This is a genomic window from Flavobacterium sp. 1, from assembly GCF_002797935.1.
Classification (GTDB): Bacteria; Bacteroidota; Bacteroidia; order Flavobacteriales; family Flavobacteriaceae; genus Flavobacterium.
Genome location: NZ_PGER01000001.1, coordinates 3287266 through 3344936 on the forward strand (window position 1 = coordinate 3287266; position 57671 = coordinate 3344936).

At 35.1% G+C, this 57671-nt stretch carries 51 protein-coding genes and 3 tRNA genes (2 of these 54 only partly in view); 30 read left to right on the plus strand and 24 right to left on the minus strand.

Annotated features, from left to right (window positions below; translation table 11 throughout):
- The 7 genes from CLU83_RS13135 to CLU83_RS13165 all read right to left on the minus strand — a co-directional run.
- On the minus strand, positions 1-266 hold the 5' portion of the coding sequence (locus CLU83_RS13135) for a phosphatase PAP2 family protein (protein WP_100432032.1). The gene continues 295 nt to the left of window position 1, outside the view; only the first 266 of its 561 coding nucleotides appear in the window; the start codon lies at positions 264-266; the stop codon falls past the left edge of the window.
- Positions 266-664 (minus strand): twin-arginine translocase TatA/TatE family subunit, encoded by a 399-nt coding sequence (locus tag CLU83_RS13140; protein ID WP_100432033.1) that lies wholly within the window; start codon positions 662-664, stop codon positions 266-268. Before CLU83_RS13140 ends, CLU83_RS13135 begins: the two co-directional genes overlap by 1 nt.
- 263 nt (positions 665-927) lie before the next feature.
- Complete coding sequence (locus tag CLU83_RS13145; RefSeq protein ID WP_100432034.1) at positions 928-3177, minus strand: M1 family metallopeptidase; 2250 nt, start codon at positions 3175-3177, stop codon at positions 928-930.
- Between the two features lie 66 nt (positions 3178-3243).
- A complete protein-coding gene (locus CLU83_RS13150; protein WP_100432035.1) occupies positions 3244-3747 on the minus strand; it encodes a DUF6702 family protein in 504 nt (167 codons plus the stop codon).
- Positions 3744-4442, minus strand: a complete 699-nt coding sequence (locus CLU83_RS13155; protein ID WP_157802095.1) for a hypothetical protein — start codon at positions 4440-4442, stop codon at positions 3744-3746. Before CLU83_RS13155 ends, CLU83_RS13150 begins: the two co-directional genes overlap by 4 nt.
- A 251-nt stretch (positions 4443-4693) precedes the next feature.
- On the minus strand, positions 4694-5419 hold the full coding sequence (locus tag CLU83_RS13160; RefSeq protein WP_100432037.1) for a hypothetical protein: 726 nt from the start codon (positions 5417-5419) through the stop codon (positions 4694-4696).
- Between the two features lie 41 nt (positions 5420-5460).
- Entirely contained in the window at positions 5461-6231 is a 771-nt protein-coding gene (locus CLU83_RS13165) for a carboxypeptidase-like regulatory domain-containing protein (protein WP_232727108.1), read from the minus strand.
- 191 nt (positions 6232-6422) lie between these two features.
- Here CLU83_RS13165 and pepE point away from each other — a divergent pair, with 191 nt between their 5' ends.
- On the plus strand, positions 6423-7130 hold the full coding sequence (gene pepE, locus CLU83_RS13170; protein ID WP_100432038.1) for a dipeptidase PepE: 708 nt from the start codon (positions 6423-6425) through the stop codon (positions 7128-7130).
- Between the two features lie 87 nt (positions 7131-7217).
- Here pepE and CLU83_RS13175 read toward each other — a convergent pair whose 3' ends face one another.
- From CLU83_RS13175 to CLU83_RS13190, 4 genes are all read right to left on the minus strand, one after another.
- Positions 7218-8171, minus strand: a complete 954-nt coding sequence (locus CLU83_RS13175; protein ID WP_198512334.1) for a transposase — start codon at positions 8169-8171, stop codon at positions 7218-7220.
- A 22-nt stretch (positions 8172-8193) separates the two neighbouring features.
- Positions 8194-8541, minus strand: a complete 348-nt coding sequence (locus tag CLU83_RS13180; RefSeq protein ID WP_100429739.1) for a transposase — start codon at positions 8539-8541, stop codon at positions 8194-8196.
- A gap of 138 nt (positions 8542-8679) precedes the next feature.
- Positions 8680-8755, minus strand: a tRNA-Gly gene (locus tag CLU83_RS13185).
- Positions 8756-8799: 44 nt separating this feature from the next.
- Positions 8800-8872, minus strand: a tRNA-Gly gene (locus CLU83_RS13190).
- Between the two features lie 393 nt (positions 8873-9265).
- On the opposite strand from CLU83_RS13190, the gene CLU83_RS13195 reads away from it, so the two are divergent.
- Positions 9266-10846 (plus strand): murein L,D-transpeptidase, encoded by a 1581-nt coding sequence (locus CLU83_RS13195; protein ID WP_100433730.1) that lies wholly within the window; start codon positions 9266-9268, stop codon positions 10844-10846.
- Here the strand turns inward: CLU83_RS13195 and CLU83_RS13200 are convergent.
- Complete coding sequence (locus CLU83_RS13200) at positions 10835-11572, minus strand: murein L,D-transpeptidase catalytic domain family protein (protein WP_100432039.1); 738 nt, start codon at positions 11570-11572, stop codon at positions 10835-10837. The genes CLU83_RS13195 and CLU83_RS13200 overlap by 12 nt on opposite strands.
- A gap of 172 nt (positions 11573-11744) precedes the next feature.
- Between CLU83_RS13200 and CLU83_RS13205 the strand changes: the two genes are divergently transcribed.
- Positions 11745-14138: a DUF5916 domain-containing protein gene (locus CLU83_RS13205; protein WP_100432040.1), complete on the plus strand. Its 2394-nt coding sequence runs from the start codon at positions 11745-11747 to the stop codon at positions 14136-14138.
- Positions 14139-14566: 428 nt separating this feature from the next.
- A complete protein-coding gene (gene gpmI, locus CLU83_RS13210) occupies positions 14567-16084 on the plus strand; it encodes a 2,3-bisphosphoglycerate-independent phosphoglycerate mutase (protein ID WP_100432041.1) in 1518 nt (505 codons plus the stop codon).
- Positions 16085-16156: 72 nt separating this feature from the next.
- Here gpmI and CLU83_RS13215 read toward each other — a convergent pair whose 3' ends face one another.
- Positions 16157-17431: an acetyl-CoA hydrolase/transferase family protein gene (locus CLU83_RS13215; RefSeq protein ID WP_100432042.1), complete on the minus strand. Its 1275-nt coding sequence runs from the start codon at positions 17429-17431 to the stop codon at positions 16157-16159.
- A 128-nt stretch (positions 17432-17559) separates the two neighbouring features.
- Positions 17560-18816, minus strand: coding sequence for a DUF445 domain-containing protein (locus CLU83_RS13220; RefSeq protein WP_100432043.1), 1257 nt, complete (start codon positions 18814-18816; stop codon positions 17560-17562).
- Positions 18817-19023: 207 nt separating this feature from the next.
- Here CLU83_RS13220 and map point away from each other — a divergent pair, with 207 nt between their 5' ends.
- The 6 genes from map (at position 19024) to pruA (ending at position 27235) form a co-directional block, all read left to right on the plus strand.
- Positions 19024-19842, plus strand: coding sequence for a type I methionyl aminopeptidase (gene map, locus CLU83_RS13225; protein WP_100432044.1), 819 nt, complete (start codon positions 19024-19026; stop codon positions 19840-19842).
- The gene (locus CLU83_RS13230; RefSeq protein ID WP_100432045.1) at positions 19842-20606 is read left to right on the plus strand and encodes a class I SAM-dependent methyltransferase; all 765 of its coding nucleotides are present in this window, start codon (positions 19842-19844) and stop codon (positions 20604-20606) included. The genes map and CLU83_RS13230 overlap by 1 nt, the downstream gene beginning before the upstream one ends.
- A 149-nt stretch (positions 20607-20755) precedes the next feature.
- Positions 20756-23662 carry a DEAD/DEAH box helicase gene (locus tag CLU83_RS13235; RefSeq protein ID WP_100432046.1) on the plus strand — a complete coding sequence of 969 codons (2907 nt, stop codon included), beginning with the start codon at positions 20756-20758 and terminating at the stop codon, positions 23660-23662.
- A 132-nt stretch (positions 23663-23794) separates the two neighbouring features.
- Positions 23795-25042 (plus strand): DUF5103 domain-containing protein, encoded by a 1248-nt coding sequence (locus CLU83_RS13240; protein ID WP_100432047.1) that lies wholly within the window; start codon positions 23795-23797, stop codon positions 25040-25042.
- Between the two features lie 80 nt (positions 25043-25122).
- Positions 25123-25509 carry a Co2+/Mg2+ efflux protein ApaG gene (apaG, locus tag CLU83_RS13245; protein ID WP_100432048.1) on the plus strand — a complete coding sequence of 129 codons (387 nt, stop codon included), beginning with the start codon at positions 25123-25125 and terminating at the stop codon, positions 25507-25509.
- 97 nt (positions 25510-25606) lie between these two features.
- Entirely contained in the window at positions 25607-27235 is a 1629-nt protein-coding gene (gene pruA, locus CLU83_RS13250) for an L-glutamate gamma-semialdehyde dehydrogenase (RefSeq protein WP_100432049.1), read from the plus strand.
- 124 nt (positions 27236-27359) lie between these two features.
- Here pruA and rsmG read toward each other — a convergent pair whose 3' ends face one another.
- Positions 27360-27989, minus strand: a complete 630-nt coding sequence (gene rsmG, locus CLU83_RS13255; protein ID WP_100433731.1) for a 16S rRNA (guanine(527)-N(7))-methyltransferase RsmG — start codon at positions 27987-27989, stop codon at positions 27360-27362.
- Positions 27990-28096: 107 nt separating this feature from the next.
- On the opposite strand from rsmG, the gene CLU83_RS13260 reads away from it, so the two are divergent.
- The 3 genes from CLU83_RS13260 (at position 28097) to purT (ending at position 31954) form a co-directional block, all read left to right on the plus strand.
- On the plus strand, positions 28097-29188 hold the full coding sequence (locus tag CLU83_RS13260; RefSeq protein WP_100432050.1) for an acyl-CoA desaturase: 1092 nt from the start codon (positions 28097-28099) through the stop codon (positions 29186-29188).
- A 42-nt stretch (positions 29189-29230) separates the two neighbouring features.
- A complete protein-coding gene (locus tag CLU83_RS13265) occupies positions 29231-30436 on the plus strand; it encodes a pyridoxal phosphate-dependent aminotransferase (protein ID WP_100432051.1) in 1206 nt (401 codons plus the stop codon).
- Between the two features lie 357 nt (positions 30437-30793).
- Positions 30794-31954: a formate-dependent phosphoribosylglycinamide formyltransferase gene (purT, locus tag CLU83_RS13270; RefSeq protein ID WP_100432052.1), complete on the plus strand. Its 1161-nt coding sequence runs from the start codon at positions 30794-30796 to the stop codon at positions 31952-31954.
- Here purT and CLU83_RS13275 read toward each other — a convergent pair whose 3' ends face one another.
- Positions 31955-32818, minus strand: coding sequence for an AraC family transcriptional regulator (locus CLU83_RS13275; protein WP_100432053.1), 864 nt, complete (start codon positions 32816-32818; stop codon positions 31955-31957).
- Positions 32819-32908: 90 nt separating this feature from the next.
- Here CLU83_RS13275 and CLU83_RS13280 point away from each other — a divergent pair, with 90 nt between their 5' ends.
- From CLU83_RS13280 to CLU83_RS13305, 6 genes are all read left to right on the plus strand, one after another.
- Positions 32909-33271, plus strand: a complete 363-nt coding sequence (locus CLU83_RS13280; protein ID WP_100432054.1) for a DUF983 domain-containing protein — start codon at positions 32909-32911, stop codon at positions 33269-33271.
- 75 nt (positions 33272-33346) lie between these two features.
- Positions 33347-33922 carry a Crp/Fnr family transcriptional regulator gene (locus tag CLU83_RS13285; RefSeq protein ID WP_100432055.1) on the plus strand — a complete coding sequence of 192 codons (576 nt, stop codon included), beginning with the start codon at positions 33347-33349 and terminating at the stop codon, positions 33920-33922.
- Positions 33923-34129: 207 nt separating this feature from the next.
- Positions 34130-34846: a pirin family protein gene (locus tag CLU83_RS13290; protein WP_100432056.1), complete on the plus strand. Its 717-nt coding sequence runs from the start codon at positions 34130-34132 to the stop codon at positions 34844-34846.
- A gap of 136 nt (positions 34847-34982) precedes the next feature.
- Entirely contained in the window at positions 34983-35267 is a 285-nt protein-coding gene (locus CLU83_RS13295; protein ID WP_100432057.1) for a GNAT family N-acetyltransferase, read from the plus strand.
- The gene (locus tag CLU83_RS13300; RefSeq protein ID WP_100432058.1) at positions 35267-35677 is read left to right on the plus strand and encodes an OsmC family protein; all 411 of its coding nucleotides are present in this window, start codon (positions 35267-35269) and stop codon (positions 35675-35677) included. Before CLU83_RS13295 ends, CLU83_RS13300 begins: the two co-directional genes overlap by 1 nt.
- Before the next feature lie 2 nt (positions 35678-35679).
- A complete protein-coding gene (locus CLU83_RS13305) occupies positions 35680-35904 on the plus strand; it encodes a (4Fe-4S)-binding protein (protein WP_100432059.1) in 225 nt (74 codons plus the stop codon).
- 6 nt (positions 35905-35910) lie between these two features.
- Here CLU83_RS13305 and CLU83_RS13310 read toward each other — a convergent pair whose 3' ends face one another.
- From CLU83_RS13310 to CLU83_RS13320, 3 genes are all read right to left on the minus strand, one after another.
- Positions 35911-36468: a sugar O-acetyltransferase gene (locus tag CLU83_RS13310; RefSeq protein ID WP_100432060.1), complete on the minus strand. Its 558-nt coding sequence runs from the start codon at positions 36466-36468 to the stop codon at positions 35911-35913.
- A 65-nt stretch (positions 36469-36533) separates the two neighbouring features.
- A complete protein-coding gene (locus CLU83_RS13315) occupies positions 36534-38009 on the minus strand; it encodes a glycoside hydrolase family 130 protein (RefSeq protein WP_100433732.1) in 1476 nt (491 codons plus the stop codon).
- A 492-nt stretch (positions 38010-38501) separates the two neighbouring features.
- Positions 38502-39383 (minus strand): pirin family protein, encoded by an 882-nt coding sequence (locus CLU83_RS13320; RefSeq protein ID WP_100432061.1) that lies wholly within the window; start codon positions 39381-39383, stop codon positions 38502-38504.
- A gap of 328 nt (positions 39384-39711) precedes the next feature.
- On the opposite strand from CLU83_RS13320, the gene CLU83_RS13325 reads away from it, so the two are divergent.
- The 6 genes from CLU83_RS13325 to fabD all read left to right on the plus strand — a co-directional run bounded on the left by CLU83_RS13325 (position 39712) and on the right by fabD (position 49696).
- Entirely contained in the window at positions 39712-43128 is a 3417-nt protein-coding gene (locus CLU83_RS13325; protein WP_100432062.1) for a DUF2126 domain-containing protein, read from the plus strand.
- 77 nt (positions 43129-43205) lie between these two features.
- The gene (locus tag CLU83_RS13330; RefSeq protein ID WP_100432063.1) at positions 43206-45791 is read left to right on the plus strand and encodes a circularly permuted type 2 ATP-grasp protein; all 2586 of its coding nucleotides are present in this window, start codon (positions 43206-43208) and stop codon (positions 45789-45791) included.
- Complete coding sequence (locus CLU83_RS13335; protein WP_100432064.1) at positions 45781-46650, plus strand: transglutaminase family protein; 870 nt, start codon at positions 45781-45783, stop codon at positions 46648-46650. Before CLU83_RS13330 ends, CLU83_RS13335 begins: the two co-directional genes overlap by 11 nt.
- Before the next feature lie 194 nt (positions 46651-46844).
- Positions 46845-47672: a protein-glutamine glutaminase family protein gene (locus CLU83_RS13340; protein ID WP_198512291.1), complete on the plus strand. Its 828-nt coding sequence runs from the start codon at positions 46845-46847 to the stop codon at positions 47670-47672.
- Positions 47673-48067: 395 nt separating this feature from the next.
- Entirely contained in the window at positions 48068-48595 is a 528-nt protein-coding gene (locus CLU83_RS13345; protein ID WP_100433733.1) for a YceI family protein, read from the plus strand.
- A gap of 228 nt (positions 48596-48823) precedes the next feature.
- Positions 48824-49696 carry an ACP S-malonyltransferase gene (fabD, locus tag CLU83_RS13350; RefSeq protein ID WP_100433734.1) on the plus strand — a complete coding sequence of 291 codons (873 nt, stop codon included), beginning with the start codon at positions 48824-48826 and terminating at the stop codon, positions 49694-49696.
- Between the two features lie 91 nt (positions 49697-49787).
- On the opposite strand, the gene CLU83_RS13355 is transcribed toward fabD, so the two are convergent.
- The 4 genes from CLU83_RS13355 to CLU83_RS13370 form a co-directional block, all read right to left on the minus strand.
- Positions 49788-50018 (minus strand): hypothetical protein, encoded by a 231-nt coding sequence (locus CLU83_RS13355; protein ID WP_100432066.1) that lies wholly within the window; start codon positions 50016-50018, stop codon positions 49788-49790.
- Between the two features lie 104 nt (positions 50019-50122).
- Entirely contained in the window at positions 50123-51136 is a 1014-nt protein-coding gene (gene galE, locus CLU83_RS13360) for a UDP-glucose 4-epimerase GalE (RefSeq protein ID WP_100433735.1), read from the minus strand.
- Positions 51137-51146: 10 nt separating this feature from the next.
- Positions 51147-51590, minus strand: coding sequence for a nuclear transport factor 2 family protein (locus CLU83_RS13365; RefSeq protein ID WP_100432067.1), 444 nt, complete (start codon positions 51588-51590; stop codon positions 51147-51149).
- 3 nt (positions 51591-51593) lie between these two features.
- Positions 51594-52727, minus strand: a complete 1134-nt coding sequence (locus tag CLU83_RS13370; RefSeq protein ID WP_100432068.1) for a DegT/DnrJ/EryC1/StrS aminotransferase family protein — start codon at positions 52725-52727, stop codon at positions 51594-51596.
- Between the two features lie 181 nt (positions 52728-52908).
- Here CLU83_RS13370 and CLU83_RS13375 point away from each other — a divergent pair, with 181 nt between their 5' ends.
- Both CLU83_RS13375 and CLU83_RS13380 read left to right on the plus strand, forming a co-directional pair.
- Entirely contained in the window at positions 52909-54147 is a 1239-nt protein-coding gene (locus CLU83_RS13375; RefSeq protein ID WP_100432069.1) for a 3-deoxy-D-manno-octulosonic acid transferase, read from the plus strand.
- Between the two features lie 231 nt (positions 54148-54378).
- Entirely contained in the window at positions 54379-54591 is a 213-nt protein-coding gene (locus CLU83_RS13380; RefSeq protein ID WP_100432070.1) for a hypothetical protein, read from the plus strand.
- Between the two features lie 270 nt (positions 54592-54861).
- Here the strand turns inward: CLU83_RS13380 and CLU83_RS13385 are convergent.
- A tRNA-Leu gene (locus CLU83_RS13385) sits at positions 54862-54941 on the minus strand.
- A gap of 217 nt (positions 54942-55158) precedes the next feature.
- Here CLU83_RS13385 and CLU83_RS13390 point away from each other — a divergent pair.
- The 3 genes from CLU83_RS13390 to pth form a co-directional block, all read left to right on the plus strand.
- Positions 55159-56100 (plus strand): ribose-phosphate pyrophosphokinase, encoded by a 942-nt coding sequence (locus tag CLU83_RS13390; RefSeq protein ID WP_100432071.1) that lies wholly within the window; start codon positions 55159-55161, stop codon positions 56098-56100.
- Positions 56101-56217: 117 nt separating this feature from the next.
- On the plus strand, positions 56218-56826 hold the full coding sequence (locus CLU83_RS13395) for a 50S ribosomal protein L25/general stress protein Ctc (protein WP_100432072.1): 609 nt from the start codon (positions 56218-56220) through the stop codon (positions 56824-56826).
- A 300-nt stretch (positions 56827-57126) separates the two neighbouring features.
- Positions 57127-57671, plus strand: partial view of an aminoacyl-tRNA hydrolase gene (gene pth, locus CLU83_RS13400; protein ID WP_100432073.1) — the 5' portion only. 82 nt of this gene lie beyond the right edge of the window; the window shows 545 of its 627 coding nt (coding positions 1-545); its start codon is at positions 57127-57129; the stop codon falls past the right edge of the window.

A 57671-nucleotide genomic window follows, 5' to 3' on the forward strand; every position in this document is an offset into this window, starting at 1 on the left:
TTACAAGGTCTTGCACGCTGAAAAGAATATTTAAACAGATTCGTAATTTGATCTGTAGCCAACACTAAAACAGCAACAAAAAGCAATAAATAACCTGTTTTCTTCAACCCTAGCTTAGTATAAATAAGATAAAACAACAGCAGAAAAAAAGGAATCCAATTGACCTGCTTAGTAATAATAAGCCAAAGTCCATCATAGGTCTCTGATCCTAATCCATTAAGATAAATAAATAATTGAGTATCTAGCGAAAGTATTTTATCGAGCATTACATTTGACGTTTTACTGGCCCCGTTATATCCTCTAAAATTGAGGAACCATCTGGATTTGTTGAACCGCTCGCTAAACTTTCATTGGTTTTGTTTACTTCGGAAGTAAAGGTGTCAGTAATTCCTGTGAATGTATTTGAAGTATCGCCCAAAATACTGCTTTTGGCTTTGTTGATTTCAGAGTTAATACCGCCTGTCAGCTCATTCAGCGTCTTTTGATCAAAACCATTGGCTTCGGCTCCTTTTTGAATTTCGCTTTTGATATCATTGGTTGCATTTTTAAGCTGTGCCATTGCTTTGCCCATTGTCCGTGCCATTTCGGGCACTTTATCGGAACCAAAAAGCATCAATACAATAAACAAAATAAAAACTAATTCGCCTCCTCCTATTCCAAACATATTTTTTGAATTTAAAAAGCAAAGATATTAAAATTTAAAACTTTGTCTTTTAAAATTGTCTTAAAAAGCTAAAAAGACACTAAGTTTTTAAGATACTAAGTAACTAAGTTCCAAAGTCCTTGATTTAGAGTTAAAAATATTAGCCAATTCTCATCTGACACTCTTAAAAGAAAAAAATGCCAAGTTTCTAAAATCCTAAGCTTTCTTTATTCGCTCAAAAAATCTTAAAAACTCAGCATCTTAAAAACTTAGTGCCTTTTAACCTAATCAAACTTTGATTTTGCTTCCACTTTCGGCCATGAATTATTGGTCACATCAATATCTGCAGTTTCTAATTTTGGATCGATCTGAATTTGTTTTATTGCTTTTGAAACAGCATATACTTTCTTTGTTGTTTCATTATTTTGTCTCCAAATCTGTGCCGGATATTTGTAATTATCAACCGTTCCGTCTTCATAAGTAATTTGAACTATAATAGGCATTGGCATTCCTCCTGGCTTATTGAATTCTACTTCGTAAAAGAATTTAGGATTCTTCAAATTTACTTTCTCTTCAGGAGCAACATTCTGGTCTACATAATCAGAAAGCAGTTTTACTTCTTCCAGTTCCATTGGTTTCTTTGAAGAAGAATTCAATTCTGAATTATCCCCGTCAACTAAATAAATAAATGGTCCTTTTTCAAAACCAAAACGTCCTTTTCTTACTTTAGTTTCTTTTAAAGCCACAGTTGGAGTTTCAGTAACAAAGTATTGCTTTACACTGTTAATTCCAATATCAACAAAATCTGTTGAATAAAACCAGCCTCTAAAAAACCAATCTAAATCAACCGCTGATGCATCTTCCATTGTTCTAAAAAAGTCTTCCGGAGTTGGATGTTTGAATTTCCATCTGTTTGCATACATTTTGAATGCATAATCAAACAGCTCACGCCCTATAATAGTTTCTCTTAAAATATTAAGTCCTGTCGCAGGTTTTCCATAAGCATTATTACCAAACTGAATAATACTTTCAGAATTCGACATAATAGGCTCTAAAAACTTTTGATCTCCGCTCATATAAGGGACAATATTTTTAGCCGGACCACGTCGAGAAGGATAATTAGTTCCTAACTCCTGTTCTGCCATATACTCCATAAATGAATTCAAACCTTCGTCCATCCAAGTCCACTGACGTTCATCTGAATTAACAATCATTGGAAAAAAGTTATGCCCAACTTCATGAATAATAACCCCCATCATTCCATTCTTAGTTTGTTCACTAGTCACTCCATTTTCGTCTGGACGTCCATAATTCCAACAAATCATAGGATATTCCATTCCTTGATCTTCTGCAGAAACTGATACTGCTTTTGGATAAGGGTAGTCAAAAGTATGAGATGAATAACTTTTTAAAGTATGTGCAACCGTTTTTGTGGATGTTTCACCCCAAAGCGGATTAGCTTCTTTTGGATAAACTGATTCGGCCATAACTACTCTGCTTCCCATCTGCACAGCCATGGCATCATAAATGAATTTTCTTGAAGTTGCAATACCAAAATCCCTAACATTTTTAGCACTAAATTTCCATGTTTTTTTCTTATCCGAAAATCCTTTTTCGGCCGCTTCAGCTTCGGCTTGTGTTACAATAACCACAGGTTTATCAAATGATTTTTGAGCCAATTCGTATCTTTTTAACTGTTCAGCTGTAAAAACTTCGCTTCTATTCATTAATTCTCCTGTTGCATCAATAACATGATCAGCAGGAACCGTAATATTTACATCAAAATTTCCAAATGGCAAAGCAAATTCACCGCCTCCCCAAAACTGCATATTCTGCCAACCTTCAACATCATTGTACACAGCCATTCTAGGATAAAACTGAGCTATAACGTATAATCTGTTTCCATCTTTTTCAAAGAATTCATATCCAGAACGTCCATTGCTTGTTTCTTTTTGATAATTATTAATATTATACCACCATTTTGTAGAAAAGGTAAGTTTCTCCCCTGGTTTCATTGGAGTAACCAAATTGATGCGCATCATGGTTTGATTGATAGTATAAGACATCGGATTTCCTTTTGCATCTTTTACATATTCTATATTAAAACCACGTTCCAAATCTTGTTTCAAATATTCATCTGTAAATTTAGCCAGAGTTAAAACAGATTCTATTTTATCGTTTTTGACTAATGGCGTTTGAGAATTTTTTGCCCCTTGGTTTTGATCCAGCTGCACCCACAAATATTCTAAATTATCTGGAGAATTATTATAATAGGTAATTGTTTCTGATCCGCTTAATCTAGTATTCTTATCATCAAGCTCAATATCAATCTTATAATCAGCCTGTTGCTGATAATAAGCAGGCCCTGGCGCACCTGATGCTGTACGAAACATGTTGGGCGTTGCCAATAAATCATACATTTGGCTAAATTTGTTTGTGTCGTACTTACCTGCTTGTTTAACAGCAGGAGTGACTGCTTTTTCCTGTGCCAATAAAATTGTTGGAAGAATAAATAATATTGAAAATTTTCTCATAAACTAAAGCTAGAGTTGTTTTTAAACGGTGAAAATAACAATTTTTAACAAAATTGCCGTTAACCATCAATATTTTAACACTTCTTTAGTTGATGTTTCTGTAAAAAGGAAGCTTCTTTTTACATTAAATGCAGTCACATTTACAATATTCTGCTGCGAAGCAAAATAATCGGTTAATATCGAATTATAAATTTCGATTTCTTTTATTTTCGAAATATCTTTAATACTTAAATAACAAACCAGCACATCTCCATCCATTTCCTTACTTAAGAAATTCATAGTTTTTGACTGTCCGTTAACTTTTAAAGAAAAACTCTCAGCTAGGTATTTTTTTAATAATTCTAAAGATTCAGCTGTCTCTTTATTTGTTCCAAAAAAAAACTTTTTACCGTGTTTTTTTTCTAAAGCCTTATCAAAATCATCTGCAAAAATGCGGGCCGTTATTTGAAGCATTTTCTTTTCGGGAGCATAATTAATTTGGTAAATGGCCATATAAAATTTATGCATGCCAAAACTGCTCATCGAAAAGATAAAAGCTAATAAAAGTAACGAAACTATCCGTTTTTTCATTTTTCTACAGAAGCAATATGTTTAAAGGCATCATATTTATTAATTAAAAAATCCATAATCTCAATCTGCTGTTTGGGATCAAGATAGGTTTTCGATTTAGGGTCATTCTCGCAATATAGGAGAAAGAGCCCAATTTGATCATCTTTGATTTTTAATTTATTGGTAAAAAAAGAATAACTGACACTATGCATAGCGACATTTGTGAAACTGACATCCGAAACAAAATCAGATTTTTCAGGATTATTTTTGAATAAATTTTTAAAGATTTTATTATAAACGCGAATAACATCCATAGCATTAGGATCACCTGTCCCAGAAGGTATCATCAAAATGTTATTTGGAGACGATTGACTATCATCAAAGTACTGAGTGTCAACAATTTTTTGTGTATTCCCAAATTCAGGATGCTGTACATGCTTAGCATAAACAACCACATTAAGTAATTCATTAGCAACTGCATGCAATTTTATTTTATAAAAGGAAGAAGTAAAATCCGAGACTTTAAGTATTACTTTTTTACTTTTAAAACCCAAACTTGTAATAACTAAAGTATCATTGGCTTTGGCCAAAATACTAAACAATCCTTTACTGTCGATCAAATCTCCTGTCTGTGAATTTACATTAAAAACCAAACCGCTTTCAATCGCCGTAGAATCATTAACTATTTTTCCATGCAGTGTTTTACGAGTTAGCATTTGGCCGAAACAAAATTGACAACTTAAAAACAAAACCAAAATTTTCAATATACTTTTCATTTATAATTACTTAGGTGACATAAACAGTTAAGGGAATCTTAAATCCAAAACTACGTTTTTTTACCTATTAAAATTACAACTTTATTTAAAACTTAAGTTTAAGAAGTATATTTATTTTTCATTAAATCCAGATTCAAATAAAAATCCGCAAACCCATATTTTAAAAACATAAAAACAAACTCATCTTTGTATTATTCCTGCTTTTCAGCCCTGTTTTGATTATAAACAAAAGCTAAATTTGTCATCAGAAACATGGACATTGTTTTATTTTTGCCGTCCAATGATTTTGCAAATTCAGTGTCTTCAACACAATAATATTGAAATCCTTTGATGAGTTCCTCAGGAATTTTTAACGTTTTGACATAGTATTTCTCATCAAACATATATTCCATTTTTTTCAAAAGCAGCTCTTTCTTTTCAATTTCAACATTCATTTTAAGAGTTTCTCTTTCGCCAGAAAGAAAGCTATAAAGACCTTGTATTCCTCCCGAGTTAGAATACAGCCTCCTTTCTTGAGGCGTAAACTTAATTTGCCCGCTACGAATTATTCCTAAATTTTCGGCAGTTATATTGGCATTTTTATTTATAATTACCTCGTCCAATTCAACACTGTTGAAAACCATGTCAACCACCATAGTTCCTGACTTATACTCATATCTGTAAACATACTTTTTCAAATACTTATAATCAATACCCGAAAAATTCAGTATATCTCCTTCTTTAGCCAAGATTGAAAAACAGCCATTATTATCGGTAACAGCCATCATCTTATTCATGCAGTTAATCACACTGATTCCTTCCAGATTTCTCGCATCGCAGACTACAGTACCAATTATGATTTTATCAGCATTAGTTTGTGCTGTCAAAAACTGGCATTGCCCTAAAAAAACAAATAATACAATTAAATTATTTTTCATACATAAATACAATTTATCTTTTGATAAAGAATTTTGCCCTATTATTTTTTATCACCACCTTGGTTTTTATTAAATTCTGAAGCCAATCCAACTATCAAAAACATACTCATGGTTTTATTTTTCTCCTTTAATGATCTAACAAAATCAAGGTCTTCAATACAATAATATTGAAATCCTTTAATGAGATCTTCGGGTATTTTCAAGGTTTCTATATAATATTTATCCTCAAACAAGTTCTCAATCTTTATCATCAAAAATTCCTTTTTTTCGATAGAAAGTTCTTTTTTCAACATTTTGGTTCTTCCGTTTATGGCGTTCAAAATTGGATCAACCGCCAACATCCCGCCTAACAAACCTAATAAATGTATAGGTTTAAAGTCACCAGCGGTCTGAAGCCTTCTCTCAGCTGTAGTTAACTTGACCTGATCTTTTGGAATTATTCCTAAATCCTCGGCATTTATATCCGAATATTTATTGATAACCACCTCATCCAATTCAATGGTTTTTGGAGTCAGATTAACCGCAATACTTCCTAAATTAAATTCCTTCTTATTGATGAATTTTCGCAAGTTTTCATAATTAACTGCCGAAAAATTTAGAATATCTCCTTCCTTGACAAAAATCGAAAAATGACCATATTGATCTGAAACAGCCATAACTTTACTTGAAGTATTCATAATATTGACACCTTCTAACGGAGATATATCATTGACCGTTATTTGCCCATTTATCCATTTCTCAACATTTGTTTGAGCTGCGGTCAGGTGAATTATGAAAAAAGAAATAAACAAAAAAGTAAAATTATTATTCACGAGCAATCAGTTAGTTGATATATCAAAAAAAAATCTTAATCCCAACTTCATCTACAAAATGTAAAAGTATCCCAAACCTCTCCAAATTAATTATTAATGCATTTGTAAAAGTTTGTTAATTAAAATAAAGCACCAACATATAAAAAAGCAATCATTTTATACCTTTACAAAGAATATTTACACATAAAAAAATGAAAAATTGCATTATTGCCAGTACTTCAACTTTATATAATGGAGAATACTTAGACTATTTATTGCCCGAACTGCAATTGCATTTTAAGGATTGCAAAACGATTCTTTTTATACCATTTGCAAGACCCGGCGGCATCTCACATGACGAATATACCTCGAAAGCAGCTGTAGCTTTCGCCAAAATAAATATTGAATTGAAAGGCATTCACACATTTGAAAACCAAAAGGAAGCCATCCAAAATGCCGAAGGTTTTTTTACAGGTGGCGGCAATACTTTCCTGTTGGTTACTCAATTGTACAAAAACGATCTGATGGATATACTCGCGGAAACTGTTAAAAAAGGAACACCATATTTGGGAACCAGCGCAGGAAGCAATATTTGCGGATTAACAATGCAGACCACAAACGACATGCCAATTATCTATCCTCCAAGTTTTCAAACTTTAGGATTGATTCCTTTCAATTTAAATCCCCATTATTTAGATCCCGACAATCAATCCAAACACATGGGAGAAACAAGAGAAACAAGAATAAAAGAGTTTCATGCCTTCAACTCATTGCCTGTATTGGGGCTTCGCGAAGGAAGCTGGCTAGACATAAAAGGGGAAAAAATTACTCTGAAAGGAAATTTACAAGCCAGGCTTTTTAGACAAAATCAATTACCCGAAGAACTGGAAACTGGAAGTGATTTGAGTTTTTTAAATTAAAAAAATAAACCATTAAGAAATTAAGAATAATTAAGCTTTAAAAACTCTTAATGTAGCTTAATTTGGATCAGGAGCAAAAGTTGGGGATTATGCAAAAAGATTGGATAATCTGAATAAGAAGAAATCTATATTTCTCACTCCTCTAAACTGACTTCTAAAAGCTTTTATTTTTGCATTGAAAGATTCGGCAGAAGCATTTGTGCTTCTATTGTCAAAATAGTTTAAAATTGACTGGTAGTTAAAAGTTATAGTATTGAGCAGAATATTAAAGTTTTTAAAGCCTGATTCCTCTACATTTCTATACCAATGCGCCAGTTTGGTCATGGCAATGTGTTTGTCATTGTTGTTATTGTAAATCCCTCGAAGTTGTTGATTTAGATTATATGCTGTCTTTATATCGGGGTATAATTCAAATAACATTTGAGCCCTTTCTTTTTGATTTTCAGTCCATTTTTCGCGAGATTTATAGAGTAGATACCTGCTTCTGGCCAAAAGTTGTTTTAGAGAATCTCCATTAGGCAAGAGCTCTGGGATATATGTTTTATTCTCTCTTTTTGCCTGCAATATCAATTGATTCTCAAAATCCATAGCTTCCCATCGATGCTTGATTCTAATCTCTTGTAAAGCTTCCAATGCTAATTTTTGAACATGAAACCTATCGGTCACTTGTATTGCTTTTGGAAAGCATCTCTTAGAGATTAGTTTCATGGAATTAGCCATGTCAAGTGTTATCTCTTTGACACAGCTCCTCTTCTTATAATCAATCTTACTGATGTGTTCTATAACCTGATCAGCCTTGGTTCCAGCAACAATAGCAACTAATGAACCTTTTTTGCCTTTGAATTTCTTGTTGGTTACAATAGTATAAAGTTCACCCTGAGATAAAGCTACTTCGTCAATTGATAAATGAGTACCTATATTTTCAGGATAAACAATCCATTGATGTGCATGTTCTCGTGGATCCCAAGTATTAAAGGAACTCAAGTGCTTTTTGTATTGTCTTTGGAGCTTCTTTCCGTTTACTCCGAAAAAACCTCCAATGGTATGACAATCGGTAGCGCTGTTATCTATTAATTTCTTTTAAAAAAGCCGCAAACTCTTGAGTCATGCGGGTTCCTTTGGCAACTAAATTCCAATCTCTTTTAATAATTTCTCCTGTGGTTTTATTAGTCCAGCGACGTCTTTTGATATGCAAATACACAAACTTACCTCTTAGAGGAAAATCCTGAATAGTGATCTCATCCAAAAAGCCCTTTGATACCAGTTCAAATGTATTAAACTCTTGTGGAGGCTTAATTTTTTCCTCAAAATACAAGTGTAATATTTCTTCTGTATTAGTAGTAGAAACCACTTCAAAGTGGTCTACTAAAAAATCAGGCAGCATCAATTTTAAAAGGTCAATAGGAGTCATCTCAAATTATAAGATTACAAAGCTCTTATTTTATTGTAACATTTCCTCCCAAGGTTTTGTTCTTGATCCCTTAATTTCTTAATGGTTCAAAAAAATAATTTTTTGAGCAAAAAAAACCTCAAATAAAATTTGAGGTTTTGGAGCGAAAGACGAGGCTCGAACTCGCGACAACCAGCTTGGAAGGCTGGAGCTCTACCAACTGAGCTACTTTCGCATTAATCATTAAAAATTACCCTTAAATCAAAAAATTGATTCTAGAGCGAAAGACGAGGCTCGAACTCGCGACAACCAGCTTGGAAGGCTGGAGCTCTACCAACTGAGCTACTTTCGCATTATTGAGGTGCAAAGATAAATAATAAAAACAGTTATTTGCAAATTTTTTTTAAAAAATAAACAGACATTTTTCAATAATACCTACAACCATTTTAAAACTAAAATGTTATGATTTTATTTTATTCAATAATCATGAAAAACATCAAATCAATAGCCTCTTTGCAAGTCTAATCTCTACGGCAAGGAGCCTTCAAAAAAGGAAATCCATTCAAAACATGTAAATTTGAAGAAAATAATTCATCCGAAGCAAATCATTTTGAATGGCTTTCAGAAGATATTTTAACAAGAATTGTATCAGTATTTTAAATTAATAATAGCATCTTTGCAGTTGCTATTAAATACAAGAAATGGCTAACATTACTTAATGTTTAAAAAAAACAAATTAAGAGAAATGAATAAATACTGCTTATTTATTGTCTTACTAGCGCTTCTAAGCTGTGGCAAAAAAGATTCCATCATCAATTTGGACACTTTCAAAATATCTGATTCGAATGATAAAGAAGGAGAAATCATTGAATTTGACAGTATATTAATTAGTCCGTTTAAAAGCAGATCACTTGCTGATTTTTATAGTTCCAAAAACAATCAAACCGTTTGGCAGTCTGAAAAAAATAGAAAAACAATCCTTGAAACAATTAAAAATTGCGAATCAGAAGGATTGAATCCATCAGACTATACTATTTCTAAATTACTGGGATTAGAAAAAAAATTTACAGAACTTGATGAAGATGAGCAAGTAAATTATGATTTATTGCTCACTTATAATTTTCAAAAATACCTGACTCACCTGCATAACGGAAAACTAAACCCCAAAAAGCTATATCCTAACTGGGATTTACATATCGAAGAATTAGATACCAAAGCCATTTTAAATAACGCCTTAGAAAAAGACTCTTTGGCTGGTGAAATAAAAAAATGCCAGCCCAGAGCATTGACGTATGGAAAATTAATAAAAGCATTATCCCTAATAAATGAATTTCCCGAAGACAAGACTGAACCTGTTGTTTCAGATGAAAAAATAGAACCCGACGCCACCAATCCGGCCGTAATTAATATTAAGAAAAAACTATTGTATTGGAAAGATTTAGAAAGCAATGACAGCATCACCTCACATTATGATACTGAAACTGTCGAAGCTGTAAAAAAATTCCAAACCCGTCACGGATTAATTTCTGACGGTATTATTGGCAAAAGCACAGTAACTGCATTGAATTTTACCAAAGAAGAAAGGAAACATCAAATCATAGCCAATCTGGAACGCTGGAGATGGTATGCCAAATCATTTGCTCAAAATTATGTCCTAATCAACATTCCCAATTACAGTTTAAATGTGATAGAAGATCAAAACATTACAATGAGCAAACGTATTGTTGTGGGAAAAAGCAAAAGAAAAACTCCTGTATTAACTTCTATATTGCAAACTGTAGTTTTTAACCCTACTTGGACGGTACCTCCAACCATTTTAAAAGAAGACCTCATTCCTGAAATGATGCAAAACAGAAACGCTTTAAAAAATAAAGGAATTGGAATATACGATTCCAAAAATAATGAAGTTGATCCAGCAAAATGGGATCCCAACAGACCAAGAGGATATCGTTATGTACAAAAGCCAGGCTATTACAATGCTCTTGGGGTTGTCAAAATTAATTTTCCAAACAAATACAGCGTTTACCTGCATGATACTAATCACCGCAATTTATTTGAACGTAACAACCGCTCCCTAAGTTCAGGCTGTGTGCGTATTGAAAATCCTTTGGAATTTGCCCAGCTCCTGCTAGACAATCCGAAAAAGTATTCTATGGAAAAAATTGACTCTATTGTCGCTACAAAAACAACGCTTTTTCTGGGCATAAAAAAACGCTATGCCATATACCAATGGTACTGGACAGCGTGGAGTGAGGATAACGAATTGATTTTTAGAACAGACATTTACAATTTAGACGCCGATCTCTATACTCAATTACGAAAATAAATTATTTTCTTTTGATTTAATAATTGAAGGATGATAAATATACAAACACGACTGCCCTTTAATCATTGTAATAATTTCTGATACACATTCGACAGGAACAGCAGGACATCCTTGACTTCTGCCTAATCGTTTATGATTCTTTATAAAAGATTCCGAAACATAATCGGCGCCATGAAGAACAACTGCTCTGTTTCGTGCATTATCGTTTAAGCCTTTTTCCAAACCGTCTAATTTTAGAGAAACACCATGTTTCCCTTTATAAACTTCTCCTGTAACATAAAACCCTAAACTGCTTTTGAAAGATTCCGGCGTATTTGAAAAATCATTAGCAAATTCCTCTCCGGTATTTCTTCCGTGAGCCACTAATGTTTGAAACAACACCAAATTACTTGACAAATCAATAATCCAAAGGCGCTTTACATTAGATGACAAACTAAAATCAACAAGAGTTAATATGTTGCTTTTTACTATTCCTTTTTCCTGTAGTGAATAAAATCCTTTCAAGGCTTCACTAAAACAGTCTTGCTTTGGCAATTCAAATTGATTTGCCTGCAAAGCATTATAAACACTTTCAATTTTGGAATCTATATTAGATTTCAAAACGGAAGCAATTTTCTTTTTTGGAATACTTTTATGTGTATTTATTACGTTTCTTGAAAATGCAAATAAACTAAAAACTAAAAACAACGCGAAAACCGACTTATAAACTGCTGTATATCTATTCATTATAATCAATTAGGGATTTCAAAAATACAAACAATAATCATTTATCAAAATATAAATTGCATTTTATCGATAAAATTAACGTTTTGTCGTCTATTTAAAGCAAAAAAAAATTACTCGTAAAATGATATTTTATAATAAACTTCCTTACTTTTGACGTAAACCACTGTTTTTTATGACATTAACCCGCAATTTTATTGTATTTTTAACAATTTCAAGCATTGTCCATATCTATGGTCAAAGGAAAATTATTCATACGAATTCTATTACTTCAAAAATTTCAATTGATGGAAAATTAAATGAAGAAGCTTGGATGTCAGCAGAAACAGAATCCAATTTTGTCATGTATCAGCCTGATAATGGCAAGCCAATAAATGAAAATAAAAAAACTGAAGTCAAAGTGTTATATGACAATGATGCTGTTTATATTGCAGCCGTATTATACGACGAAAACCCTTCTAAAATAAAAAAGGAAATTACCAATCGGGACAGTTTTGGCGTAACAGATTATTTTTCGGTTTTTATCAATGGATTTAATGACGGGCAGCAGGACTTCAGATTTTATGTAACCGCAGCCGGAGTACAGATAGACTGCATTGCAACCGAAGATTACAAAGATTTTTCATGGGACGCTATTTGGGACAGCAAAACAGCTATTACCGATAAAGGCTGGATAGTGGAAATGAAAATTCCGTATGCCGCAATACGTTTCCCTAATGCATCAAAACAAACATGGGGAATTAATTTCCTAAGAAACATACAAAGAGATGTACAGGTATATTCCTGGAATCGGATTGACACTAAAATTGGAGCGGAACTTACCCAAAACGGCATATTAGAAGGCATTGAAAACATTAAAACACCTACCCGATTATTCTTCATCCCTTACGGTTCATTTTACTATCAAAAAGATGACTTCCAATCAGATAACACCTTTAAAGGCGGTTTAGATATTAAATATGGAATCAGTGACGCTTTTACGCTGGATGCGATTTTAGTTCCTGATTTTGGCCAGACCAAATTTGACAATGCAATTTTGAACCTAGAGCCATTCGAACAGAAACTAGATGAAAACAGGCCTTTCTTTACCGAAGGAACCGAACTGTTTTCTAAAGGAAACTTATTCTATTCCCGAAGAATTGGAGGTTTTCCAAGTGCTGAACCTATTCTGGAAAAAAATGAAGTAATTACAGATTATCCAAGCACTGTAGATTTACTCAACGCGATTAAAGTCTCAGGGCGTACCAAGAATGGGTTAGGAATAGGTTTCTTGAATGCCATCACAGAAAAAACATACGCCACAATAAAAGACACAATAACTTCTGCTGCAAGAAAAGAAACCATTGAACCGCTTACAAATTATAACATAATTGTATTAGACCAGCGCTTTAACCAAAATTCCTCCATAACCTTTATCAATACAAACACAATCCGAAACGGCGGATTTAGAGATGCAAACGTTTCGGGCCTTTTATTTGATTTAAATACAAAGAAAAACAGCTACAGCTTAAATGGAGATTTTAAATACAGCAGCATAAACACCTACGAAGATTATAACGGCTATAAAACAGCATTGAATTTTGAAAAAACAAGCGGAAAAATTCGTTACGAAATTTCAGGAAAATATATTTCAGAAAATTATGATATAAATGATCTTGGATTAATTTTTTACACCAACTATCACGCCGCTTATGGCAATATAAGTTATAGGATTCTTAACCCAACTACTGTTTTTAATTCATTTAAAATAACACAGGAAGCCAATTTAGAAATTCAAAATACAACAGGAAAATTTCAAGAAGATTATCTGAAAACTACTGTCGGAGCCTCTTCATTAAACAACACATATTATGAATTTTCTGCTCTTTATACACCACAGGAAACGTATGATTTTTATGAACCCCGCGTTTATGGCCGCTATGTTCGTGTTCCTAAAAGATTATCCTCTTATTTTGGATTTGAATGGAACAGAAACCATGCATTTACAATTGATGCAACCACCTCTTTTGTAAAATATGACGAAAAAAACAGACAGACTTATGGCATCTATATCAATCCAAAATACCGGTTTAGTAATCAATTTTCTTTAGAATACGCTTTAGAATACACTAACAAAAAAAATGACAGAGGCCGAGTTGGATATGACAATAACGGTATTGTCTTTGCGGAAAGAAACAGAGAAATTCTTTCCAATATACTCACAGGAAAATTTGCGATCACCAACACAATGGCTTTAAATCTTGATGCCCGATATTATTGGTCCTATGCCGATAACCATGAATTCTTCACTCTACAAGACGATGGAAGCCTAACTCCTAATTCAAGTTACAATCTAAACAAAAACAGAAATTTTAATTCTTGGAATTTAGATCTTTCTTACTCATGGTGGTTTGCTCCCGGAAGCGAAATTATTCTCCTGTACCGAAATTACGCCTTAGAAGAAACCAATCAGGTTGAAAAAGACATTTCTAGCAATCTTTCACACATTTTCAATAGCAATCAAACAAATATCTTTTCAGTCAGCATTCGCTATTACATTGACTACAATGTGGTAAAAAACAAATTTTAATATTTTATTTGTTATAACTGTAACGTAACTATAATTAGGTACTAAGGGGATGTATTTTGTTTTTTTGCCATTAACAAAGTATTGAATAATAGTCCTGCTAATAAAACTGATTGAGAGGATTTCCTTTTTTTTATGCTTTTCAGAAAAATAATTATTCGAAAAGATAAAAAAACAAGGGCAATTTGTGCTGCATTTTTCAATCTTTAAATCATTCAATAGATTTCGGATTTACAAGACAAAATTCTCCTCAAAAATTCCGTTTTTCACTCTGGTTTTTTGCGGGCTTTTTTTGCAGTTTTTTTAGAAAAAACCGCTTTTTGCAACACAATTTTAAGTATTTGTTGCACTTCTCTTTTTTATGTATAATAGTGGTTTTGACTCACTTCTATTTTTTGCGAAAGGCTTATCTTTGCAAAAAATTTCACACCATGAATAAAAAAGTAATTTTAATGATTTTAGACGGTTGGGGAAAATCTCCTGACCCGAAAGTTTCTGCAATTGATAATGCAAATGTTCCATTTATAAATAGTCTTTATACAAAATACCCTAGCGCACAGCTTCGCACCGATGGATTAAACGTTGGTTTACCAGAAGGGCAAATGGGAAACAGTGAAGTAGGGCACATGAATCTTGGAGCTGGAAGAATTGTTTACCAAGATTTAGCAAAAATTAATTTGGCCGTAGCCAAAAAAACTCTTGCAAAAGAACAGGTTTTAATTGATGCATTCACTTACGCTAAAGAAAACAATAAAAAAGTACACTTTTTAGGATTAGTTTCAGACGGAGGTGTTCACTCACACACTTCTCACTTGCGCGGATTAATTGACGCTTCTCAAGAATACGGATTGGACAAAGTTTTCATTCACGCATTTACTGACGGACGTGATGTTGATCCAAAATCTGGAAAAGGATACATTCAGGATTTACAAAATCACATCAAAAATACTCCAGTAAAAATAGCTTCAATTATTGGCCGTTATTACGCAATGGATCGTGACAAACGTTGGGAACGTGTTAAACTTGCTTACGATTTAGTAGTAAATGGGACAGGTACTCATTCAACTAATGCTTATGAAACCATAAAAGAAAGCTACAAAAACCATGTGACAGATGAATTTATCGCACCTACGGTTATGGTGGACGAAAATGACAAGCCTGTTGCAACTATTGAAAAAGATGATGTTGTTATTTTCTTCAACTTTAGAACCGATAGAGGACGTGAATTGACCGAAGCTTTATCGCAAAAAGATTTCCACGAGCAAAACATGCACAAATTACAGTTGTATTATGTGACGCTTACCAACTATGATGAAACTTACGAGAATGTAAAAGTGGTTTACAACAAAGACAACATCACTGAAACACTGGGTGAAGTTTTGGAAAAAGCCAACAAAAAACAAATCCGTATTGCTGAAACAGAAAAATATCCTCACGTAACATTCTTCTTTTCTGGCGGACAGGAAACTCCTTTTAAAGGTGAATCAAGAATATTAAGAAACTCTCCAAAAGTAGCCACTTATGATTTACAGCCAGAAATGAGTGCCTTTGAATTGAAAGACGCTTTGGTTCCTGAATTAAACAAAGGAGAAGTTGATTTTGTATGTTTAAATTTTGCTAATGGCGACATGGTAGGACATACAGGAATTATGAGTGCTGCCATACAAGCATGTGAAGCAGTTGATGCCTGTGTAAAAGAAGTTGTTGAAGCAGCTCTTGCCAATGATTACACAACCATTATTATTGCTGACCACGGTAACTGCGAAACGATGATTAACCCTGATGGTTCACCAAATACCGCTCACACAACAAATCCAGTGCCAATCATTCTTGTTGACAAAGATTTGAAAACCATCAACAATGGAGTTTTAGGAGACATTGCCCCTACTGTTCTTGCCTTGATGGGAATCGAACAGCCTGCAGCGATGACTTGTCATTCATTACTATAATAAGAAGCGCCAATTGGCATTTTTCTGATAAACCAAAATGGGCGTGAAATTAATTTTTCACGCCCATTTTATTTACATTTTATCCAACAGGTAAAAATACTCCCGCTCTATATTTTCCTGATGATTAGAATGGGCAATTCTGACCATTTCGGCCGCGCGCTGTTTTAAAGTCTTGCCATATAAATCGGCAATTCCGTTTTCGGTGATTACATAATGAATATGTCCTCTGGTTGTTACCACTCCAGCGCCTTGTTTCAAAAAAGGGACAATTCTGCTTACACCGTTTTTGGTAGTTGACGGCAAAGCAATAATAGCTTTTCCGCCATCGCTTAAAGATGCTCCTCGTATAAAATCCATTTGTCCCCCAACACCCGAATACATTCTCGGACCAATAGAATCAGCACAAACCTGTCCAGTTAAATCTACTTCAATTGCCGAATTAATAGCAATCATTTTTGGATTTTTCCTGATTCTGGCGGTATCATTAACTGTTGAAGATTCTCGTAATTCGATAAACGGATTATCACTTACAAAATCATACAACCGCTTAGAGCCTAACACAAAAGTGGACAGCACCCTTCCTCTTAATGATCCTTTATAATTACAATTGATCACATTGCTTTCAATCAAGTCAATCACACCATCCGAAAACATTTCGGTGTGTAATCCTAAATCTTTATGGTTCCCCAATTTGCTTAATGCGGCATTAGGAATCGATCCAATTCCCATTTGGAGTGTACTCCTATCCTCAATCAAAGAAGCAATATAATCTCCTATTTTATCTTCCTCGGCGGTAAAAAGCTCCACTTCATGAGAATAAATAGGCACATCCACGGCTACCATATAATTTATTTCTGAAATATGCAGGATTCCGTCACCAAAAGTTCTCGGCATCTGAGGATTTACCTGCGCTATCACAATTTTCGCATTCTCAATCGCAGCAACGCAAGCTTCCACTGAAACTCCAAGGGAACAATATCCGTGGCTGTCAGGCGGTGACACATGAATAAAAACAACATCTATCGGCAATACATTTCTTCGGAACAGACGCGGCAGTTCACTCAAAAAAACTGGAGTATATGAGCCATTCCCTGCTTTTAAAGTATGCCGAACATTCCCGCCAATAAAAAATGAATTGACATGAAAACTTTCGGCAAGGTCAGGATTAGCGTATCGCGCCTCGCCTTCGGTATGCAAATGGCATATTTCTACATTCCGCAGTTCAGAAGCTCTTTCAGTTAAAGCATTGGCTAGAATTGTAGGTGTTGCCCCAGCAGCCTGCAGATAAACCCTATCCCCTGATTTCACGACTTTGACAGCCTCCTCAGCAGTTACATATTTTTCCATAAATGTTATATTTATAACAAAAGTAAAGCAAATAGAAAAAATAAAATATGACAACGCTCATATTCAAATTACAAAAAGACAAAATCATCCATTGTGTTGCCGTAGATTAAATTTCCTCTGCTCAAAAATTACAATATAAAACTGTGCAATAAACCTTCAGCGGCATAAATCAAAAGCCCAACCAAACCGCCCACAAGCGTACCATTTATCCGAATGTATTGAAGATCGCTTCCTATTTCCAGTTCCAGTTTTTTGGAAACTTCATCGGTATCCCAGCCTTTTACAGTCGAAGAAATCAAGTCGCCAATCATTTTTTTGTTATTGATAAGCACCGAAAGCAAATCATTTTTGACAAAATTATTAATCTTATCCATCATCAGCTGATCGGCTTGTATTCCTTTGCCAAAACCCTGAATCATATTGGCAATGCTCTTTTTTATCGAAGATTCCTCTTTTTGAGCCAAATCATGAGCTATAGCCGTTTTGATTTCCAGCCAAATTCCGCTGATATAATCCTGAACTTCTTTTTTATTGGCAAAGCCAAGAACCAAATCATTAACTTTCTGCTGCATTTCGGGGGATTCTTTCAGCTCAGTTATAAAATCCATTACATAGTCGTTGATTTTTTTTCGGATTGTGCTGTCTTCGTGACTTGCCTGTTCTAGAAAATCGTACAGCCCATTAAAAACTCCTTCTGCAATTTTTTTATCGACCAAACCAAAAGAAAGAAATGGCGTGGAGCTTTTCACTTTTTCTTCAATCAGATGCTTGTTGTTGTGCAATTCTACAATAAGCGTTTTGATAACATTGGTCACCAACTCTTCTTGTTTTTTGCTTTTCGTCAATGAATCCAAACCAAGAGCAATCCATTCGGCAAAATTCAGTTTGCTCAGTTTGTCACTAAATTGTGTTTGCACAAAATGCTTTACCTGCTCATCATCGATGGTTTTCAAAACTCCCGGAATCACATTTTCTGCAATTAAATTAGCCGCCAAATTAGCGTTTTTCTCTTCCATCAGCCAGTCCGAAGCTTTTACCGCCACGTTAAACTGTTCAATTTTTACTTCCAATTTCTCCCTTGTCAAAAACTCATCCGAAACAAAATTTCCCAGGTTCTCCCCTATTTCATCTTTTTTTGCAGGGATTATTGCAGTATGCCAAATGGGAATTCCAAGCGGATGCCTGAACAAAGCAACGACTGCAAACCAATCAGCAATACCTCCCACCATTGCGGCTTCGCTAAATGCTTTTAGTATTCCAATATTATAAAAAACTGCTACTCCGAAAAGAAGTACAGCAGTTCCAAAAAACAGGAATGCAACTCTTTTCATTTTATTCAACTTCTGTTCCTTCTTGCTATTTTCCCGATCTAAAGATGCATTCATACTATAACTAATTGATTTATTGCTAATTTACAACTATACTTTAAAATTTAACCGCAAAGTTCACAAAGAATATCGCAAAGTTTGCCAAGCTTTGTGTCCATTGTGGCTTCTTTGTGAACTTTGTATTTAGATCAAAAAATTAAAACAAACCCAACCTAAAAGAAATAATTTTAAAAGTGTATTTTTGCACTCTGAAAATTCGAAAATATGATTATTCAAAAGACCCGTGAGGAAATAGAATTGATGCGCGAAAGTGCATTGATCGTATCAAAAACATTAGGAATGATTGCTTCTGAAATAAAAGAAGGAGTTACTACATTATATCTTGACAAAAGAGCCGAAGAATTCATCAGGGATCATGGTGCTGTACCAAGTTTTCTTGGACTTTACGACTTTCCGAATTCGTTGTGTATGAGCCCAAATTCACAAGTGGTACACGGAATCCCAAACAACAAACCGTTAGAAAGCGGTGATGTTATTTCGGTTGACTGCGGTGCATTCAAGAACGGATTTCACGGTGACCACGCCTACTCGTTCGAAATTGGAGAAGTCGCTCCAGAAACTAAAAAATTACTTCAAGTAACCAAAGAATCTTTATACGTAGGAATCCGCGAATTGCGAATTGGAAACCGTGTTGAAGACGTTGGGAATGCAATCCAAAAATATACCGAAGCACACGGTTATGGTGTGGTTCGAGAACTTGTTGGTCACGGTGTAGGACAAAAAATGCACGAAGATCCCGAAATGCCTAACTATGGAAAACGAGGTCGTGGCAAACTTTTCATTGAAGGAATGGTTGTTGCCATCGAACCGATGATCAACATGGGAACTAAAAACATTAAACAGCATAAAGACGGCTGGACAATCACCACTGCTGACGGAAAACCAAGTGCCCATTTTGAACATGATGTTGCTATCATCGACGGAAAACCTGAGATTTTATCGACGTTTGCGTATATCTATAAAGAATTAGGAATCGTGAGCAACGAAGAAGATGAGTTCCGCAAAACCCCACTAGTTCTATAATGAAAAAACTCTTTAAAGTTATACTCAACACTATTCCTCGTCCTTTATTAATTAGGATGAGTTATGTCGCACGCCCTTTTATCGCTTTTTCATTAAAAGGAGATACTTATACCGATCCAATCGATGGTAGAAGCTTCAAATCGTTCTTGCCTTATGGGTACGAAACACAACGAAACAATGTGCTTTCGCCAAGTACGCTTTCATTGGAGAGACACCGTTTGCTTTGGTTATACCTAAACGAACAAACTGATTTTTTTACTGTTCCTAAGAAAGTATTGCATTTTGCACCAGAACAGGCTTTTTACAAAATGTTCCGCAAGCAGAAAAATCTAGATTACACCACAACCGATTTGTTTTCGCCTTTGGCGGATGTAAAAGCGGATATTTGTAATTTGCCTTTTGAAGACAATCAATATGACGTTATTCTGTGCAATCACGTATTGGAACACATTCCGGATGACACCAAAGCCATGCAGGAATTGTATCGCGTTTTGAAACCTGGCGGAATGGCTATCCTTCAAATTCCGCAAGACTTAAAAAGAGACGTAACTTTTGCAGACGATTCCATTACCGACCAAAAAGAACGTGCCAAAATATTTGGTCAATACGACCACGTACGTATTTATGGTCGTGATTATTTTGATAAACTAAGAAGCATTGGTTTTACAGTTGTTGAGGAAGATTACACCAATAAAATTGCTCCCGAAATGGTAGAAAAATATTGTTTAGCAAAAGGCGAAATCATTCCTGTTTGCTTTAAATAAAGTCATTGGATTCAACAAAAAATATTTTGCCACAGATTACACAGATTCACACAGATTTTTATTTACGTATTTTTAATCTGTGAAAATCATCTAAATCTGTAGCTTAAAAAATTTCAATCCTCGTCATGTATCTAAATAAATAACTGATTTTGAAAACTGAAGCCCCCTTTCTGTTTTGTTTTGATATAAGTTTTGAAAAAAAACTGAATCATTATATCCCAACGGCATATATTATCAAACAAACGAAGGAAATAAAATATTTAGATAAAAAAGCAAGCCCCGAAGTTTTACAAAGTTTCGGGATTATTTTTGAAGATTTAGACAACAACACCAAAAAAGTGTTGACTATATGCGAAAATTTAAAACCCGAAAAAGTTTTTAAAAAATTCAGCAAAAACAGTAAGTCTGCCAAAACTATTGATGATTTACTGAAAGACAGCAAACTTGAATTTGGCATTCGTCAATTTACAAAAACCAACTTAGACCAATTTTACACTTTAATCAAACAAGAAAACTTTCCGTTATCAATAAATTTAGACAGAGAGAAAGATTTCAGAAACAGCCATGTTTCTGTCAATCATCCGTCTTTGGAAACGCAACTCCATTTTGACAAACACGAAAATGGAATCACCTATATCTTAGCTTTAAAAGACAACGAAACTGTTTTTTATCCATCAGACAAAACAATCGAATTGCTTTTGGACGAACCGAGCTGGCTCATTGTAGACAAAAAACTTTTCCATTTACAACACATCAATTCTAAAAAAATCACTCCTTTTTTGACGAAAAAATCTATTGAAATTCCATCCAAATTGGTTCCTGACTATTTTGAGAAATTCATTAAAGATGTTGCAAAAAAAGCAGACATTACCGCAACAGGATTTGAGCTTGAGACCAAAAACAAAATCGTTTCCTGTGCGATTCAACCTGTGTTGGATTTTTTTAAAAACAGCTATTATGTCAATTTAATTTTCGATTATAACGGGTATTCCTTTGAATTAAATTCAACTAAAAAAACACATTCGAATATTGATTTAAGCGATTTGAACAACATCAAACTTATTCAATACAAACGCTCTGAAACCGAATTTTCATTTACTGATAAATTACAAAAATTAGGTTTGTCCAAAACTGAAAATGGTTTGTTTGGGCTTTCGCCAAAAGCAGAAAAACAAGATCCATACGCTACTATCCAATGGGTGATAGAAAACCAGGGAATTCTCGAATCTTCGGGATTTTCTGTTAAAAATTTGAAAATTGACAGTAAGAAAATTAACACTCGAAAAGTAGAAATTCAGTTTTCGAATGAAGTCAAAAGCGATTGGTTTGACATCAAAATGACAGTGGTTTGTGAGGAATTCGAATTTAATTTCAGCGAACTGATTTCGAATATAAAAAACCGAAACCGACTCTTCCTTTTACCTAATGGCAGCTACTTTTTGATTCCAATTGAATGGATGACACTTTATGCTCAAATGGCAAAATTGGCAAAAGTCCAAAACGGGAATCTTGTTTTACCCAAAAGCAATTTTGCTGTTTTGGATAATATTCCAGAACTAAAGGGGTCAACTAATTTACAAGAAGCCATAGAATACCAATCTTCGCCTTTGGTAAAAGCGACATTGAGACCCTATCAAATTGAAGGAGTCAAATGGCTTTTGGAACATTACAACAATGGTTTAGGTGCTTGCTTGGCCGACGATATGGGATTGGGGAAAACACTGCAAACCCTGACGACACTCGTTGCTGTGCAGGAACAATTGGATTTTGAAAAAGCCGAAAACGTTCAGCTGGATTTGTTTGGAAACGAAATTGTAACTCCAAAAGAATACCTAAAAGCATTGATTGTTCTGCCGTCTTCTTTGGTGTTTAATTGGTATAATGAAGCCCGAAAATTCACCCCGCATTTCCGCAGAATACAATACATTGGCAACGACCGAAAAATGCTTTCGAAAAAACTGGAAAAATACGACTTGATTTTTACGAGCTATTCTATTGTTTCGAGAGATATTTCTATTTTAGAAAAATACAATTTCAGGTATTTGATTTTGGACGAAAGTCAATACATCAAAAACAAGAACTCCAAAATTTTCAAGGCTATCAATCAAGTAAAAGCCAGTCACAAAATATCATTGAGCGGAACTCCTATAGAGAATTCACTCGATGATTTATGGTCGCAAATGCAGTTTATCAATCCGAATATTTTGGGAAGCTATGCTTTTTTTGCCGAAAATTATAAATTGCCAATCGAGAAAAAGCAGGATGAGAACAGTTTATTAGAACTGAAAAACCTCATCAATCCTTTTATTCTGCGACGTACCAAAGAACAAGTTTTAAAAGATTTACCAGAACTGTCCGAGCAGATTTTCTATTGCGAAATGGAACTTGAACAGGAAAAACTTTACGAAGAAGAAAAATCCAAAGCCCGAAACTCGCTATTAAAAACTGATGGCTCTGAAGTAGCTAAAATTAGCATTATTAATACTTTGATGCGTTTAAGACAATTGAGCAATCACCCAAAAATGATTGATTCGAAATCCGAAATGGATTCGGGGAAATATATCGCTGTTACCCGTTATCTTGAAACTTTGGTACAATCCAATCAAAAAACGATTGTTTTCAGTTCGTTTGTATCCAATTTAGAATTTTATAAAACTTGGTGTAAAGAAAACAAAATCGATTTTTGCGAACTTACGGGAGAAACTCCTTTAAAAGAAAGAGAATACCAAGTCAATCGTTTCCAGCAACAGGAAAAACCATTGTTGTTTTTCGTTTCTTTAAAAGCGGGAGGCGTTGGACTTAACATAACGAAAGCCTCTTATGTGGTTTTCCTTGACCCTTGGTGGAATCCATTTTCAGAAAAACAGGGAATTGGCCGAGCCCATCGAATCGGGCAGATGAACAAGGTAAATGTGATTCGGTTTATCACCAAAAATACCGTTGAAGAAAAAATCATCCGCCTGCAGGAAAGCAAAAAATTATTGTCTGATTCCCTTTTGGACGAAAACTACATTGGTGACGAAATCGAGGATAATTTGAATTTTATACTGGAATAGTTTGCCAAGATAAACGCATGAATTTTTTACCGCAGATTGCTTCACCTATTTGCTGTTCATTTTAAACTCATATCTTACTCTGATTAATTTCCATTAATTTGTATATTTACAATCTATGAACGATAGCCCATAATGAAATCAATAGCCGTTTTACTTCTTTCTTTCTTTTACCTAGCCTTAACAGCCCAAGTTCAGACTGAAATAGCGCCACCATATAACATCAAAACTGCTTCTTTCGTTCAGAACAGTCAAAACGTTGTTCCCATCTTTCAATTAGGGGAATCCTTTGGGTTTCAATTTGACGACTTATTTGGCAATGAAGCCGACTATTATTACGAAATCACCCATTGCGACTATAATTGGGTCCCCACAGATATTCCAAAAAGCGAATATCTTTCTGGTTTTGACAGCCAAAAAATTCAGGAATACGTCAACTCTTTCAATACATTACAGATTTTCACTCATTACCGATTATCCATTCCGAATGATTACACCAAAATAAAATTAAGCGGTAATTATGTGCTCACTATTTTAAATTCTGATAAAGAGGTCATTTTGAAAAGATATTTTGTACTGTATGAGAATATAGTATCTGTCCCTTTAAAAATAAAACGCCCGAGAACCGTCAAAAACATTTATTCGAAACACAATCTGAATTTCGAAATTAACACAGATGATTTTCTGCTGCAAAATCCGACTCAAAATTTAAAAGTAGTACTGCTTCAAAACGGCAATTTCAATACCGCCATTAAGAATATTGCACCACAATACAATATAGGCAATGTTTTTGTTTATAAATACGACCAAGAAACGCAATTTTGGGCTGGCAATGAATTTTTAAATTTTGATTCCAAAGACATCAAAAACGCTAATAATTATGTGGGTTTCGTTAATTCTGATAACGGTATTTACAATACGCATTTATTTACCAATAGTGCTAAAGCCAATTTTCCCTATTCCAATTATTCTGATCTTAACGGAAATTTTTCGATCCGAAAACTAGACGGAGAAAACAATACAATTGAAGCCGACTATTCTTGGGTTTATTTTAGCCTGTCTGCTCCTTTGGCAAATCCGAGTTCTTCTGTTTATATAGTGGGAATGTTCAATAATTACAGCACAACTCCCGAAAACAAAATGGATTTTAATACTGAAAAAGGGATTTATGAAAAAGCAATTTTAATCAAACAGGGATTTACAAACTATCAATATACAACAGTAGACAGCAAAGGATTTATCGACTTAGAAAATGCAATTGATGGAAATTTTTATCAAACTGAAAATGATTATACGGTATTGGTTTACTACAAAGGAAATACTGACCGATATGTAAAAGTCATTGGAAAAGGAACCGCCAATTCATTAAATATAACAAATTAGAAAACTTTGAAAAATTTTAAATAGAATATTCATTTTTTTCGTAGATTTGTCGCCATATAGCACTTAATTAGCTCATTAACATGGTTTCGCAAATAACAAGAGGCATTAAAATTTCGGTAATGACTAGTTTTGAAGGAACCTACTTCAAAAACTACAAGATTCACTTTGCCTTTAGTTACGAGATTACAATTGAAAACCACAGTAAAGACTCTGTTCAATTGACTTCACGCCATTGGGAAATCTACGACTCCTTAAATGATTTAGAATATGTTGACGGAGAAGGTGTTATCGGTAAAAAACCAGTTTTAAAACCTGGAGAACAGCATACTTATAGTTCAGGCTGTTTATTATCGTCTCCTTATGGAGCAATGAAAGGATATTTTAATATGATAAATTTTACTTCTACCAAATCTTTTAGGGTTATCGTACCTACTTTTAAAATGTGTGCTCCTTTTGCTATGAATTAAATTGACTTTAATTACAACATTTTTAGCATAATTTAAATCTTTCCTTTGTACTTTTGCATCAAATTATATAATTGCTTACTAATTAATTATAAAAGACATGCTAAAAGGATTTTTTAATGTACCCAAAGCGGTAAACGAACCTGTAAAAAGTTACGCTCCAAATTCTCCAGAAAAAGCTTCAGTTCTAGCTGCTTACAAAGCTATGTGGAATTCCAAAATCGATGTCCCATTGTATATTGGAAATGAAGAAATTAGAACAGGAAACACCCGAAATATGACAGCTCCACACGATCATCAGCATATCGTTGGAACGTATCATTTAGCTGAAAAAAAACACATTGAAAGTGCCATTACCAACGCATTAGAATCTAGAGAAGCCTGGGCAAATATGGCTTGGGAACAAAGAGCTGCCATATTCCTTAAAGCAGCCGAATTAATCGCTGGTCCCTACAGAGCAAAAATTAATGCCGCAACTATGATTGCGCAATCCAAAAATATTCATCAAGCCGAAATTGACGCAGCCTGTGAACTAATCGATTTTTTACGTTTCAACGTAAAATTCATGACACAGATTTATGCAGATCAGCCAAAATCGGCATCCGATATGTGGAATCGTTTAGAATACAGACCGCTTGAAGGTTTTGTCTATGCGATTACTCCTTTCAACTTTACGGCTATTGCTGCAAATTTACCTGCAAGTGCTGCTATGATGGGGAATGTTGTTATTTGGAAACCAAGTGACAGCCAAGTATTCTCTGCAAAAATTATAATTGATGTTTTCAAAGAAGCAGGAGTTCCAGACGGTGTTATCAACGTTGTTTTCGGTGATGCATTAATGATTACCGACACTGTTTTGGCGAGCCGTGATTTTGCCGGAATCCACTTTACAGGTTCAACACATGTATTCAAAGATATATGGGCAAAAATTGGAACCAATATTCACCATTACAAAACATACCCAAGAATAGTTGGAGAAACTGGGGGTAAAGATTTTATCATTGCTCATCCAAGTGCCAACCCAAAACAAGTGGCAACAGGAATCATCCGTGGCGCATTTGAATTCCAAGGACAAAAATGTTCTGCAGCTTCAAGAGCTTATGTACCGCAAAGCTTATGGCCAGCCGTAAAAGAACAATTGATTACTGATGTAAAATCAATGAAAATGGGTTCTCCAGAAGATTTTGGAAACTTTATCACAGCGGTTATTCACGAAGGATCATTTGATAAATTGGCCAGTTTTATTGACCAAGCCAAAAAAGATGCAGATGCCGAAATTATCGTAGGCGGAAATTACGATAAATCTGTTGGATATTTTATTGAGCCAACCGTTATTGTAACTACAAATCCGAAATACACTACTATGGAAACCGAATTATTCGGACCTGTTATGACGATTTTTGTTTATGAAGATACTCAATGGTCTGAAACTTTGAAATTGGTTGACACTACATCTGAATATGCTTTGACTGGAGCTGTTTTCAGCCAAGACCGTTATGCAATAGAAGAAGCTACGACAGCATTGCAAAACGCTGCCGGAAACTTCTACATCAATGACAAACCAACAGGAGCTATCGTAGGAATGCAGCCTTTTGGCGGAGCAAGAGCTTCTGGAACTAATGACAAAGCCGGTTCCGCATTGAACTTATTGCGTTGGGCTTCTCCAAGAACTATTAAAGAAACATTTGTAACTCCAACGGATTACAGATATCCGTTTTTGGGAGAATAGTTAAAAAGTTTCAGGTTTCAGGCTTGAAAACCTTTGACGATAATAAAATAGCCGAATCTTAAATTAAGATTCGGCTATTTTATTATCGTCCCAACAAACCTGAAACTCGAAAAATAAAACATTTTCACACCACAAACTTCAAAGGCAAGTGAACCACTTTTTTTGTTTCGAAAAATTCATCTTCGAAGAAATCAGAAATATTGTATTCTGTTGCTTTGGGAAAATCTTTCAGCTCTTCGGTTAAATCACCGCCTTTCAAATAGAGAATTCCATTTTTCAATTCGTGTTTATTTTGCTTCTTGATTTTGGTTTTTATCCATGAAACAAAGTCAGGCATGTTAGTCACAGCACGGCTTACGATGAAATCAAAATCACCTTTTACATTTTCGGCACGAAGCTGTTCGGCTTTGACATTTTTTAATTCTAAAGCTTCAGCTACTGCTTTTACCACCTTTATTTTTTTGGCTATAACATCAATCAGATAAAAACGGGTCTCTGGAAAAAGAATAGCAAGCGGAATACCCGGAAAGCCACCACCAGTCCCCACATCCAGCACATAAGTCCCTGGTTCAAATTTATTTACTTTGGCAATGGCCAAAGAATGCAATATATGTTTGGTATATAAAGAGTCAATATCTTTGCGTGAAATAACGTTGATTTTTTCGTTCCAATCGTGGTATAAAAAATCCAATTTTTGAAACTGTTCTATCTGATTATCAGATAAGTTAGGAAAGTACTTTAGAATCTCGTCCATCTTAAAAATTTTTAACAAAAGTACTGCTTTTAGCTTAGAAATATTTAACTCAATATTGTATGTTGAAAATTTATATTGGTTACCTTTGCAAATATTCAAAAAATTATATGAACAATACCGCACCTACATTTGCAAAGCAAGACAATTTAAAGTTTTTCAGAACCCTTAATTCTCGAGTTAACAGCTATTTCAAAGAAAATAATATAGAGAAAACAGGTAATTGGAAGATCCATTTGAAAACTGTAATTCTTTTCACTGTCTTTCTTGTTCCTTATTTTTTGATACTTACATTAGACATGCCTTTTTGGTCACACCTTCTATTAACTATCGTTATGGGAATCGGAATGGCCGGAATCGGAATGAACGTAATGCATGATGCCAACCACGGATCTTATTCAACCAAAAGCTGGGTCAATAAATTTATGGGAGGAACCATATATGTTTTGGCAGGAAATGTTCATAACTGGCAAGTACAGCACAATGTATTGCATCATACCTATACTAATATAATTGGGCATGACGAAGACTTGGAAGCAGGTAGAATTATGCGTTTCTCTAAAGAAGCTGAATGGCATAAATTTCATAGATTCCAACAATATTATGCTGTATTTTTATATGGTTTATTGACCTTCAACTGGGCAATTACTACTGATTTCAAACAAATGAAGAATTACCTAAAAAGAAAATTGTCTTATGGTGAGCCAAAAAGCCCAAAAATACTTTGGACAACATTAATTATTACAAAAGTCATTTACATGGGTATTTGGATTGTTTTGCCAATGCTTATTGGAATCACTTGGTGGAAAGTTTTGGTTGGATTTTTTGTAATGCATTACACTGCTGGATTAATCTTAAGTATAGTATTTCAATTGGCACATGTAGTTGATGAAGCGGCTAATCCACAGCCAAACGAAGCTGGCGAAATGGAAAACACTTGGGCGATACACCAATTATTTACCACAGTAAATTTTGCACCCAAAAACAAAATCGTAAACTGGTACACTGGAGGATTAAACCACCAGATTGAACACCATATTTTCCCGCACATCAGCCATATACATTACGGGAAAATTGCAAAAATCGTAAAAGAAACGGCCAAGGAATGCCAATTGCCATATTACGAGTATAAAACAATGTCTGCGGCTATTGTTGCACACTTTAAACATTTAAGAACATTGGGGCTAGAACCCGCACTATAAATAATTATCTAAAAAAAGAATAAACCAAAAAATTACAATTTAATGAGCAATCCACTTTCAGACAGAATTAACAATTTAGCTACATCACAAACATTAGCGATGGCTGCATTGGCAAGAGAATTAAAAGCACAAGGAAAAGACATTATCAGTTTAAGCTTAGGAGAACCAGATTTCAATACTCCGGATTTTATCAAGGAAGCTGCAAAAAAAGCTATTGACGAAAACTACAGCACATACTCTCCAGTTGACGGATATGGCGATTTAAAAGATGCTATCTGCAGAAAATTCAAAAGAGACAACGGATTAGATTACAAACCATCACAAATCGTAGTTTCAACAGGAGCAAAACAATCATTATACAACATTGCGCAAGTAATGTTAAACGATGGTGACGAGGTTATCTTGCCTGCACCTTACTGGGTTTCCTATTTTGAAATCGTGAAATTATCTGGAGGAGTTCCTGTAGAAGTTCCAACCTCTGTAGATACTGATTTCAAAATCACACCAGAACAATTAGAAGCCGCTATCACACCAAAAACAAAAATGATGTGGTTCTCTTCTCCTTGTAACCCAAGTGGTTCTGTTTACAACAGAGAAGAATTAACAGCTTTGGCTAAAGTTTTAGAAAAATATCCAAATATCTATGTAGTTGCTGACGAAATCTATGAGCACATCAATTTCTCAGGAACTTTTTGCAGTATCGGATCAATCCCAGGAATGTTAGAAAAAACGATTACTGTAAACGGAGTTGCCAAAGCTTTCGCTATGACAGGATACAGAATTGGTTACATTGGAGCACCAGAATTTATTGCAAAAGCATGTACTAAAATTCAAGGGCAGGTAACATCTGGAGCAAATTCTGTGGCGCAACGTGCTACTATCACTGCTGTAGATGCTGATCCAAGCGTGTTAAACCACATGGTTCAAGCTTTTCATAGCCGCAGAGATTTAGTAGTTGGATTATTGAAAGAAATTCCAGGAATCAAAATCAACGTTCCAGAAGGAGCTTTCTACGTATTCCCAGACGTTTCTTCTTTCTTCGGAAAAACATTAAAAGGAACATTAATCAAAGATGCGAATGATTTCTCTATGTATCTTTTAGGCGAAGCTTGCGTAGCAACTGTAACAGGTGACGCTTTTGGAAACCCAAATTGCATCCGTTTCTCTTATGCAACCAGCGATGAATTATTAAAAGAAGCTTTACGCCGAATCAAAGAAGCTGTAACGCTTACCGAAGTTCCTGCATAATATAAAATTTGTTTCAAATTAAAAGTTCCAGGTTTCAGGTTTCACAACTTGAAATTTGGAACTTTTTTTCATTTAAAGAAATAGTTGGGCGTGGCTCCGTTGAACAAAGGGGCTTATTTACAGCAACGTTCAGTTGTCCTTTGCTCAACGGGGTTGGGCTATACATGCTACTTCGATAGCTTATTCCTATCCCTCACGCAATCTGGCGTGTAAAAACACAATACCGTTATTCTCAAAATAACAAGCAAAAACCAAAACCAATTTCAAAAGAATTTCACACAAAAAATGTATTTTTGTTACCATCTAAAATCACATTCCTAATCATAGGAAACCCCAATATATATAAAGCTCAAAACAATGAAAATACTACTTCTAGGCTCAGGCGAATTAGGAAAAGAATTTACAATCGCTGCACAACGCATTGGACAAACCATAATTGCTGTTGACAGTTATGAAAATGCTCCTGCAATGCAGGTAGCACACGGTTTTGAAGTCATCAATATGCTTGATGGAGACGCTTTAGACAAAATCGTAGCCAAACACCAGCCTGATTTTATCGTTCCCGAAATAGAAGCCATCAGAACTGAGCGTTTCTATGATTACGAAAAACAAGGCATTACTGTGGTTCCTTCTGCGAAAGCGGCGAACTTTACCATGAATAGAAAAGCCATTCGTGATTTGGCTTCCAAAGAATTAGGTTTAAAAACTGCTGATTACCGTTATGCCACAACTACCGAAGAATTACACAAAGGAGTTGAAGCCGTTGGAATGCCTTGCGTAGTAAAACCATTAATGTCTTCGTCTGGAAAAGGACAATCAACCATAAAAACCGCTGCTGACATTGACAAAGCTTGGCAATATGCCGTAAAAGGTTCGCGTGGCGATGTTGTAGAAGTCATAGTCGAGGCTTTTGTAAAATTCAATTCTGAGATTACTTTATTGACCGTGGTTCAAAATAACAACCCCACTTTGTTTTGCGCGCCAATAGGACACAGACAAGAACGCGGTGATTACCAAGAAAGCTGGCAACCCGCAATAGTATCCGACAAAGATTTATACGAAGCACAAGACATGGCCGAAAAAGTAACCGAAGCTTTGGGAGGAGCGGGATTGTTTGGCGTGGAATTTTTCCTGTCTGATGACGGTGTTTATTTCTCTGAATTATCACCAAGACCTCACGACACCGGAATGGTTACTTTGGCAGGAACACAAAATTTCAATGAATTCGAATTGCATTTACGTGCTATTTTGAGCTTGCCTATTTTCGAAATTAATTTAGAGAAAGCGGGAGCCAGTGCTGTAATTTTGGCTTCCGAAAATTCAACAAATCCAACTTTTGCAGGAATAGAAAAAATCGCAGCTTTACCCAAAACCGATTTTAGGATTTTTGGAAAACCTACTTCAAGACCCTACCGCAGAATGGGTGTGGCTTTAGTCAATGACACTCTAGATACTCCAATTGAAGAAATAGTGGAAAAAGCAAAAGAAGCCACCAAATTAATCGAAGTACATTCTTAATTACTGCTTAAAACCCCGAAAAGCTGTCGGTGTAATTGTAGCATGCTTTTTGAATAATCTCACAAAATAGGAATAGTCATCGAAACCTAACTCTGTTGCAATTTCGCTGACTGTTCTTTTTTTATCAATCAGCATTCTTTTTGCTTCTAGAATAATCCTATCAGTAATTACCTGAGTGGTGGTCTTTTTTAAGATTTCATTACATATTCTATTCAAATGTTTTAGTGTAATATGGAGCTGGGACGCATAAAATGAAGGCGCTTTTTCTGTCCAAAAATATTTTTCTAAAAGCACATTAAAATCTCTTATTTTCACATTATAAGAATGAGTTTCCAGAACATGGTTTTCGTTATATTTTCTCACAATTTCGATATGAATACTGTCTAATAAATTCATGATTTTATCCTGCTTCATGATTTTATTCCCTTGGTATTCCTCAAGCATATTATAAAAATAAAACTCCATCGCTTTTGATTCTTTATCCTCAAAAACCATTTCGGGCGAATTACCTAGAGAATAATAAAACGGATAAGCCTCAATTGTTTTTTGCCTAAAATACAAATTGTACATTTCCTGAGAATAAAACACAACAAACCCATCAATATCATCAGATAAACTCCAATGATGCATTTGCCCGGGCTGCAGAAAAAACAGGCTGCCTGGCTGAATCCCAAAAGTATTAAAATCGATATCATGCGTTCCTGATCCATTGGTAAAAAGAACCAATACATACGAATTATGTCTGTGCGGTTCTTCAACAAAACTGTGATCTACCAAGTGATTTTTAAATGTATTAATATAGAAATCACTATTGATATCATTACAGTTGAACCGCTGAATTGAATAAATTGGATATTTGCTCATAGTTTCTCCATGTCTTTATTGTCCTATAATTAGCGAATATAGAAAACATCTGTGACACGGATAAAAAATACCTTTGAAAAAAATTTAAAAATGTCACACACACTTGTTCATATTCTAAATAATGATTGCCCGCATTGCCTTGAGGGAAAAGTATTTAACGAAAAAAATATCTTCTTCAATATTGGCTTTCCAAAGATGAATCCATATTGTCCTCATTGCCAATTCAAATTCGAGAAAGAGCCTGGGTATTTCTTTGGCGCCATGTATGTAAACTATGGCTTAACCGTAGCGCAGGGAATTGCCACTTATTTAATTGCACATCAATTTTTTACTGAAACTTTCGACTTAAGAATCATTGCAATTATTACTACTGTCATTGTATTGATGGCTTCTTTCAACATTCGTCTTTCCCGATTGTTATGGATCTATATGTTTAAAAATTATTCTATTTAGAATTGGCATAAAGTAAAATACTTAACTTAGAGCTTCCAAGTTACTTTCTTTACTTTATTCTCAAAGCAAAAATAAATGAAATTAATACTCAAAAACATTGCGCAGCATGTAACACTCACGACACAGGAACAGGAACTTTTCTTGTCTAAAACAGAAACACAGCAATACAAAGCTAAAACTGTTTTGCTTAATGCAGGCGAAATCTGCAGACAGTCTTATTTTGTAAATTCGGGCGTACTGCGGAGTTTCAACATCAACGATAATATTGTAGAACACGTTTTGAGTTTTGCGACAAGCGGCTGGTGGATAAGTGATATGTACAGTCTGCTTTCGCAAAAACCGGGAAACCTTTTTATTCAAGTCATAGAAGATGCAGAAGTAGTGATATTATCCAAAGAGAATCAAGAAATTCTGTATAAAGAAATACCGCAGCTTGAACGTTTCTTTAGGATTTTAACTGAAAATTCATTGGTGGCAAACCAGCAACGCTTGATGGATAATTTAAGTTTAACCGCTGAAGAACGTTTTGAAAAATTCTGCAAAAAATATACTAATCTAATTTATAGTGTCCCTCAAAAACAAATTGCATCCTATCTTGGTGTGACTCCAGAGTTTTTCAGTAAGATGAAAAGCAAAATGTTACGCAAGTAGTATCCAGTCGACAGTTTGCAGTTTGCAGAAGTTTAAATGAATTGAAAAAATTAAAATTGCTATTTAACAATTAGTAGCAATTATAGTAAAACTGAATTCTGAATACTTAAATCTGCCAACTGAATACTTTTTCTTAATCTAGGTTAAGTGCAAAACGATGACATCAGATGTAAATTTGTATAACAAAAATCACTAAATTTATATATCATGGCAACTACAGTTTTACACAAAGCAGATACAAGAGGACACGCAGATCACGGATGGCTAAACGCATATCACAGTTTTAGCTTTGCAAGCTGGTACAATCCAGATAGAGTACAATTTGGAGCGCTACGCGTTTTAAACGATGACACCGTTGCAGCTGGAATGGGTTTTGGAACACATCCGCACGACAATATGGAAATCATCACTATACCATTAGAAGGGGATTTGGCTCACAAAGACAGTATGGGAAATGCTGAGACTATCAAAACTGGCGATATACAGGTGATGAGCGCAGGAACTGGAATTCAGCACAGCGAATTCAACCCGAATGCAGATCAGCGCACCAAACTTTTTCAGATTTGGTTATTCCCAAAAGTGAGAAATGTAGAACCGCGTTACCAGCAGATCACTTTAGATACTGCTGAACAAAAAAATAATTTTGCTCAGATATTATCTCCAAATCCTGATGATGCCGGAGTTTGGATTTACCAAGATGCCTGGTTTCATTTAGCCGATTTTAGTGCTGGATTTTCTAAACAGTATGAATTAAAAAAAGAAGGAAACGGACTTTATGCTTTTGTAATTTCTGGAACCATAACCGTTGACAGTCAGGAATTGGAAACCCGTGACGGTTTAGGGATTACTGATTTCAAAACTTTAGACATTAAAGCAACAACTGATGCAAAATTTCTGTTAATGGAAATTCCGATGGTTTATTAAATAGATACTAAGTTACTAAGAATCTAAGTTCCTAAAATTAAATGCTTAGTAACATAGATTCTTAGGAGCTTAGTAACTTTAAAACTTAAAAAAACTTAGAATCTTAGCGACTTACAAACTTAGCAACTTAAAAAAAATGAACGAAGAAGTACAATTAGAAATAAACGACAAAAAAGGATTTTTCCATATAGATGTTAATGGTAAAACTGAGGCTAAAATGACTTTTGTATTTGCTGGTCCAGATAAAATTATCATAGACCATACCGAAGTAAATGAAGGCAATAACGGAAAAGGTTATGGTAAAAAAATGGTAGCCAAAGCAGTAGAATTTGCAAGAGAAAAAAATATCAAAATTATTCCTCTTTGCCCTTTTGCAAAAAAGGTTTTCGATAAAACACCCGAATTTAGAGACGTATTATAATGGAAGATCTTTTCGAAAATGACATACTTGGCCGCATCGGTACTCAAAAGTACTTATGCAACATTACTTGGCGAAACGGACAGTTTCTTATGGATGAACCTGAAAATGTTGGCGGAAAGGATTTAGGAATGGATCCGTTTTCGACTTTAATGGCTTCTTTGGCGGGCTGTACACTTTCGACCTTGAGAATGTACATTGACCGAAAAGAATGGATTATTCCTGAAATAAATATTTCGTTAAATTTATATCAGGAAACTTTGGATGGCCAATTGACGACAACAATAAGAAGAAACATCACTTTTTCGGGAGAAGTCAGTGCCGAGCAAAAAGACCGATTGTTAATTATTGCTGACAAATGTCCGATCTCAAAATTGCTTAAAGGAAAAACACTCATTAACACAACTATTTAATCATGGATGCAAAAGATATTAAAAAGGAATATACCAATGGTGAAGTAACTATTGTATGGCAATCTGGGAAATGCATACATTCTGCAAATTGTGTACACAATAATCCAGATGTTTTCAAACCGAAAGAACAGCCATGGATTACACCAGAAAATTCAACAACAGAAAAAATTATCGAAACTATCAATAAATGTCCATCGGGAGCATTGAGTTTCTATCTAAATAAATAAATAGATTTAATCCTCATTTAATTTCCGAATCACTTTAGCAGGATTACCAACTGCCAACGAATTTTCGGGAATATCTTTCGTAACTACAGATCCAGCTCCAACAACACAACCAGCTCCGATAGTTACTCCGGGACAAATTACAGAGTTACCTCCTATCCAGCAGTCATCTCCAATAGATACAGGCTTAGAACTCTCGACAGTTCTTCTTTCAATAGCATTTAATGGATGTGTTGCAGTGTAAATATGCACGCCCGGCGCAAAGAAAACATTGTTTCCAATAGTCACTTTCATAGTATCCAAAACCACACAATTGACATTGAAATACACATTCTCCCCCGAATAGATATTGTACCCATAGTCGCAGTGAAACGGAGGTTCTATATACAGCCGTTTATGGGAATTCGGCATTAGCTCACGAAGAATAGCACGTGATCTTCCGTTCATCAGATATTCAGTAACGTTTAATTTATGCAGTAATTTTTTAGCTCTTGTTCGTTCCTCTGCTAATTGTTTATCATTAGCAAAATAGATTTCACCCAAAAGCATTTTTTCTTTTTCGGTCATTTTAAAAAAATTATATTTTTAAGAAACCATAAAAATAGTACATAAACTAAATTTTACACAACTCATCATATAGTTATTTTTTTACTATCCAGTAACGCTTCAAGTAATTCAGCCATATCAACTACAGCATAAGTAGAAGAATAATCGGATACAGCATAAGGCAATATAAGACTGTTATTGTGAATTATGGAACCGCAGGAATAAACTACATTGGGCACATAGCCTTCACGCTCTTCTTCCAAAGGAGTAAGCAAAGGCTCGGAAAGTCTTCCGATTTCTTTAGACGGATCTTCCAAATCAAATAATGAAGCACCTATACAATAACGTCTCATCGCACCAACACCATGCGTAATTACTAACCAGCCCTGCTCTGTCCATAAAGGAGAACCGCAGTTTCCGACTTGTGTAAATTCCCATGCATATTCAGGTTTCTGAATAAGCTGCGGATTCTTCCATTCATTTGGTCTTGGCGAATACATTAAATAATTATTGACTCCATCCATTCGTCCCAGCATAGCATATTTACCTTTGATTTTCTTAGGAAATAAAGCCATTCCTTTACCCGTTGATCCTTCACCATATAAAGGCATCACTCGAAAAGTATAAAAATCTTCGGTCGTAATCAGTTTAGGAAGAATGGCATGCCCATTATAAGCAGTATAGGTCCCCATTATGCTTTCGGAACCATCGTCATCCATAAAACGGACAAAACGCGCATCTTCAATTCCACGGCTTTCAGCATCAGATATTGGAAATATAACGCGCTCAGAAATATCAGAATCGTGTTTGAATTGTATATCATAGAAAGAATTCATAAGCCATAAAACTTCTTCGAATGCTTCTTTCTTTTCTTTATTTATATTCAAATTTGCTAATTCCTTCTTCAGTAAATCCTTAAATACAGAATATTCAAACACTTCTGGCAAATCAAGCAAAATGGAAGAATAAATATCGAGCGTATGCATTTCTGTTAATTTGGATAAAATCCGCTTTTTGTTAAACATCATTTTATGCAGCACCTCTGCTTTTTCGATACTGTCACCAATCCGCATCATCCTCATATTATTGTCTTTATCGAGAATTCCTCTTCGGAATACAATCGATGAAACGTGACCTTCTCCTGTTGCACGAAACGAAATAACAACCCGTTTTTCTCCTTTTTCCAAACCTGACTGATCAAAATCTTCAACTATTGATGGATTAAAAAAAGCTGCCGATTCAATAGAATATTCCATAGTAAGATAAGACCCGATGAGCATTTTTCTTTCATCCGTCAAATCTGAATCATTAATCTGCATGTGCTTAATTATATGCTTAGCTTTATCATAATGCTTATGAAATAAAACAGAAATATTACGGTGCCGTCTGGCAAATTCCCTGTTTATTTGTTCCAAAGCACTATTGACTTCAAGATTACTCATCATCAATATGCGTCCGATTAATTCTTTAGTCCGTTCTTCTCCGTTCATAAAATATCTGGCAACCACTCTGCTTGAATCAGGTAAAAACTTTATATTTTTTCGGGTAACAGAAACTTTCATAGTTTTATTTTTAATTATATGACAACGGTAATGCTTTTCGGCTATTGTAAAAAAAACAATCCAACTTAACACTTTCTGCTGTGACTGCATCATTATGATTAAATCACGGCGGGAGTTCTTTTTTTTAAATTTTTTTCCAAATAATTCTTCAGTTTAAAAAACGCTAAAATGAAGAAAAACGCACATTTTCAGTTATTAAGTATTTTCAAATATACAAAATAAACAAGACAGAAAATTGATTTAAAATCAACTCCCACGCATTCGCATTTAAAAAAATCAAACACGAATTTCACAAATTAACACGAATTAAAATCTGTTATAATTGCACGAATATATTCTCTGATATTCAAAAAAGGATATTATGAAAACTGGATTTGCATGAGAGATCGAAGCGACATCCTTTTCTTTTCCTTACTTTTAGGAAAAGAAAAGATACAGCGGAGAGCCCGACCCTTGGAGCATGCCCTAACTATTTCGCATTTGGCAAGTGGATTATCTTATTCTGGGCTGTGGCAAGGGTACAAACTCAGTTTCATTGGGAATTTTTGGAAACTTTTGGTCGATCCAGTCTTGCTTTGCTTTTTCAATTACTGCTTTATCAGAATGCACGAAATTCCAATAGATAAAATGTTCTTCGGGAAATGGTTCGCCTCCAAAAATATAGACGGTACAGTTCTCACTCATTTCAAACTGGCAAAGACTGCTTTCCTTGGCAACCAAAATCTGTTTTGAAGCATAGGTGTGTCCGTCGTTTGTAATTTCGCCTTCCAGAATATACAAGGCACTTTCTCCAAAAAGGTCTTTGCCTATATTCAGTAAAGCTTTGGCTGTACTTTTAATTTCTATCAGATACAGCGGGCTGTAAACAGGGACAGGCGATTTTTTGCCAAAAGCCTCACCTGCAATTAGTTTTACAGTAACATTATCCTGCTGCCATTCTGGGATGTCTTTGGCTTCGACATGTACAAACGAAGGGTCAATATTTTCTTTTTCTTTTGGCAGCGCAACCCAAATCTGCAGACCATGAAGACTTTTATCGGTAGTTCTCAAATACTCTGGTGTCCGTTCCGAATGCACTACTCCTTTTCCTGCCGTCATCCAATTGACAGCACCAGGTGTGATTTCCATTTCGGTACCCACGCTGTCTCTGTGCAGTATGGCTCCCTCAAACAAATAAGTAAGTGTTGAAAGTCCGATGTGGGGATGCGGAGGCACATCTAAGTTTTGATAATCTTTGAGTTGGGCTGGCCCCATGTGATCCAAAAATACAAAAGGCCCTACTGCACGTTTTTCACGAAAAGGCAACAGCCTGCCCACAAGAAAATTTCCAATATCGGCTGCACGTTCTTCTATGATTAATCCAATGTTTGACATGTTTATATAGCTTTTTTGAATTCGTTTAAATTAATTATACTGCTTAATCAGCTCATTAATTTGTGATAATTATTGAAATACTAAGTTACAAAGCCCAAATGAAATAAAACCGTATTAGCAATAAATATACATTACGGTAACATTTTGTACTTTCTGAGTTAATTTTAGAGCAGTAAACATTAATATATTATCAATAAAAAGATTTAAAATTACTTATTTAAGAGTATTCAAACGTATTTTTAATAAATTATTATCATTAAAATTCGTTAAACGGTGATTTTTTTTCAATATTTGTATAAACCAAATTGTGTCATAAAAAAAACTTCTTATGTCCATAAAAATAGCCATCTCCCACAAAACAACATACAAATTTGACCGAAGCGTTAAATTATTCCCGCATGTTTTCAGACTTCGTCCGGCAGTGCATTCAAGAACAGCTATTGAGGGATATTCCTTTAAAATAAGCCCTGAGGATCATTTCATCAATTGGCAGCAGGATCCTTTTGGAAATTACCAAGCCAGAATTGTTTTTCCTGATAAAATCAAAGAATTAAAAGTCGAGGTCGAAGTAATTGCAAAACTTCAGGTCATCAACCCGTTTGATTATTTTGTAGAAGAATATGCCCAAAAATTTCCGTTTAAATATGATAATTTACTTGAACAGGAATTGGTTCCTTATTTAAAATTAAGCGAAGAAAGCCCGACTTTCTTAAAATATATTGAAACCATAAAGCTCAATGATTCCATAGAAATAAATGATTTTTTAGTTTACCTCAACCAAGAGGTCTATAAAATGCTTGCCTACAATCTGCGGATGGAAGCCGGTGTGCAGACACCGGAACAGACATTAAGACTCAAAAACGGTTCCTGCAGAGATTTTGCCTGGCTGTTAATTCATATTTTACGTCACTTTGGTTTAGCCGCACGTTTTGTTTCCGGCTACATTGTACAATTAGCACCAGATATAAAATCTCTTGATGGACCATCGGGACCCGAAAATGATTTTACTGATTTACATGCTTGGGCTGAGGTTTATCTTCCCGGCGCTGGCTGGATTGGACTCGATCCTACTTCTGGGCTTTTTGCAAGTGAAGGACATATTCCCTTATGCTGTACACCTCATTATGAAAGTGCTGCGCCGGTTACAGGTGCTACCGAAAAATGTGAAGTAAGTTTTGATTTCGAAAACAAAGTAACCCGTATTCATGAAGATCCAAGGGTAACCAAACCGTATTCTGACAGACAATGGGAAGATATCATGGCGGTAGGAAATGTCGTTGAGAAGGATTTAATTGAAGGCGATGTCCGTTTAACAATGGGTGGAGAACCGACCTTTATTTCTATTGATGATTTTGAGGGTGCCGAATGGAATACTGATGCTGATGGTCCGCTTAAACGAAAACTGGCATACGATTTAGCACTTCGTTTAAAACAGCGGTTTGCTCACGGAGGATTACTGCATTTTGGACAAGGAAAATGGTATCCCGGAGAGTTATTTCCACGCTGGCAATATGGTTTATACTGGAGAAAGGACGGATTTCCTTTGTGGAAAAATGATGCTCTGGTAGCAAAAGAAGGTGAAACGCAATTTACTTTTCACGATGCCGAAAAATTTGCTGTCGAATTAACTAAATTCTTAGGAATTGACGCTAAAAACATATTACCTGCCTACGAAGATCCAATCTATTGGGCTCTTGAAGAAGGTAAACTTCCAGTGAATTTAGACCCATTGAAAGTGAATTTAAAAGATTCTATTGAACGCCATAATCTTGCAAAGGTTCTCGAAAAAGGTTTGAATAATCCTTCAGGGTTTGTTTTGCCAATACGAAAAGATTACACTCAGGCAAATTGGGAAAGCTGTGCTTGGGAATTTAGAAGAGGAAACTGCTTTTTAATTCCTGGAAATTCCCCAATCGGTTTGCGCTTACCGTTAGATTCACTGCCAAAGGTTTCTAAAAATAAAAGAGAAACAGTTGTAGACAGAAGTTTATTTGAAGATCTGCCTCCATTAGGGGATTACTCCGAAAAAGTAAAAAATCGTTACGGAACTATTGCAAAGATTTTTGAAGCGGTCAAAAAAGTGTTGCCTAAAAAAGAGGATAAAAAGGAAGAAGATCCCTTATTATTTGAAGTAGACACTTTCATCACAGCAATGTGCATACAAGAACGCGACGGAATGCTGTACGTTTTTCTGCCGCCAACTGATTATTTAGAAGATTATATCGACTTAATAACTTCTATAGAAAGTACTGCCGAAAAATTGCAGATGTCCGTAAGAATTGAAGGCTACCAGCCAAAGACGGATTACAGAGTCGAGAAAATGATGGTTACTCCAGACCCTGGCGTGATTGAAGTGAATGTACATCCAGCCAAATCTTGGCAGGAAATTGTAGACAATACAACGGCACTATATGAAGAGGCTTTTCTGTCCCGTTTAGGCACTGATAAATTTATGGTAGATGGTCGTCATACCGGAACTGGAGGAGGAAATCACGTAACATTAGGCGCAGAAAAACCTGAGGACAGTCCGCTATTGAGAAGACCTGATTTATTGCGAAGCTTAATTACTTATTGGCAGCACCATCCGGTTTTAAGCTATCTTTTTGCAGGACCTTTCATTGGACCGACAAGTCAAGCGCCGCGTATTGACGAAGGCCGTGATGAGCGTCTCTATGAAATGGAAATTGCGTTTGAACAAATCCCAAAAGACAGAGAAGTTCCTTTTTGGATGGTGGACAGGATTTTTAGAAACCTATTGACAGATATCACAGGAAATACGCATCGTACCGAGTTCTGTATCGATAAATTATACTCACCTGATTCATCAACAGGACGTTTGGGAATATTAGAATTAAGAGCTTTTGATATGCCTCCGCACAAACACATGAATTTAGTTCAAAATCTATTAGTTCGTGCTTTAGTCGCCAAATTCTGGAAAAATCCATACGAGAAAAAACTGATCCGCTGGGGAACCGAACTTCATGATAAATTTCTCTTGCCGCATTTCGCCTATCTGGATATGATCGATGTGGTAAACGATTTAAAAGATGCTGGATATAATTTTGATATTTCATGGTTTGATCCTTTCTTCGAATTTAGATATCCGCATCATGGCAACGTGACTATCGATAATATCCAATTGGAAATAAGATTAGGCATAGAACCTTGGCACGTACTCGGCGAAGAACTGTCCAGCACCGGAACTGCCCGTTTTGTAGATTCCTCATTAGAACGTTTACAGGTAAAAGTTTCTGGAATTGTGCCCGAACGCCATATTTTATTATGCAAAGGATGCCGAATCCCATTAAGAAGCACTGGAACCAAAGGAGAATATGTAGCAGGAATACGTTACAAATCATGGAATCCACCATCAGCATTGCATCCTAATATCGGGATTGACGTACCGCTAGTTTTTGACTTAGTCGATACTTGGAACAATAAAGTAATTGGTGGCTGTACCTATTTTGTAACGCATCCCGGCGGAAGAAGTTTTGACAGTTTTCCTGTGAATAGTTTTGAAGCTGAATCAAGAAAAATAAGTCGCTTTTGGGATTTTGGCCATACACCGTCATCAGCACTTGAGGATGTAGAAAAAGAGAAAGAAATGATTTCGAACAGTACTGCAACATCCCGTTTTTTAGTAGAATCTAAATCAGATCTAAGACTTGACACCCCTATAGAACTCATTAACCCTGAATACCCTTACACTTTAGATCTAAGACATTATTGGAAAGCAAAAGAATAGGATAATTGCATTGCTGTTCGCTTTAAAAGCCATTATTTTGCCAATTATAAAAAACGCAATTCATTTACAATTAACAAATGATTCAAGATATTTCATTAGGACTGCTCCATTCATATAAAGAAAAAATCAATTCTTACGACGAAGTACTTGACCAAAATGGTGAAATAAAGCCATATTGGAAAGGACTTTTTGACACCTTAGAATCTATTGGAATTGATGAATTGGAATTACGCAATCAGGAAATCGTAAAAAAATTAAAAGAAAACGGAGTTACGTATAATGTTTACGATGCAAATCAGGAATCGAATCGTGCCTGGAAACTGGATCCTATTCCGTTTCTCATTCACGAATCGGAATGGAAGACTATCGAACGGGGATTAAAACAGAGAGCGCACTTATTAGATTTAATTCTAAAAGATCTTTATGGAAATCAATCATTAGTAAAAAACGCCATAATTCCTGCCGAATTGGTTTTTGATAATTCGGGTTTTCTCTTGCCTTGTTTTGATATTAGACAAAAACACGACAAACAATTACTGAATTACGCTGTTGATTTGGCCCGTGGACCTGATGGAAAAATGTGGCTATTAGACAACAGAACTCAATCACCTTCTGGAGCGGGTTATGCTCTGGAAAATAGAGTTGTAATGAGTAAAGTTTTCCCTGAACTCAATGAAAAAACATATCGAAAAAGACTTTCTCCCTACTTTAGCCAATTACAGCAAACCGTTGACACATTAGGCAATAACACCAATGAAAACCCAAATGTGGTTTTCCTGACTCCTGGTCCTGGAAACGAAACCTATTTTGAACACGTTTACCTTTCCTCTTATTTAGGCTATACCTTAGTTCAAGGAAATGATTTATTAGTTAGAGATGGTTTTGTCTGGCTAAAATCTATCGACCAGCTGGAACGGGTTGATGTAATTATCAAAAGATTGGATGACGTATGGTGCGACCCATTGGAATTACGCAGAGATTCTTTGCTAGGAATCCCCGGCTTACTGCAAGTCATTCGTTTAGGAAATATTTCAGTGATGAATCCTCCCGGAACGAGCATTTTAGAGAATTACGGTTTGATGGCTTTTATGCAGAATGCCTGTAAATTTCTGCTAAAAGAACCTTTATTAATTAGCTCGATTGCTACTTGGTGGTGCGGGCAAACCAAAGAATTAGATTTTGTTTTGGCCAATTTACCAAAACTAATCATAAAAAAAACCAACCGGAAGCAAGGTTTCAGATCAATTTATGCACGTTTATTGAATAAGGAACAGCTTGAAGATTTAAAAAATCTGATTCGTAAAAATCCTAAAGATTATGTAGCCCAAGAAGAAGTGAGTTTATCTACGACTCCAGCTTTTGTTAATGGAACAATAGAACCAAGATATGCCGCAATCCGTGCTTTTTTGATTGCAGATGGAGATGATTACCAAGTAATGCAGGGCGGTTTGACCAGAAGCTCAGCAGTGAAAGACAAGTTTGAAATTTCGAACCAATTAGGCGGCATTTCTAAAGACACTTGGATCATTACAGATGCACCAACAGAATATCAAGAAAAAACAGTTGAACGAAAAAACACCAACAACCAGCTAAATAATTCGCTGACCAGCCGAAATGCCGAAAACCTATTTTGGTTAGGCCGCTTGTGCGAAAGAACAATGGCTTTGCGCAGTTTTCTAAAAATTATTCTGAACAGACTTAACGAAAATGTGGTTAAACATGGTAACGAACAGCCTGAATTCTTAGTTGTTTTATTAAAATCACTAACTCATCTTACCCAGACCTATCCCGGATTTGTGGGAAAAGAAGCCAAAGACGGAGAAGTATTTGACAACGAAGCTATTTTTGTAAACTCAATTACAGAGTTACTTCTCTTAATTAACGACTCCAAAAAAATAGGTTCAGTAGTTTATAATATGCAGTCATTACTCAACACCATTAACCAAGTTAGTGAAAAATGGAACAACGACACCCGACAAATTATTAATTTACTGGAAGAAATCCATTTTACGCTTAAAAACACAAATAACATCAATCATGTAAATCATGCTTTAGATAAACTCCACATTCGTCTTTTTTCATTTTATGGAAATATATACGAAACATTACCACGGGATAATGGTTTTTATCTAATGGAAGCTGGAAAAAATGTAGAACGGTTTTTATCTTTAATTTCGGTTTTTCGTTCTGCTTTCAATTACAAAAAAGCTGAGGAAGATGAAGCCGTTTTGATGGAAGCTATATTAGAAAACCATCATTTATTGGCACAATATCGAAATATTTACAAATCGCATTTGAGTTTAAAAGCCGTGATTAATATGGTTTTTTTAGAAAAAAACTTAACGTACACACTTTCTTTTTTGTTAAATACTCTTACTCATTATCTCTCTAAATTACCCAAAACCAATGAGCCAAACCGATTGAGTATTGCCGAAAAATCAGCTTTAAAAGCCAGTACAATTATTAACTTAATTGATGCCGACAGCCTGATACAAGTCGATGAAATGACACAATTTCGTCCAGAATTAGACCAAACGCTTTCGGATGTTTTTGAACTAATCTGCAATGTTTCCAACAACTTATCCAGTTTGTATTTTAATCATTCTGTAATCCAGCATTCCGTTTTAGATACACTTGAAAATAGCGAATCCGATGAAATATAAATTAAAACATCAGACACTTTATACCTACGTGAATGAGGTTCACAATTATCAAAGTATTTTGTGTTTGCAGCCTCAAAATTCTGCGAAACAAATATGCAAAAATTTCAAAATAGAAATTGAGCCTAAACCCTCTAAAATATATTCCCGCACGGATTATTTTGGTAATATTCAGCATTATTTTTCGCTTCATCAATCGCATCAATCGCTAAAAGTTACCGTTTCCAGCGAGGTTGAAGTATTGGAAAATGCTACAAAGCCCATAAACCCAATTACCTGTGAAGAAGCTAGACTAAAATTCACAACTGACCGTTCGCTAAAAATTGAAGTTTTACAATACCAACTGCCTAGCCAATTCATCACTTGGGACGAAGAAATTACCGCTTTTGCAGAAAGCTGTTTGCTTCCAAAAACGCCCCTTTTTGAAGCAGTGCTAAATTTAATTAAAAAAATATATACTGAATTTCAATTCAAATCAGGTTCTACCAATGTCAATACACCGCTAAAAACAGTTCTTAAAGAACGAAGAGGCGTTTGTCAGGATTTCTCTCATTTGGCAATTGCCAGCCTGCGCAGCGTGGGGATTCCTGCGCGGTATGTAAGCGGTTATATTGAAACATTACCGCCAATAGGCAAACCAAAATTAGAAGGCTCTGACGCTTCACACGCTTGGATATCTGTCTATGTTCCAGAAATGGGATGGTGCGAATTTGACCCAACCAACAATATGATTCCGCAGCAAAGGCATATTGTAACCGCTTATGGAAGAGATTTTGCTGACGTATCACCGCTAAAAGGAATTATTTTTAGTTCCGGAGATCATAAAGTAAAAGTTGAGGTGGATGTGATACCTTTGATATAATTGGCTATTTTATCATTGAAATTTTATAACAATTTCTCATTTTAATATAAGTTTGACTCTTTATAGTTTTTATAACTTCGTTCTTAATTACAGTAAAGAGTTACAATTAATTATTTAATAAAAAATTTATCAAAAAGCATCCTCTTTTAACGCCGGGAAAAGCTTCTGTACTTGATTTAGATACAGCGAATGCTTTGTTTGCCGAAATTAAAAAATCGGAGCTTCCTTTTGGTTATCAGCAGGCTAATTGCCATAATATTTCGCATTACATCAGATTGCTGTTAGCATCTAAAGGCTGTCAATGTGCCAAAATTTGGGTTTTTGCCCCTGTTGTTTATTCCTCTTCAAACAGCCAGCAGATTTCTTTCATTGATAAAAAAAACATCTCTCCAACCGGAACAATCGATTGGGGTTATCATGTTGCGCCGGCAATTGAGGTCAGAATTAATGGTAAAGCACGCAAAATGGTTATTGATCTAGGATTATTTCCTAACGGAATTGTCAGATACAGGACTTGGCTTGCCAAATTAAATACCAAAAAACTCATTTATTTAATTATGGATTCTGAATGGTATTTATACAATTCCTCGATGATTCCTAATGCCCAGCTGCAATCTGATTCAGATCAACTATCAGATTCAAACCAACCCAACGTTAAACTCCCGGATTGGTTTTCGGACAAGCATATTACTGATTTCTTTAAATATGAAGAAGATGCATTGGAACAGCATTGGATCGAAAAAGGATTAGCAGTAAACGAAACGGCTATGACTTTTTATGACGCCGAAATCAAACCTATTCTTGATTCGGAACAGCATCAAGATTTAGTTACAGATTATAAAATGCTGGCTGGAAATGTTTTTAATTTTGAAACCATTTTTAGAGATAATAATTGGAATTACGAGATGAATAATGACTTTCAAATGAAACATCAGTATGTCATCGCTAAATACCGCGAGATTTATTCTTCGAATCTCAATAAATGGCTGGAAAAATTCTCTTTGGTAGAAACTTTTAATTAGAACTAATAACCTGAACTCAGATATTATTGTCTCCAATAGTCGAAACCGTTGGCTATAAGTAAACTTTGGATTATTTTTTCTGAATCATGGCAAAAAAGCAAAATCTTTCCTTTTAGCCCCGATTGCAGTGAAAATCCTTATGGCCCGGGGTTCGGGACATAAGATTGAAACGGAAAGCGGGACAATATTTCCTAAAAATGCCTAATCTTTCTGCTCCAAATTCATTTTCAAAAAAGTCTTTTGAATTGAATTAGAAAACCAATAACCAGATAATACTAATTTAATATTCATTTTTTATTTCTTAATCTAGGTTAAGTGCCCCAGCTGTATAGCTGCCGTAAATTTGTCCTATCAAAATGAAACAAATAAATTTTCAAACAATAAAAAATAAAATTATGGCAACTACAAAATGGGCAATCGACCCAACACACACAGAAATTGGTTTTAAAGTAAAACACATGATGTTCACTAATGTTTCAGGTACATTTGGAACTTATGATGCTACAATCACAACAGAAGATGATAAGTTCGAAAATGCAGACATTGAATTCTCAGCAGACATCAATTCTATTAGTACCAATAATACTGACAGAGACAATCACTTGAAAAGCGGTGACTTTTTTGATGCAGAAAACCATCCTAAACTGACTTTCAAAGCAACTTCTTTTACTAAAAGCGGCGATGATTATGAATTAACAGGTGACTTGAGCTTAAGAGGCGTTACAAAATCAGTAAAACTTCCTGCAGAATTCAGCGGTTTAATGAAAGACCCTTGGGGAAACACCAAAGCGGGATTGAATATTTCTGGAAAAATAAACCGTAAAGACTGGGGATTGAATTGGAACTCTGCTTTAGAAACTGGCGGTGTATTAGTAGGTGAAGAAGTTAAATTAAACATCGAACTGCAATTGATAAAATTATAAATCATTTCGCAAAAACTGATTTTCTATACATACAAACCTCCATACTTAATTAATGAGTATGGAGGTTTTGTTTTATCTCACTTTTATCTTTTGATATAAATCCTAAAAAAATATTACTTTTGCACCCGATTTAATTATTAAATCTTTAAAACATTCAATTTTAAATTTTAAAACATGAAATGCCTTTTGGCATTCCATCTGACTAATAAAACAATAAAAAAACTACAGATGAAAGCATACGTATTTCCAGGTCAAGGTGCACAATTTACAGGAATGGGCAAAGACTTATATGAAAACTCACCATTAGCAAAGGAATTATTCGAAAAGGCAAATGACATTTTAGGTTTCCGCATTACAGACATCATGTTTGAAGGTACAGCTGAAGAATTGAAAGAAACTAAAGTGACGCAGCCGGCTGTTTTTTTACACTCAGTTATTTTAGCTAAAACTTTGGAAAATTTCAAACCAGAAATGGTAGCAGGACACTCTTTGGGCGAATTTTCAGCATTAGTTGCCAATGGCGCTTTATCATTTGAAGACGGATTAAAATTGGTTTCGCAACGTGCCTTAGCAATGCAGAAAGCCTGTGAAATAATACCCTCAACAATGGCAGCAGTTCTTGGATTAGCAGATAATATCGTTGAAGAAGTTTGTGCTTCTATTGATGGTGTTGTAGTTGCTGCTAACTACAACTGCCCTGGACAATTAGTTATCTCAGGAGAATTTTCTGCAGTAGAAAAAGCTTGTGAAGCAATGAAAGCCGCTGGTGCAAAACGCGCTTTGTTATTACCTGTTGGCGGCGCATTTCACTCGCCAATGATGGAACCGGCAAGAGAAGAATTGGCTGCAGCTATTGAAGCAACAACATTTTCTGCTCCTATTTGCCCAGTGTATCAAAACGTAACAGCATCTGCGGTATCGTCTGCAGACGAGATCAAGAAAAACTTAATCATTCAATTGACAGCTCCTGTAAAATGGACACAATCCGTACAGCAAATGATTGCCGATGGTGCAACTTTGTTTACTGAAGTTGGTCCAGGAAAAGTATTGGCCGGTTTAATTGGAAAAATTGACAAAGAAGCTGCGACAGCAAATGCTTAAAAAGCAGACTACAGATTGCAGAATTTAGATTTCAAAAAATCCATAATATTACAGAATCCTCATGAACTTATGTTTGTGGGGATTTTTTGTTTTACGGTTGAGATGCACTGTGGTGCATCTCAACAAACTTATTCCCTCCACCATTCTCTAATTTTTCTAATAATTCGGCTTTGGCTTCTTCGGGCGTATAACCATTTTTAAACTCTTCGTCAAAATCAAAAGTAGCTCTGTCTATCCCTTTAAATTTAATGCTCGAAGATTCATAAACCACAGAAGGCTCTTCTACTTTGGTTATTTTCGGATTTTCTTTTTTAGGATTCATGACTCATAATTTATCTAACGAATTTATAACTAATTATTTAAAACAAAAAACCCTAAACTATCAACTGATAATTTAGGATTTGTATTTTAATTGAATACTGATTATTAACTTCTAATTTTCTGCTCCCATTTCCAAGCACTTTCCATCGCTTCGTCTAATGTTGATTCTGCTTTCCAACCTAAAACGTTATTCGCTTTATCGGTATTGGCGTAAGCCGAAGTAATATCTCCTTCTCTGCGTCCTACAATTTTATAAGGCAGTTTTTGTCCGCTTACCTTCTCAAAAGCTTGAATCACTTCCAAAACTGAGCTTCCTGTTCCTGTTCCCAGATTAAATGTTTCTACTTTATCTAAATTTTCCTTATTCAGCAAACGCTGTAAAGCAATAACGTGGGCTTTCGCCAAATCGACTACGTGAATATAATCGCGTACAGCCGTTCCATCGAGTGTAGGATAATCATCTCCAAAAACCGATAATTCTTTTCGCAAACCAAAACCAGTTTGTGTAATAAATGGCACTAAATTTTGTGGAACTCCTAAAGGCAACTCACCAATTTCTATTGAAGAATGAGCTCCAATTGGGTTAAAATAACGCAGCAAAATTGCATTAATGTTAGTGACTTTTGCGGTATCTATAATGATTTCTTCGCCAATTTGCTTAGTATTTCCATAAGGTGACATCGCTATCTGAATAGAAGCTCCTTCGTTTATTGGCATTTCTTCGGCTTGACCGTAAACTGTACAAGATGAACTGAAAATAAAATTAGCCTTTGGCTGTTCTTGAAGTTCTTGGAGCAAATAAACCAAAGTATGGATGTTATTTTCATAATACAGCAACGGATTTTCAACACTTTCTCCAACTGCTTTTGAAGCTGCAAAATGAATTACTCCTGAAATATTCTGATGCTTTTTGAAAAAATCCTGCACTTTTTGTTTATCGCGTAAATCTATATTTTCGAAAGCAGTATTAATTCCGGTAATAGCTGCAATTCCGTCCAAAACTTCTATCGAAGAATTTGAAAGATCATCAATAATAATTACTTCAAAACCTTTATTTTGCAATTCAACAACAGTATGTGAACCGATAAAACCTAAACCGCCAGTTACTAATATTTTCATTTTATTTTTTTTACGAAGGTAATTTATAAGCTTGTCTGGCAATCAATAACCATTTATTTTTTTGCTTTTGCCAAATAAGCATTATCCCAATTTTAATATCTTTATCTACACCGTCATCTTTAGTATGCGCGACTAAATTATGGCGAACAATTGCTGCGTCTCCAACAATTTCAATGGTTTGATTTTGAAATTCTATGCTAACAAAATCAGATTCTCCATCCACAATTTTCTCAATAAAAACAGCTTGGTTTTGAATATTCCCGCTTGAATGCCCATAGCTCAAACCTTCAGAAGTTAGTTCTTTCAGCTTTTTCCCATCGGCATCAATCATAGCCTGACGCAAAACTTCAACACGAGCTGCAACAGCTGTTATTTCTTTGGATTTGGAACTAATTTGAGCAAAACCTAAAAACTGAAACAAGACTGCCACGACAGCTGTAAAAAAGTATTTCATCAATTATTTATTTAAAAATTCCAAAACGCTGTCTGCGATGAATTTTATTTGCTCATCGTCTAATTCGGTGTGCATCGGCAATGCAATCACTTCTTTTACCAATTGATTCGTTACTGAAAAATCTTCCTCTTTGTAACGAGAATCAACGTAAGCTTTTTGCGAATGCAATGGAATTGGATAATAAATAGCACAAGGAATTCCTTTATTCAGTAAATGCTGCATGAGCGCATCTCTATCAGCATCAATAATTCGAAGTACATATTGATGAAAAACATGATCATCACCATTCAAATCAAATGCTGGAACAACAATGTTTTTATTTCCCTCAAAAGCTAAATTGTATTTTGATGCTGCTAAACGACGTGCCGCATTATATTCGTTCAAGAAAGGCAATTTAGCATTCAAAACCCCAGCCTGAATACTGTCTAATCTTGAATTAACTCCTACCACATCATGATGGTAACGCTCATACATTCCGTGGTTTACAATACCTCTAATTTTGTGTGCCAAAGCATCATCATTGGTAAAAATAGCACCACCATCACCATAACATCCTAAATTTTTAGAAGGGAAAAATGAAGTTGAACTCACATGACCTATAGCTCCAGCTTTCTTTTTACTTCCGTCAGCGAAAGTGTAATTGGCCCCAATAGCCTGTGCATTATCTTCGATTACATACAGATTATATTCTTTAGCAATAGCCATAATTTCGTCCATATTAGCCGAACGTCCAAATAAATGTACTGGCACAATTGCTTTAGTTTTCGGGGTAATTGCTTTTTTGATTGCTTCGATAGAAATGTTCATGTTTACCACATCAACATCGACCAAAACGGGTGTAAGCTGCAACAAAGCAATAACTTCAACAGTAGCCGCAAAAGTAAAATCGGCTGTAATCACCTCATCACCTGGTTTTAAATCCAATCCCATCATTGCAATCTGCAGAGCATCAGTCCCATTTGCACATGGAATTACGTGTTTTACATCTAAATATTCTTCGAGATCTTTTTGAAATTTGTGGACTTGCGGCCCATTAATATAAGTATTGGAATCCAAAACTTCTTGAATCGAAGCATTTACAGTTGCTGCAATTTTATCATATTGACTTTTTAAGTCAACCATTTGTATTTTTTTCATGTATTCTTTTTTAGTATCCTATCTCTTAACAGGAACAATTAATTGAGGCAAGCCTGTCTTAAGCCTAAATTTTTATTACAATTTAACACCTTCTAAACAAGCACAACAAAAATAGTTATTTAATGAATTTAAACCAATGAAAATAACATAAAGAAAATGTATTTTTACAAAAAAATTACTGATGCATTTTCTTTACAATTTAATCACTCAATTAGCCCAGTTTTTAATAAAAATTACAGCTCTTTTCAGTCCAAAAATGAAGCTTTTTGTAGATGGAAGAAAGGATGTATTTGTGATTTTAGAACAAAAAATAAAACCTCAAGACCGAACCATCTGGTTTCACTCTGCCTCTTTAGGCGAATACGAACAGGGATTGCCTGTAATTGAAAAAATCAAAGAAAAATACCCCAGCCACAAAATTGTCATTAGCTTTTTTTCGCCTTCAGGATATGAAGTGCGCAAAAACAATACAATTGCCGATGCAACGGTTTATCTCCCTCTGGACACTCCAAAAAATGCAGAGCGATTTTTAAAACTAGTCCACCCCGAACTTGTATTCTTTATCAAATATGAATTCTGGATCAACTATCTGGATCTGTTGCAAAAACAGCAAATTCCCACTTATTTAATTTCGGGTATCTTTAGAGAACAGCAGTTATTTTTTAAATGGTACGGAGGATTTTACAGAAAAGCACTAGACAGCTTTACTCACTTTTTTGTTCAAAATGAAACCTCAAAAAAATTGATTTCTCAGCTGGGAAAAACCAATATAACCCTTTCAGGAGACACACGATTTGACAGAGTTGTCACGATATTAGAAAAAGATAACAGCTTAGACTTTATTGCACAATTTAAAAACAGCAAAACAACCATCGTCATAGGGAGTTCATGGCCAAAAGATGAATCATTACTGATAGAATACATTAATTCCTGCCAGCATGATGTAAAATTCATCATTGCTCCGCACAATATTAAACCGGAACAAATTCAGCAATTACAAAACTGCATCACAAAAAAAACAGTTTTATTTTCGGCAAAAGAAAACAAAGATCTGTCACAATTTGACGTCTTTATAATAGACACTATAGGCATTCTAACCAAAATTTACAGTTATGGCGACATTGCTTATGTGGGCGGTGGTTTTGGAAAAGGCATTCACAATCTTTTAGAGCCTGCCACATTTGGAATCCCAATAGTAATAGGGCCAAATTTTGCTAATTTCGACGAAGCTGTCAAACTGGTTGACAATAAAGGGTGCACCTCTATAAATAATTTCAAAGAACTTGAAATTACTTTTTCAACACTAATCCAGAACACCGAAACAAGACATCAAAAAGGAAAAATCTGTTCCGAATTTGTACAAAAACACAAGGGAGCTACCGATTGTATTTTAAGTCAAATTGCCAGCATAAAAAATTGATAAAAACATTTCAAACATAAAAAACAAACTATCTAAACAGAAATACAAAACCTTGTAAATGTGAGAATTTTTTAAAAAATATAGTTTTTACCTGTTTTTTTACTTCAAAAATCAAAAAGCTAACCACTTGATTAAAAATAATTTTTAAAAAATAAATGAAAAAATATTTTACGTATTAAAAATTTTATATCTTTGCCACGAATTAATAATTAACCTTTATATTAAATTAAGATGAAAAAAGTATTTTTAAGTTTAGCTGTTGTTGCTGTATTAACTGTTGTATCTTGTAAAAAAGCTGACGCTCCTGCTACTGAAGAAGTTGCTGCTGATACTACTGCTGTAGTTGCTGATACTACTGCTGTAGTTGCTGATACTACTGCTGTTGCTGCTGACACTACTGCTGCTGCACCTGCTGCTACTCCAGCTGCTGCTCCAGCTAAGTAATTTTAAATTACACTAGAAAAAATAAGCTGCATTTAATGCAGCTTTTTTTGTTATTATCCCAAAAATTTAAATTTTGGATAATTCCGCAAAAAACACCATCCCCTTGTGAGATGGTCTTTTTTTTTAGTTTATAAAAAACCTAATAAGAGTTTTTGCTCCTCCACAGGTTTTTACATTCACCCAACTTTCGCAACCAATCCCTAATCCCATTTTTCAGAATTAAGAACTATCTAAAACCAAAAAAACCTCTTCTTTCGAAGAGGCTTTTTGTACCCGGAGCCGGAGTCGAACCGGCACGGTTTCCCACAGGTGTTTGAGACCAGCGCGTCTACCAATTCCGCCATCCGGGCTTAGCAAACATGAAACAATTAACAATTATTTCAACGCAATAAAGAGATAATGTGTTTCAACAATTATCTTTTCCTTTAACACGGTGCAAATGTAAAAAATATTTTTAAACATTCTAATAAAAATACTTAAATTTTTCCTTTCAGAGTTAATTTTATTTTCTAAATTTGCACCTCGTTAAAAACGATACTCACAACTAACTACAAAACAACAAATTAAATGTCACACCTAGAACCAGAAGCTAAAATTTTTGCTTGTTCAAAAAGTGAATATCTTGCAGAGAAAATTGCAAAAGAATACGGAATCCCTTTAGGAAAAATGACCATGTCAACCTATAGTGACGGTGAGTTCCAGCCTTCTTATGAAGAGTCAATCAGAGGATTACGCGTTTTTATCGTTTGCTCCACTTTTCCAACTGCCGATAATTTAATGGAATTGTTACTGATGATTGATGCTGCAAAACGTGCATCGGCAAGACACATTACTGCTGTAATTCCATACTTTGGTTGGGCAAGACAGGACAGAAAAGACAAACCAAGAGTACCGATTGGAGCCAAACTAGTAGCAAATTTACTAGACGCTGCAGGAGCAACCAGAATAATGACAATGGATTTGCATGCTGATCAAATACAGGGATTCTTTGAGAAACCGGTAGATCATCTTTTTGCATCCACTATCTTTTTACCTTATGTAGAAAGTTTAGGCCTTAGCGATTTAACAATTGCTTCACCAGACATGGGAGGATCAAAAAGAGCTTATGCATATTCTAAGTTTTTAGATTCTGAAGTGGTTATCTGCTACAAACAAAGAAAAGCAGCTAACATTATTGAGACAATGGAGCTTATCGGAGAAGTAAAAGGCAGAAACGTTATCCTTGTGGACGACATGATTGACACCGGAGGAACCTTGGCGAAAGCCGCCGATTTAATGATCGAAAAAGGAGCCTTGAGCGTAAGAGCTATTTGTACGCACGCCATTTTATCTGGAGGTGCATACGAAAAAATAGAAAATTCAAAATTACTGGAACTAATCGTAACCGATTCTATTCCGTTAAAAAAGCAATCAAACAAAATAAGAGTAGTGAGCTGTGCACCGCTTTTTGCCGAAGTAATGCACATGGTACACCACAACAATTCCATTAGCGGGAAGTTTTTAATGTAAAAGGCAAGTGATCAGCTCTTAGTAATTAGTGAATAGCCAAAATCAAACACTTACTAATTACCAATAACTAATCACTAAATAACAAGAGTTTAATTAATAACTATATAAATATTTACAATGAAATCGATTACAATTAAAGGATCAGAAAGAGAAAGCGTGGGCAAAGTAGCTACTAAAGCCTTACGTAATGCTGGATTGGTTCCTTGCGTATTATACGGAGGAAGTCAAGCAGTTCATTTTTCAGCGGAAGTTATAGCTTTCAAGAACTTGGTTTACACTCCAAACGCGCACACAGTTGTGATTGAACTTGGAAACGGTAAAACTTTCAACGCTGTATTACAAGATATCCAAGTACACCCGGTATCTGACAAAATTTTACACATTGACTTCTTTCAAATCCATGATGACAAAGAAATCACTATTGAAGTTCCAGTAAAAATCGTTGGTAACTCAAAAGGAGTTATGGCAGGTGGAGATTTACGTTTGAACAACCGTAAATTGAAAGTTAAAGCTTTACCAAAAAATCTTCCAGATTTCGTTGAAGCTGACATCACGCCTCTTGACATGGGTAACAAATTATATGTTACTAAAGTGCCAACACCAAACTTCAAAATCATGCACCCAGACAATACAGTAATTTGTCAAGTGAAGATCTCTCGTGCGGCTATGAAAGCAGCTCAAGAAGCAGCAAAAGCAGCAAAAGCTCCTGCAAAAAAGAAAAAATAATACTTTTTCAATCTATATCAAAAGCATCAGTTTTACGACTGGTGCTTTTTTTTTGAATAGAAGCGAAAGATTGGGCATTTTCAGGAAACATGTATTCCCGCTGTCTTTCCAATCTTTTATTTTTTAAAGGAAAAAATAAAAGGATTTTCCCTCCCATCGGGGCTGAAGAGAAACATAGTACATTTTTGGAAACATTCTTTAAAAACCAATTACAAAATTTAGAATTTATAATAATTCTATTCTCTTGGTTCTTTTTTCTTGATTCTTTCCTCTTTACTCTTTTTACCCTATTTTTGCACGATGATAAAATGGATACAAAACCTGTTTTCATCAACAAAAACAGCAGAGAACATAGACAACATGAAGAAATTTTTAATCGTTGGCCTTGGCAACATTGGCTCCGAATACGTAAATACCCGACACAACATTGGTTTTAAAGTGGTTGATTTTTTAGCTAAAAAAGAAGGACTCTCTTTCGAAACCGTAAAACTGGGCGCACTCGCCGAATATAAATTCAAAGGAAGAACCTTTTTATTACTTAAGCCAAATACCTACATGAACTTAAGTGGAAAGGCAGTAAAATATTGGATGGACAAAGAAAACATTCCGCTCGAAAACATACTGATTATAACCGATGATTTAAACCTTTCATTCGGAACTATCCGTATCCGAAAAAAAGGCAGCGACGGAGGCCATAACGGACTCAAGAACATCAATCTTGTCTTGAACACACAAGAATACACCCGCTTCCGTTTTGGCATCAGTGATGAGTTTAAAAAAGGGCAGCAAGTAGATTATGTACTTGGAGACTGGGATGACAATGAGAAAGCAAAACTTCCCGAAAG

Excerpts from the sequence above, each read along its gene's own strand:
- CLU83_RS13140 (WP_100432033.1), bottom strand. The coding sequence starts at position 664 with ATGTTTGGAATAGGAGGAGGCGAATTAGTTTTTATTTTGTTTATTGTA.
- CLU83_RS13145 (WP_100432034.1), bottom strand. The coding sequence starts at position 3,177 with ATGAGAAAATTTTCAATATTATTTATTCTTCCAACAATTTTATTGGCA.
- CLU83_RS13150 (WP_100432035.1), bottom strand. The coding sequence starts at position 3,747 with ATGAAAAAACGGATAGTTTCGTTACTTTTATTAGCTTTTATCTTTTCG.
- CLU83_RS13155 (WP_157802095.1), bottom strand. The coding sequence starts at position 4,442 with ATGCTAACTCGTAAAACACTGCATGGAAAAATAGTTAATGATTCTACG.
- CLU83_RS13160 (WP_100432037.1), bottom strand. The coding sequence starts at position 5,419 with ATGAAAAATAATTTAATTGTATTATTTGTTTTTTTAGGGCAATGCCAG.
- pepE (WP_100432038.1), top strand. The coding sequence starts at position 6,423 with ATGAAAAATTGCATTATTGCCAGTACTTCAACTTTATATAATGGAGAA.
- CLU83_RS13180 (WP_100429739.1), bottom strand. The coding sequence starts at position 8,541 with ATGACTCCTATTGACCTTTTAAAATTGATGCTGCCTGATTTTTTAGTA.
- CLU83_RS13195 (WP_100433730.1), top strand. The coding sequence starts at position 9,266 with ATGAATAAATACTGCTTATTTATTGTCTTACTAGCGCTTCTAAGCTGT.
- CLU83_RS13200 (WP_100432039.1), bottom strand. The coding sequence starts at position 11,572 with ATGAATAGATATACAGCAGTTTATAAGTCGGTTTTCGCGTTGTTTTTA.
- CLU83_RS13205 (WP_100432040.1), top strand. The coding sequence starts at position 11,745 with ATGACATTAACCCGCAATTTTATTGTATTTTTAACAATTTCAAGCATT.
- gpmI (WP_100432041.1), top strand. The coding sequence starts at position 14,567 with ATGAATAAAAAAGTAATTTTAATGATTTTAGACGGTTGGGGAAAATCT.
- CLU83_RS13215 (WP_100432042.1), bottom strand. The coding sequence starts at position 17,431 with ATGGAAAAATATGTAACTGCTGAGGAGGCTGTCAAAGTCGTGAAATCA.
- CLU83_RS13220 (WP_100432043.1), bottom strand. The coding sequence starts at position 18,816 with ATGAATGCATCTTTAGATCGGGAAAATAGCAAGAAGGAACAGAAGTTG.
- map (WP_100432044.1), top strand. The coding sequence starts at position 19,024 with ATGATTATTCAAAAGACCCGTGAGGAAATAGAATTGATGCGCGAAAGT.
- CLU83_RS13230 (WP_100432045.1), top strand. The coding sequence starts at position 19,842 with ATGAAAAAACTCTTTAAAGTTATACTCAACACTATTCCTCGTCCTTTA.
- CLU83_RS13240 (WP_100432047.1), top strand. The coding sequence starts at position 23,795 with ATGAAATCAATAGCCGTTTTACTTCTTTCTTTCTTTTACCTAGCCTTA.
- apaG (WP_100432048.1), top strand. The coding sequence starts at position 25,123 with ATGGTTTCGCAAATAACAAGAGGCATTAAAATTTCGGTAATGACTAGT.
- pruA (WP_100432049.1), top strand. The coding sequence starts at position 25,607 with ATGCTAAAAGGATTTTTTAATGTACCCAAAGCGGTAAACGAACCTGTA.
- rsmG (WP_100433731.1), bottom strand. The coding sequence starts at position 27,989 with ATGGACGAGATTCTAAAGTACTTTCCTAACTTATCTGATAATCAGATA.
- CLU83_RS13260 (WP_100432050.1), top strand. The coding sequence starts at position 28,097 with ATGAACAATACCGCACCTACATTTGCAAAGCAAGACAATTTAAAGTTT.
- CLU83_RS13265 (WP_100432051.1), top strand. The coding sequence starts at position 29,231 with ATGAGCAATCCACTTTCAGACAGAATTAACAATTTAGCTACATCACAA.
- purT (WP_100432052.1), top strand. The coding sequence starts at position 30,794 with ATGAAAATACTACTTCTAGGCTCAGGCGAATTAGGAAAAGAATTTACA.
- CLU83_RS13275 (WP_100432053.1), bottom strand. The coding sequence starts at position 32,818 with ATGAGCAAATATCCAATTTATTCAATTCAGCGGTTCAACTGTAATGAT.
- CLU83_RS13280 (WP_100432054.1), top strand. The coding sequence starts at position 32,909 with ATGTCACACACACTTGTTCATATTCTAAATAATGATTGCCCGCATTGC.
- CLU83_RS13285 (WP_100432055.1), top strand. The coding sequence starts at position 33,347 with ATGAAATTAATACTCAAAAACATTGCGCAGCATGTAACACTCACGACA.
- CLU83_RS13290 (WP_100432056.1), top strand. The coding sequence starts at position 34,130 with ATGGCAACTACAGTTTTACACAAAGCAGATACAAGAGGACACGCAGAT.
- CLU83_RS13295 (WP_100432057.1), top strand. The coding sequence starts at position 34,983 with ATGAACGAAGAAGTACAATTAGAAATAAACGACAAAAAAGGATTTTTC.
- CLU83_RS13300 (WP_100432058.1), top strand. The coding sequence starts at position 35,267 with ATGGAAGATCTTTTCGAAAATGACATACTTGGCCGCATCGGTACTCAA.
- CLU83_RS13305 (WP_100432059.1), top strand. The coding sequence starts at position 35,680 with ATGGATGCAAAAGATATTAAAAAGGAATATACCAATGGTGAAGTAACT.
- CLU83_RS13310 (WP_100432060.1), bottom strand. The coding sequence starts at position 36,468 with ATGACCGAAAAAGAAAAAATGCTTTTGGGTGAAATCTATTTTGCTAAT.
- CLU83_RS13315 (WP_100433732.1), bottom strand. The coding sequence starts at position 38,009 with ATGAAAGTTTCTGTTACCCGAAAAAATATAAAGTTTTTACCTGATTCA.
- CLU83_RS13320 (WP_100432061.1), bottom strand. The coding sequence starts at position 39,383 with ATGTCAAACATTGGATTAATCATAGAAGAACGTGCAGCCGATATTGGA.
- CLU83_RS13325 (WP_100432062.1), top strand. The coding sequence starts at position 39,712 with ATGTCCATAAAAATAGCCATCTCCCACAAAACAACATACAAATTTGAC.
- CLU83_RS13330 (WP_100432063.1), top strand. The coding sequence starts at position 43,206 with ATGATTCAAGATATTTCATTAGGACTGCTCCATTCATATAAAGAAAAA.
- CLU83_RS13335 (WP_100432064.1), top strand. The coding sequence starts at position 45,781 with ATGAAATATAAATTAAAACATCAGACACTTTATACCTACGTGAATGAG.
- CLU83_RS13345 (WP_100433733.1), top strand. The coding sequence starts at position 48,068 with ATGGCAACTACAAAATGGGCAATCGACCCAACACACACAGAAATTGGT.
- fabD (WP_100433734.1), top strand. The coding sequence starts at position 48,824 with ATGAAAGCATACGTATTTCCAGGTCAAGGTGCACAATTTACAGGAATG.
- CLU83_RS13355 (WP_100432066.1), bottom strand. The coding sequence starts at position 50,018 with ATGAATCCTAAAAAAGAAAATCCGAAAATAACCAAAGTAGAAGAGCCT.
- galE (WP_100433735.1), bottom strand. The coding sequence starts at position 51,136 with ATGAAAATATTAGTAACTGGCGGTTTAGGTTTTATCGGTTCACATACT.
- CLU83_RS13365 (WP_100432067.1), bottom strand. The coding sequence starts at position 51,590 with ATGAAATACTTTTTTACAGCTGTCGTGGCAGTCTTGTTTCAGTTTTTA.
- CLU83_RS13370 (WP_100432068.1), bottom strand. The coding sequence starts at position 52,727 with ATGAAAAAAATACAAATGGTTGACTTAAAAAGTCAATATGATAAAATT.
- CLU83_RS13375 (WP_100432069.1), top strand. The coding sequence starts at position 52,909 with ATGCATTTTCTTTACAATTTAATCACTCAATTAGCCCAGTTTTTAATA.
- CLU83_RS13380 (WP_100432070.1), top strand. The coding sequence starts at position 54,379 with ATGAAAAAAGTATTTTTAAGTTTAGCTGTTGTTGCTGTATTAACTGTT.
- CLU83_RS13390 (WP_100432071.1), top strand. The coding sequence starts at position 55,159 with ATGTCACACCTAGAACCAGAAGCTAAAATTTTTGCTTGTTCAAAAAGT.
- CLU83_RS13395 (WP_100432072.1), top strand. The coding sequence starts at position 56,218 with ATGAAATCGATTACAATTAAAGGATCAGAAAGAGAAAGCGTGGGCAAA.